Origin of the sequence: Erythrobacter sp. (assembly GCF_024305245.1) — a bacterium.
In the GTDB taxonomy this organism is placed as follows: domain Bacteria; phylum Pseudomonadota; class Alphaproteobacteria; order Sphingomonadales; family Sphingomonadaceae; genus Erythrobacter.
On record NZ_JAMWYX010000001.1, the window covers coordinates 224552 to 281268 of the forward strand.

The 56717-nt window shown below is 65.3% G+C and carries 49 protein-coding genes (2 of these 49 running past the window's edge); 34 read left to right on the top strand and 15 right to left on the bottom strand.

The features are described from left to right. Positions 1 to 286, bottom strand: the start of a protein-coding gene (gene purF / locus Q0L48_RS01165; protein WP_296716295.1) for an amidophosphoribosyltransferase. It extends 1181 nt beyond the left edge of the window; 286 of the gene's 1467 nt are visible here — the first part of the coding sequence; it begins with the start codon at positions 284 to 286; its stop codon lies off the left edge, out of view. Positions 287 to 640: 354 nt separating this feature from the next. Between purF and Q0L48_RS01170 the strand changes: the two genes are divergently transcribed. The 5 genes from Q0L48_RS01170 (at position 641) to dnaE (ending at position 7191) form a co-directional block, all read left to right on the top strand. Then, on the top strand, positions 641 to 1894 hold the full coding sequence (locus Q0L48_RS01170) for a lipoprotein-releasing ABC transporter permease subunit (RefSeq protein ID WP_296716297.1): 1254 nt from the start codon (positions 641 to 643) through the stop codon (positions 1892 to 1894). Then, positions 1887 to 2567, top strand: a complete 681-nt coding sequence (locus tag Q0L48_RS01175) for an ABC transporter ATP-binding protein (RefSeq protein WP_296716299.1) — start codon at positions 1887 to 1889, stop codon at positions 2565 to 2567. Before Q0L48_RS01170 ends, Q0L48_RS01175 begins: the two co-directional genes overlap by 8 nt. Positions 2568 to 2619: 52 nt before the next feature. After that, complete coding sequence (locus Q0L48_RS01180; protein WP_296716300.1) at positions 2620 to 2907, top strand: hypothetical protein; 288 nt, start codon at positions 2620 to 2622, stop codon at positions 2905 to 2907. 22 nt (positions 2908 to 2929) lie between these two features. Next, a complete protein-coding gene (locus tag Q0L48_RS01185; protein WP_296716301.1) occupies positions 2930 to 3409 on the top strand; it encodes a glutathione peroxidase in 480 nt (159 codons plus the stop codon). 173 nt (positions 3410 to 3582) lie between these two features. After that, a complete protein-coding gene (gene dnaE, locus Q0L48_RS01190; protein ID WP_296716303.1) occupies positions 3583 to 7191 on the top strand; it encodes a DNA polymerase III subunit alpha in 3609 nt (1202 codons plus the stop codon). A gap of 69 nt (positions 7192 to 7260) precedes the next feature. Here dnaE and Q0L48_RS01195 read toward each other — a convergent pair whose 3' ends face one another. Continuing rightward, the gene (locus Q0L48_RS01195; RefSeq protein WP_296716304.1) at positions 7261 to 8322 is read right to left on the bottom strand and encodes an OmpA family protein; all 1062 of its coding nucleotides are present in this window, start codon (positions 8320 to 8322) and stop codon (positions 7261 to 7263) included. 243 nt (positions 8323 to 8565) lie between these two features. On the opposite strand from Q0L48_RS01195, the gene Q0L48_RS01200 reads away from it, so the two are divergent. The 3 genes from Q0L48_RS01200 to Q0L48_RS01210 are packed head-to-tail and all read left to right on the top strand — an operon-like array spanning position 8566 to position 11114. Next, a complete protein-coding gene (locus Q0L48_RS01200) occupies positions 8566 to 10176 on the top strand; it encodes a long-chain fatty acid--CoA ligase (protein WP_296716307.1) in 1611 nt (536 codons plus the stop codon). A gap of 11 nt (positions 10177 to 10187) precedes the next feature. Beyond that, positions 10188 to 10655, top strand: coding sequence for a DUF411 domain-containing protein (locus Q0L48_RS01205; protein WP_296716309.1), 468 nt, complete (start codon positions 10188 to 10190; stop codon positions 10653 to 10655). A 24-nt stretch (positions 10656 to 10679) separates the two neighbouring features. Beyond that, positions 10680 to 11114 carry a DUF1330 domain-containing protein gene (locus Q0L48_RS01210; protein WP_296716310.1) on the top strand — a complete coding sequence of 145 codons (435 nt, stop codon included), beginning with the start codon at positions 10680 to 10682 and terminating at the stop codon, positions 11112 to 11114. Between the two features lies 1 nt (position 11115). Here the strand turns inward: Q0L48_RS01210 and Q0L48_RS01215 are convergent, their stop codons facing one another. From Q0L48_RS01215 to Q0L48_RS01230, 4 genes are read right to left on the bottom strand one after another with little or no spacing between them, the layout of a single operon-like run. Then, positions 11116 to 12213, bottom strand: a complete 1098-nt coding sequence (locus Q0L48_RS01215) for a PA0069 family radical SAM protein (protein WP_296716313.1) — start codon at positions 12211 to 12213, stop codon at positions 11116 to 11118. Between the two features lie 39 nt (positions 12214 to 12252). Then, positions 12253 to 12783, bottom strand: a complete 531-nt coding sequence (gene moaB / locus Q0L48_RS01220) for a molybdenum cofactor biosynthesis protein B (protein ID WP_296716314.1) — start codon at positions 12781 to 12783, stop codon at positions 12253 to 12255. After that, positions 12783 to 14555 carry a lytic transglycosylase domain-containing protein gene (locus Q0L48_RS01225; protein WP_296716315.1) on the bottom strand — a complete coding sequence of 591 codons (1773 nt, stop codon included), beginning with the start codon at positions 14553 to 14555 and terminating at the stop codon, positions 12783 to 12785. The genes moaB and Q0L48_RS01225 overlap by 1 nt, the downstream gene beginning before the upstream one ends. Further along, positions 14537 to 15343, bottom strand: a complete 807-nt coding sequence (locus Q0L48_RS01230) for a hypothetical protein (protein WP_296716316.1) — start codon at positions 15341 to 15343, stop codon at positions 14537 to 14539. Before Q0L48_RS01230 ends, Q0L48_RS01225 begins: the two co-directional genes overlap by 19 nt. 125 nt (positions 15344 to 15468) lie before the next feature. Between Q0L48_RS01230 and Q0L48_RS01235 the strand changes: the two genes are divergently transcribed. The 7 genes from Q0L48_RS01235 (at position 15469) to Q0L48_RS01265 (ending at position 23568) form a co-directional block, all read left to right on the top strand. Next, on the top strand, positions 15469 to 17118 hold the full coding sequence (locus Q0L48_RS01235; RefSeq protein ID WP_296716318.1) for an electron transfer flavoprotein-ubiquinone oxidoreductase: 1650 nt from the start codon (positions 15469 to 15471) through the stop codon (positions 17116 to 17118). A 130-nt stretch (positions 17119 to 17248) separates the two neighbouring features. Beyond that, positions 17249 to 18052, top strand: coding sequence for a 4-(cytidine 5'-diphospho)-2-C-methyl-D-erythritol kinase (locus Q0L48_RS01240; RefSeq protein WP_296716320.1), 804 nt, complete (start codon positions 17249 to 17251; stop codon positions 18050 to 18052). Between the two features lie 123 nt (positions 18053 to 18175). After that, positions 18176 to 18892 carry an N-formylglutamate amidohydrolase gene (locus Q0L48_RS01245; protein ID WP_296716322.1) on the top strand — a complete coding sequence of 239 codons (717 nt, stop codon included), beginning with the start codon at positions 18176 to 18178 and terminating at the stop codon, positions 18890 to 18892. A gap of 42 nt (positions 18893 to 18934) precedes the next feature. Further along, a complete protein-coding gene (gene ilvD, locus Q0L48_RS01250) occupies positions 18935 to 20656 on the top strand; it encodes a dihydroxy-acid dehydratase (RefSeq protein WP_296716324.1) in 1722 nt (573 codons plus the stop codon). Further along, positions 20637 to 20984 carry a hypothetical protein gene (locus tag Q0L48_RS01255; protein ID WP_296716326.1) on the top strand — a complete coding sequence of 116 codons (348 nt, stop codon included), beginning with the start codon at positions 20637 to 20639 and terminating at the stop codon, positions 20982 to 20984. The genes ilvD and Q0L48_RS01255 overlap by 20 nt, the downstream gene beginning before the upstream one ends. Continuing rightward, positions 20984 to 22375, top strand: coding sequence for an NAD(P)H-hydrate dehydratase (locus tag Q0L48_RS01260; RefSeq protein ID WP_296716328.1), 1392 nt, complete (start codon positions 20984 to 20986; stop codon positions 22373 to 22375). Before Q0L48_RS01255 ends, Q0L48_RS01260 begins: the two co-directional genes overlap by 1 nt. After that, positions 22372 to 23568 (top strand): class I SAM-dependent RNA methyltransferase, encoded by a 1197-nt coding sequence (locus tag Q0L48_RS01265; RefSeq protein ID WP_296716329.1) that lies wholly within the window; start codon positions 22372 to 22374, stop codon positions 23566 to 23568. Before Q0L48_RS01260 ends, Q0L48_RS01265 begins: the two co-directional genes overlap by 4 nt. Here Q0L48_RS01265 and Q0L48_RS01270 read toward each other — a convergent pair. Genes Q0L48_RS01270 through Q0L48_RS01285 form a run of 4 tightly spaced genes read right to left on the bottom strand, consistent with a single transcriptional unit; the run spans position 23565 to position 26371 of the window. Next, complete coding sequence (locus Q0L48_RS01270; RefSeq protein ID WP_296716331.1) at positions 23565 to 24356, bottom strand: hydrolase 1, exosortase A system-associated; 792 nt, start codon at positions 24354 to 24356, stop codon at positions 23565 to 23567. The two genes, Q0L48_RS01265 and Q0L48_RS01270, sit on opposite strands and share 4 nt — an antisense overlap. Next, on the bottom strand, positions 24353 to 25027 hold the full coding sequence (locus Q0L48_RS01275; RefSeq protein ID WP_296716332.1) for a hypothetical protein: 675 nt from the start codon (positions 25025 to 25027) through the stop codon (positions 24353 to 24355). The genes Q0L48_RS01270 and Q0L48_RS01275 overlap by 4 nt, the downstream gene beginning before the upstream one ends. Positions 25028 to 25039: 12 nt before the next feature. Further along, complete coding sequence (locus Q0L48_RS01280; protein WP_296716334.1) at positions 25040 to 25336, bottom strand: acyl carrier protein; 297 nt, start codon at positions 25334 to 25336, stop codon at positions 25040 to 25042. Positions 25337 to 25390: 54 nt separating this feature from the next. Further along, positions 25391 to 26371 carry a GNAT family N-acetyltransferase gene (locus Q0L48_RS01285; protein WP_296716336.1) on the bottom strand — a complete coding sequence of 327 codons (981 nt, stop codon included), beginning with the start codon at positions 26369 to 26371 and terminating at the stop codon, positions 25391 to 25393. 55 nt (positions 26372 to 26426) lie between these two features. On the opposite strand from Q0L48_RS01285, the gene Q0L48_RS01290 reads away from it, so the two are divergent. The 12 genes from Q0L48_RS01290 to Q0L48_RS01345 all read left to right on the top strand — a co-directional run bounded on the left by Q0L48_RS01290 (position 26427) and on the right by Q0L48_RS01345 (position 41624). After that, positions 26427 to 27986 (top strand): acyl-CoA ligase (AMP-forming), exosortase A system-associated, encoded by a 1560-nt coding sequence (locus Q0L48_RS01290; RefSeq protein WP_296717078.1) that lies wholly within the window; start codon positions 26427 to 26429, stop codon positions 27984 to 27986. Further along, a complete protein-coding gene (locus Q0L48_RS01295; RefSeq protein ID WP_296716338.1) occupies positions 27983 to 29209 on the top strand; it encodes a pyridoxal-dependent decarboxylase, exosortase A system-associated in 1227 nt (408 codons plus the stop codon). Before Q0L48_RS01290 ends, Q0L48_RS01295 begins: the two co-directional genes overlap by 4 nt. Positions 29210 to 29414: 205 nt before the next feature. Continuing rightward, positions 29415 to 30056 (top strand): XrtA/PEP-CTERM system exopolysaccharide export protein, encoded by a 642-nt coding sequence (locus Q0L48_RS01300; RefSeq protein WP_296716339.1) that lies wholly within the window; start codon positions 29415 to 29417, stop codon positions 30054 to 30056. 16 nt (positions 30057 to 30072) lie between these two features. Next, positions 30073 to 31593: an XrtA system polysaccharide chain length determinant gene (locus Q0L48_RS01305; RefSeq protein ID WP_296716342.1), complete on the top strand. Its 1521-nt coding sequence runs from the start codon at positions 30073 to 30075 to the stop codon at positions 31591 to 31593. A gap of 16 nt (positions 31594 to 31609) precedes the next feature. After that, a complete protein-coding gene (locus Q0L48_RS01310; protein WP_296716344.1) occupies positions 31610 to 32605 on the top strand; it encodes an AAA family ATPase in 996 nt (331 codons plus the stop codon). A gap of 2 nt (positions 32606 to 32607) precedes the next feature. Next, positions 32608 to 34269 (top strand): preprotein translocase subunit YajC, encoded by a 1662-nt coding sequence (locus tag Q0L48_RS01315; protein ID WP_296716346.1) that lies wholly within the window; start codon positions 32608 to 32610, stop codon positions 34267 to 34269. Positions 34270 to 34285: 16 nt separating this feature from the next. Next, entirely contained in the window at positions 34286 to 35482 is a 1197-nt protein-coding gene (locus tag Q0L48_RS01320) for an XrtA/PEP-CTERM system-associated ATPase (RefSeq protein ID WP_296716347.1), read from the top strand. A gap of 2 nt (positions 35483 to 35484) precedes the next feature. Continuing rightward, positions 35485 to 36420 (top strand): XrtA system polysaccharide deacetylase, encoded by a 936-nt coding sequence (locus Q0L48_RS01325; RefSeq protein WP_296716349.1) that lies wholly within the window; start codon positions 35485 to 35487, stop codon positions 36418 to 36420. Further along, positions 36417 to 37478, top strand: coding sequence for a FemAB family XrtA/PEP-CTERM system-associated protein (locus Q0L48_RS01330; protein WP_296716351.1), 1062 nt, complete (start codon positions 36417 to 36419; stop codon positions 37476 to 37478). The genes Q0L48_RS01325 and Q0L48_RS01330 overlap by 4 nt, the downstream gene beginning before the upstream one ends. An 11-nt stretch (positions 37479 to 37489) precedes the next feature. Further along, entirely contained in the window at positions 37490 to 38716 is a 1227-nt protein-coding gene (locus Q0L48_RS01335) for a TIGR03087 family PEP-CTERM/XrtA system glycosyltransferase (RefSeq protein WP_296716353.1), read from the top strand. 37 nt (positions 38717 to 38753) lie between these two features. Continuing rightward, complete coding sequence (gene xrtA / locus Q0L48_RS01340) at positions 38754 to 39716, top strand: exosortase A (RefSeq protein WP_296716356.1); 963 nt, start codon at positions 38754 to 38756, stop codon at positions 39714 to 39716. Between the two features lie 12 nt (positions 39717 to 39728). Next, positions 39729 to 41624, top strand: coding sequence for an XrtA/PEP-CTERM system amidotransferase (locus Q0L48_RS01345; RefSeq protein ID WP_296716357.1), 1896 nt, complete (start codon positions 39729 to 39731; stop codon positions 41622 to 41624). Here Q0L48_RS01345 and zapE read toward each other — a convergent pair. Genes zapE through Q0L48_RS01360 form a run of 3 tightly spaced genes read right to left on the bottom strand, consistent with a single transcriptional unit; the run spans position 41621 to position 43984 of the window. After that, the gene (gene zapE, locus Q0L48_RS01350) at positions 41621 to 42742 is read right to left on the bottom strand and encodes a cell division protein ZapE (protein WP_296716359.1); all 1122 of its coding nucleotides are present in this window, start codon (positions 42740 to 42742) and stop codon (positions 41621 to 41623) included. The two genes, Q0L48_RS01345 and zapE, sit on opposite strands and share 4 nt — an antisense overlap. Continuing rightward, on the bottom strand, positions 42739 to 43200 hold the full coding sequence (locus Q0L48_RS01355) for a PaaI family thioesterase (RefSeq protein ID WP_296716360.1): 462 nt from the start codon (positions 43198 to 43200) through the stop codon (positions 42739 to 42741). The genes zapE and Q0L48_RS01355 overlap by 4 nt, the downstream gene beginning before the upstream one ends. Positions 43201 to 43204: 4 nt before the next feature. After that, positions 43205 to 43984 (bottom strand): succinate dehydrogenase iron-sulfur subunit, encoded by a 780-nt coding sequence (locus Q0L48_RS01360; protein WP_296716362.1) that lies wholly within the window; start codon positions 43982 to 43984, stop codon positions 43205 to 43207. Between the two features lie 245 nt (positions 43985 to 44229). Here Q0L48_RS01360 and Q0L48_RS01365 point away from each other — a divergent pair, with 245 nt between their 5' ends. Further along, the gene (locus Q0L48_RS01365; protein ID WP_296716364.1) at positions 44230 to 44976 is read left to right on the top strand and encodes an SDR family NAD(P)-dependent oxidoreductase; all 747 of its coding nucleotides are present in this window, start codon (positions 44230 to 44232) and stop codon (positions 44974 to 44976) included. Between the two features lie 7 nt (positions 44977 to 44983). Here the strand turns inward: Q0L48_RS01365 and Q0L48_RS01370 are convergent, their stop codons facing one another. Then, positions 44984 to 45994: a phosphoribosylglycinamide synthetase gene (locus Q0L48_RS01370; protein WP_296716367.1), complete on the bottom strand. Its 1011-nt coding sequence runs from the start codon at positions 45992 to 45994 to the stop codon at positions 44984 to 44986. Positions 45995 to 46137: 143 nt separating this feature from the next. Here Q0L48_RS01370 and Q0L48_RS01375 point away from each other — a divergent pair, with 143 nt between their 5' ends. Together Q0L48_RS01375 and Q0L48_RS01380 are read left to right on the top strand one after the other, a co-directional pair. Next, complete coding sequence (locus tag Q0L48_RS01375; protein WP_296716369.1) at positions 46138 to 47601, top strand: hypothetical protein; 1464 nt, start codon at positions 46138 to 46140, stop codon at positions 47599 to 47601. Positions 47602 to 47667: 66 nt separating this feature from the next. Further along, the gene (locus Q0L48_RS01380; RefSeq protein ID WP_296716371.1) at positions 47668 to 48300 is read left to right on the top strand and encodes a class I SAM-dependent methyltransferase; all 633 of its coding nucleotides are present in this window, start codon (positions 47668 to 47670) and stop codon (positions 48298 to 48300) included. Positions 48301 to 48390: 90 nt separating this feature from the next. Here the strand turns inward: Q0L48_RS01380 and Q0L48_RS01385 are convergent, their stop codons facing one another. Continuing rightward, entirely contained in the window at positions 48391 to 51279 is a 2889-nt protein-coding gene (locus tag Q0L48_RS01385) for a ribonuclease E/G (RefSeq protein ID WP_296716374.1), read from the bottom strand. Positions 51280 to 51705: 426 nt separating this feature from the next. Between Q0L48_RS01385 and Q0L48_RS01390 the strand changes: the two genes are divergently transcribed. The 4 genes from Q0L48_RS01390 to prfB all read left to right on the top strand — a co-directional run. After that, a complete protein-coding gene (locus Q0L48_RS01390; protein WP_296716376.1) occupies positions 51706 to 52620 on the top strand; it encodes an N-acetylmuramoyl-L-alanine amidase in 915 nt (304 codons plus the stop codon). A gap of 37 nt (positions 52621 to 52657) precedes the next feature. Next, complete coding sequence (locus Q0L48_RS01395) at positions 52658 to 55195, top strand: transglycosylase domain-containing protein (protein WP_296716378.1); 2538 nt, start codon at positions 52658 to 52660, stop codon at positions 55193 to 55195. Between the two features lie 57 nt (positions 55196 to 55252). Further along, positions 55253 to 55786, top strand: coding sequence for a peroxiredoxin (locus Q0L48_RS01400; protein WP_296716379.1), 534 nt, complete (start codon positions 55253 to 55255; stop codon positions 55784 to 55786). A gap of 89 nt (positions 55787 to 55875) precedes the next feature. Beyond that, positions 55876 to 56717, top strand: the 5' portion of a protein-coding gene (gene prfB, locus Q0L48_RS01405; RefSeq protein ID WP_296716381.1) for a peptide chain release factor 2. It continues 286 nt past the right edge of the window; the window shows 842 of its 1128 coding nt (coding positions 1–842); its start codon is at positions 55876 to 55878; its stop codon lies off the right edge, out of view.

Sequence of the window (56717 nt, forward strand, 5' to 3'; positions counted from 1 at the left end):
CGCCGCCGGTGGTGGAATAGCGCACATGGCCCGCCGCCATATGGCCGGGCAGTTCGGCGATGGCATCGGAGGAGGAGAAATTCTCCGCCACATGGCCAAGCCCGCGGCGGACGAAGAATTCCTGCCCGTCATAGCTGACGATGCCGGCCGCTTCCTGCCCGCGATGCTGGAGCGCATGCAGGCCCAGCGCGGTCGCTGCGGCAGCATCGGCGGCGTTGATCGCGCCGAAAATCCCGCATTCCTCGCGCAGCTTGTCGCCATCCGCATCAAGGAAGGGGTGTGTCATATTTGAGGGTGTCATCGGCATCACCAGACCTGTCCGCAGCATTGCTTCCGGGGCGCACCGCTCCAATGGCGATGTGACGGATCAATTACAAGGGAAAGCGGGCCGCGCGTGCCCGGCTTTTTGCTGACCTGTGTGTGACAACCGGCGGGGCAGGCAGCCCATCGCGTCCGGTGACCACGTCCTCAAGCAGCGAAGCGGTAGGACGACAAGCCCGTCCTCAAGCAGCGGAGCGGTAGGACGACAAGCCCGTCCTCAAGCAGCGAAGCGGTAGGACAACAAGGACTCACGGGATTGCGGCCTTTGCGCGCGCGCACTACAGGCAGCGTTCACCTTACAGGCGGCACTGACCCTCTCATGCTTTCCCCCTTCGAATGGATGATCGCCAAGCGTTACCTCTGGCCGGGCAAGGGCGAGGCGTTCATCGCGCTTGTCGCCGGGATATCGGTCGGCGTGGTGATGCTCTCGGTCGCGATGTTGATGATCGTGATGAGCGTGATGAACGGCTTCCGCGCCGAACTGCTCGACAAGATCGTGGGGCTGAACGGCCATGCCATCGTGCAGGCCTATGGCGGGCGGATCGACGACTGGGAAAGCGTGCTCGAAAAGGTCAGGGCAACGCCAGGCGTTACCGATGCATCGCCGCTGATCGAACAGCCGCTGCTCACCAGCTTCGGCGGGCGGGTCGAGGCGGTGTTCGTGCGCGGACAGACCGACGAGGACATCGCCGACCTCGGCGACAAGGTGGTGCTGGGCGACATGCGCAGCCTGTATGAACCTTCGGCGGTGGGCGGCGCGGGCCGGGTCGCAATCGGCACCCGGCTGGCGCAGAATATCGGCGCAAGGGTGGGTGATACCATCACCATCATCAATCCGCAGGGGCGCAGCACGCCGTTCGGCACCTCGATCCGTCAGGTGGGTTATGAGGTCGGCGCGATCTTCGAGGTCGGCATTTACGACTACGACGAGAAATTCGTCGTCCTGCCCATCGCGGACGCGCAGACCTTGCTGCTGATGGGCGATTCTATCGGCATGATCGAAGTCACCGTGGACGATCCCGATCAGGTGGGCGAGATTCTCGAGCCGGTGAAGCAGCAATTGGCAGGGCAGGCGGTGATCGCCGACTGGAAAACGATCAACTCCGCGCTGTTCGAAGCCTTGCAGGTGGAACGCGTGGCGATGTTCTTTGCCTTGAGTTTCATGGTGCTGGTGGCCGCTTTCAATATCCTGTCGAGCCTTGTGATGCTAGTGCGCGCCAAGACCCGCGACATCGCTATCATGCGCACGATGGGTGCAACGCGGCGATCCTTGCTCAAGATTTTCGTGACCACCGGCACCACTGTCGGGGCGATCGGCACCATGGCGGGGCTGGCGCTCGGCTCAATCGTGCTGTTCTTCCGCGAACCGATTGTCGACTTCATTGCCTTTACCACCGGGCAGGAAATCTGGGATCCCGAAGTGCGGTTCCTCAGCACGCTGCCATCGCGCACCGATCCGTGGGAGATTGCCGGGATCGTGGCGCTGGCGCTGACGATGAGCTTCCTCGCCACGCTCTATCCGGCGCTCAAGGCTGCCAATACGGATCCGGTGCAGGTGCTGCGTTATGAATAGTGGTGCTCCCATCGTCTCGCTCAAGGGGCTGAAGCGTTCGTTCGAACAGGGCGGGCAGCGGATCGACGTGCTGCGCGGGGTCGATCTCGACATCATGCCGGGTGAGATCGTGGCGCTGCTCGGCCCGTCGGGTTCGGGCAAATCGACCATGTTGCAAGCGGTGGGCCTGCTCGAAGGCGGGTTCGAAGGATCGATCAGCGTCGCGGGCGAGAGGGCCGAAGACCTTGCCAGCGATCAGCGCACACGGCTGCGGCGCGAGCATCTGGGCTTCGTCTACCAGTTCCACCACCTGCTGCCCGATTTCGACGCGCGAGAGAACGTGGTAATGCCGCAGATGATCCGCGGCGTTCCCCGTGCCGAGTGCGAGGCGCGGGCGGACAGCCTGCTCACCAGCCTCGGCCTCGGGCAGCGCCTGACGCATCGCCCCAGCCAGCTTTCGGGCGGGGAGCAACAACGCGTCGCAGTCGCCCGCGCGCTCGCCAACCGGCCTACGCTGGTGCTGGCGGACGAGCCGACCGGCAATCTCGACGAGGTGACCGCCGACAACGTGCTGGCGGAATTTCTCAGCCTCGTGCGGGGAGAGGGCAGCGCCGCGTTGGTCGCCACCCATAACGAACGCCTCGCCGCGCGCATGGATCGTGTCGTCCGCTTGAAGGAAGGCGTACTGATCTAGGTTGGGCTTTTGCGCGCGCATCCCGCCACTGTCCGCGCAGGAGATTTTGACCATGGCAGACCATCCCAGCACATCCGGCGGCGAGACGCTCAACACCGGCGAAACCGCCTGGAAAGACCGTGCCGCGCTTCATCCCGCCGATGGCGCCGACGGCGTGTTCGACGGGGGCAAGGCATTGCAGCGCGGCACTTTTGCCGAGATGATTCGCCATCTGGCGAACATGCCCGCCGAAACCCGCCGGAACTACGCGATCGAAAAGGCCGGCGACCGGCGATATTCCGCCGATGAAGCAATGGCGCTTGCCTCGCACCCCGATTTCCCCGCACAAGACCCCGGTTGATACCAACCCACCGGGGGAATGCATGACCACGATTGCCGATTTCACCGTCACCACCAATCGCGGTGAACCGCTCGACCTGTCGGCCAAGCTCGGCAAAGTGCTGCTGGTGGTCAACACCGCCAGCAAATGCGGTTTCACCCCACAATATGACGGGCTGGAGAAGCTGTTCCAGCAGTTCAACGACCGCGGATTCGAGGTGCTGGGGTTCCCCTGCAACCAGTTCGGCGGGCAGGAACCCGGCAATGCCGATGAGATCGCGGAGTTCTGCAAGGTCAATTTCGGCGTCACCTTCCCGCTGATGGCGAAGGTGGACGTGAACGGCGACAATGCTTCGCCGCTGTTCGACTGGATGAAGAAAGAGGCCAAGGGGCTGATGGGATCGACCTCGATCAAGTGGAACTTCACGAAGTTTCTCGTCGATCGCGAAGGCAACGTGGTGAAGCGCTACGGCCCGCAGGATACGCCCGCGAGCATCGCCAGGGACATCGAGAAGCTACTGTAACCGGTCCATCGTCATTGCGAGGAGCGAAGCGACGCGGCAATCCAGGATCTGACCTAACCGCAGATGACCCCGGTCGGCCATGGATTGCTTCGCTGCGCTCGCAATGACGCGGTGCCGGAAAAGCCGGTTTGGGGCGCTTGGCGAATCCTCCACCGATCCGCATAGTGTGCGCCATGCCCTTTGCCCCCTTCGTCCCGCTGCGCGTGCTGTCGTCCTTCTCGATGCTCGAAGGGGCGATCGATCCCAAGGGGATTGCCAAGCTGGCGAAGGAACGCGGCTATCCCGCCATCGCGATCTGCGACCGCAATGGGCTGTACGGCATCATGGCCTTTGCGGGCGCGTGCAAGGCCGAGGGCGTGCAGCCGATCATCGGGGCATTACTGGGCGTGGCGCGCGAAGGGGTGGAAGGTTCCGGCGCGCGCGCAATCGATTACCTGCCGCTGTTTGCGCAGGATGATGAGGGATACGGCAATCTGTGCCACCTCGTGTCCCGCGCCCACCTCGACCGGCCGCTGGAGCTTGAACCCCATGTCACGCTCGCCGATCTCGAAGGGCGCACCGGAGGGCTGATCGCGCTGACCGGGGCAGGCGAGGGCGGGCTGACGCGCCTGTTTGCAGATGGCCAGCACGAGGCTGCGGCGCGGCTCGCCGATGCGCTGCAATCGCTGTTTCCGGGGCGGCTATACGTCGAACTGGCGCGCGGGGGCGATCCGGTATGCGAGCGGGCCGAGGAGGCGCTGATCGATTTCGCCTATGCCCGCGACTTCCCGCTGGTGGCCACCAACCCTGCCAACTTTGCCGAGCCGCATGAATACCGCGCGCATGACGCGATGCTGTGCATTGCGCATTCGACTCAGATCGAGGCCGAGGATCGCCCGCATTCCAACCCGCAGGCCTTCGTCAAATCAGCCGCGATGATGCAGGAACTGTTCGCCGACCTGCCCGAGGCGACCGCCAACAGCATCGTCATCGCGCAGCGCTGTGCCTTCGCGCCGCCGTACCGCAAGCCGATCCTGCCCAGCCTTGCAGGCGACTTGTCGGGCGAGGCGCGGATGCTGGCGGAGGATTCCCGCAAAGGGTTGGTTGAACGGCTGGCGCCCTACTATCCCGACACCGTTCGGGCCGAGCTTGTCGAAGCCCTGCTTTTGCCTTCTGCCGAAGCACTCGAAGAACAAGAACAGTCCTTCGACATGCTCAGGACGAACGGGATCTGGGACGAGGTGCTGACCTATAAGCGTCGGCTCGAATTCGAGATCGACGTGATCGTGGGCATGGGGTTTCCCGGCTACTTCCTGATCGTGGCCGACTTCATCAAGTGGGCCAAGGATCAAGGCATTCCGGTGGGGCCGGGACGCGGGTCGGGCGCCGGTTCGGCGGTGGCCTGGGCGCTGACCATTACCGATCTCGATCCGCTGCGGCTCGGTCTGCTGTTCGAACGGTTCCTCAATCCCGAACGCGTGTCGATGCCCGACTTCGATATCGACTTCTGCGAAACCCGCCGCGGCGAGGTGATCCGCTATGTTCAGGCCAAATACGGCACCGATCACGTGGCCCAGATCATCACCTTCGGCAAGCTGAAGGCCCGCGCCGTGCTGCGCGATTGCGGGCGAATTCTGCAGATGAGCTACGGGCAGGTCGACCGGCTCTGCAAGATGGTGCCCAACCACCCGACCGACCCGTGGACCCTGCCACGCACGCTGAACGGCGCGGCCGATTTCAAGCGCGAATATGACAATGACAAGGACGTAAAGCGGCTCGTCGATCTGGCGATGCAATTGGAAGGCATGCCGCGCAATTCATCGACCCACGCGGCGGGCGTGGTGATCGGCGACCGTCCTTTGGCCGAGCTGGTGCCGCTCTACCGCGATCCGCGTTCGGATATGCCGGTGACGCAGTTCGACATGAAGCACGTCGAATCCTCCGGGCTGGTGAAGTTCGACTTTCTCGGGCTGAAGACGCTGTCGGTTCTGCGCAAGGCAGTCGACCTGCTGGGGCGGCGCGGAATCGCTATCGATCTGGGCGCGCTGCCATTGGATGATGCGGCGGTCTACGACCTGATGAAGGCAGGTAACACCGTCGGCGTGTTCCAGCTGGAATCCGAAGGGATGCGGCGCACGCTGAAAGCGGTGAAGCCGACCAATTTCGGTGACATCATCGCGCTCGTCTCGCTCTATCGCCCTGGCCCGATGGACAACATCCCGCTGTTCGGCCAGCGCAAGGCGGGCCTCGTCCCGATCGAATATCCGCACGAAAAGCTCGAAGGCATTCTGGCCGAGACCTACGGCATCTTCGTCTATCAGGAACAGGTGATGCAGGCCGCCCAGGTGCTGGCCGGTTACTCGCTCGGCGACGCCGACCTTCTGCGCCGTGCGATGGGCAAGAAGGTGCAGGCCGAAATGGACGCCCAGCGGGGCCGGTTCGTCGATGGCTGCAAGGCGAATTCGGGGATCGAGGCGAAACGCGCCAACGAATTGTTCGATTTGATCGACAAGTTCGCAGGCTACGGCTTCAACAAATCGCACGCTGCCGCCTATGCATTGCTCGCGTATCAGACCGGCTGGCTGAAGGCGCATTACCCGGAAGAATTCTACGCCGCGTCAATGTGTTTCGACCTGCACCAGTCGGACAAGCTCAACATCTTCGTCGACGATGCACGGCGTTATCCGAATGGCGATGGCGGGGTCGCGGTGCTCGCACCCGACATCAACGCCTCCGAAGCGCGCTTCAGCGTCGAGCAGACCGAGAAGGGCTATGCCGTGCGCTACGCGCTCGCCGGTATCCGCAACGTCGGCGAAAAGGCGATGGAGTCGATCGTCGCCGAACGTGAGGCGAGCGGGCCGTTCGCCAGCCTCAAGGATTTCTTCGAACGCCTGCCGCAGGGCACCATGAACCGCCGCCAATTGGAAGGGCTGATCTGTGCCGGCGCGCTCGACAGTCTCGAACCCGATCGCGCGCTGCTTAACGCCAATGCCGAGCTGCTGCTGGCGGTGGCCGATGCGGCGATGCGCGAACGGTCGAGCGGGCAAGTCGGGCTGTTCGGCGGAGAGGATGCGGCCAGCGACGATCTGCGGTTGCAGGCGTGCGAGCCGTGGAGCCGCACCGACCGGATGGCGAAGGAACGCGAGAATTTCGGCTTCTATTTCTCTGCCCATCCGGCCCAGCAATATCGCGATGTCGCCTCGGCCAATGGGGCACGCACTTACCAGAGCCTGATGGAATCGGGCGCGCCTGCGGGCGGGCGCGGCTCTGCGGTGATGGCGGTGCTGGTCGAAGGCATCACCAAGGCCCGCACCCGCAAGGGTGGCACCTTCGTGCGCGCGGATTTCTCCGACTCCTCGGGCCAGTTTTCGGCCGCCTGTTTCGAAGAGGCGCTGGTGCCGCAGTTCGAACGCTGGGCGGAGGAGGGCGAATGCCTGCTGCTGACGGTCGAACTGGACGCGCCCAGCCCGGATGAGCCGCCGCGTCTGACTGTGCGCGGCGCGCGGCCGCTGGCGGGCGTGGTCGGGTCGACGCCGATGCAGTTGAAGGCCGACATCGCCACTGCCGAAGCCCTGCTCGAACTCAAGATCGCGCTCGATGTCGAGGATGATAACGAGTTCCGCGGCAATGGCGAAGTGCTGGTGCGGATCATGCTCGAAAACGGCGGGCACGCGCAGATGCGGCTGGGCCGCAACTTCCTGCTGAGCGGCGAACTGGCCGAGCGGTTGGCCGAGGTGCAGGGGATTACCGACGTCGAACTGGCGCCATTGAAAAGCAAAGCGAGCCTGCGCCTCGTCGCCTGAGGCGTTCAGAGCATGAAAAAGGGGGCGGATCACTCCGCCCCCTCCTTCGATTATCGGGTCTGTTGAACCTTACATCCCCGAACCGGGGCCGTAGGTCACTTCCACGCGGCGGTTCTGCGGCTCGCGCACACCATCGGCGGTGGGCACGCGCGGCTGGCTTTCACCGAAAGCTTCGCTCGCGATGCGGCCATCCGGCACGCCGCGACCGGTCATGTAGTTACGCACGGACTGGTTGCGCCGTGCGGCGAGATCCATGTTGTAGCTCTGGCTGCCGACAGTGTCGGTGTGCCCGGCCAGCATCACCCGCGCCGAACCACAATTGGCGTAGGCGGTGATCGCATTGTTGAGGATGGTCGCGGCTTCCGCTGTGACTTCGGATTCGTCGAACTCGAAGAACACGATGTACGGCCCCGTATTGCACTGTGCCTGCGGCGGCGGTGCCGCTTCCGAACCGCCGAAGTTGAACAGCAAGCTCGCCAGAACCGAATGCGATTCCAACGCGATTTCGAGCGGGCTACCGCCGAACCCGTCGACATTGACGTTGTCGGCTCTGAAATAGCGATATTTCACGCCAAGATCGATATTCTCGGTCACGGCATAGCGGACCCCGGCCAGGCCCTGATAGGCGAACGTGGTATCGGTGTCGTCGGCAAGCATCCCCGTCTCCGGCGTGCTCAGCTCGAAGTCGACAATGGCAATACCGGCGCCCCCGCCCGCGAACACCTGAAAGCCGTCATCGTCGCCGATATCGACCAGGGCGTTGAGCATCCCGCTATAGGTTTTCTGCGTGCTGCCGGGACCGAAGCGGTTGCCCGCCACGAGGCCGGAGGTGTTGTTGGAACTGGTGATGATGAGCGTATCGTGATCCTGGTTCCGGAAGTTGCCTTCGCCCTCAAGCCGGAACATTCCGAAATCATAGCCAAGCACCGCGCCCGCTTCCCATCCTGTCCCGGTATTGATGCGGGCCTCGTTTTCGGGAGGCGTGCCTCGGAAAGGTTCACTTTCGACGTCTGCCTGATCTTCAAAGACGATACCGCCGTTGATCCCGGCATATACCTGACCGTCGCGTGCTTGAGCAGGCGCAGCGATGATCGCTGCCGCGCTGACAAGCAGGAATGCTGTCTTCTTCATTTCGATTTTCCCTCAGTTATTAAGTCCCCCGGTTGCGAATTGCTCGAACGCGGGTTCGGGGTGCAACGTCATACGTTGCGCCCTGCACGACATAAGTGGGGATCAGCCAAAAATGTTTCAATGACTTACGACGAATTGTGCTGGCGATTGGGTGAACCGATTGCCAAGCGGGATTGCCGGAGGCATGAATGGGCCAAACCGCCTGTCGACCCACGAGGCGGATGCAATATCAGGAGAGAGACCATGGCCGCAGGCAAGCTCGGGGCGATGCAGGACTGGACGATGCGGGTGACGCACGTGATCGATCACGCCGCGCGCGAGGCACCGACGCGCGAAATCGTGACCCGCTGGGCCGATGGCAGCGAAACCCGCACCGATTGGGCGGGTATCCGCCGCGATGCACTGAAAATGGCGCAGGCGCTGCAGGCGCTCGGCCTGAAACCGGGCGATAAGGTGGCGAGCCTCGCCATGAACCATTCGCGCCATCTGGTGAGCTGGTACGGCGTCGCGGGCATGGGCGGGGTGCTGCACACGGTGAACCCGCGCCTGTTCGACGACCAGCTCGAATACATCGTCAATCACGCCGAAGACCGCGTGCTGTGCTACGACGCGGCATTCCAGCCGATTGTCGACCGGATGCGCAGCCGCTGGCCGATGGTCGAACATTACATCTGCTACGATTCGGGCGAACACGCGCCCGCGTTCGAGGGCTGGATCGGCGCGCAGGACGGCGATTTCGAATGGGTCGGCGGGCCCGAAAACGATCCGTGCATGATCTGTTACACCAGCGGCACCACCGGCAATCCCAAGGGCGTGCAGTACGAACACCGCTCGACCGTTCTGCATGCGATGTCGGGGCTGCAGCCTGCGGCGTTCAATTTCTCCAGCGCATCGGTGATGCTCCCGGTGGTGCCGATGTTCCACGCCGCAAGCTGGGGCCTGCCCTATGCTGGCGCGATGGCGGGGATCAAGTTCGTGTTTTCCGCCGTCAACGATCCCGCTGTGCTGCACGATCTGATGCTGCGCGAAAAGGTCACCGACAGCGCCGGCGTGCCGACCGTGTGGCTGGCGCATTTCCAGTATTGCGATGCCAACGGCCTCGACCTGCCGCCGCTGAAGGCCGCCACCATCGGCGGTTCGGCTGCGCCCAAGTTCATGATCGAGCGGCTGATGAAGAACGGCACCCGCGTCCAGCACGCCTGGGGGATGACCGAAACCAGCCCGATCGGCACCGTCGGCGGGCCGACCTGGGACTGGGATACGCTCAGCTTTGAAGAGAAGGTCGCCAAGACCGCGATGCAGGGCCGCCCGATCTTCGGCGTCGAACTGCGCACCGTCGATCTCGACGACATGGCAACCGAACTGCCGCGCGACGGGCAGACCAGCGGCGCGCTGCAAATCCGCGGGCCGTGGGTGATCAGGCGCTACTTCAAGGCAGAGCGGGACGCGGCCAACAACGAAGGCTGGTTCGACACCGGCGATGTCGGCATCCTGCATCCTGATGGCACCCTGCAGCTGACCGACCGCACCAAGGACGTGATCAAGTCGGGCGGGGAGTGGATCAGCTCGGTCGAGCTGGAGAACGCGGCAGCGGGCCATCCCGCCGTCGCCGAGGCCGCGTGTATCGGAGTCCCCCACCCCAAATGGGACGAACGCCCGGTGCTGTTCGTGGTGAAGAAGGCGGGCGCCGAAGTGACCGGCGGCGAAATCATCGAGCATCTCAAGCCGCTGATCGCCAAGTGGTGGCTGCCCGATGCGGTCGAATTCGTCGAAGACATCCCCCACACCGCCACCGGCAAGATCAGCAAGAAAGACCTGCGCGACCGGTTCAGCGAGTATACCTTGGAAGCGTGAGGGAGAGACCCATGAAACGTTCGCGCATTGCCGCCCTGTTCGCGCCGATCGCGCTGCTCGCCTGCACTTCGTCCGCCGCAGCCAGCGTCATCGCAGTGGCCAAAACTCCGTGGTGCGGATGCTGTTCCGAATGGGTTGAGCGGATGGAAGCGGCCGGCTTCACGCTTGAGGTGCGTGATGTGCCCGACACAACCCCCGTCGCCACCGAAGCGGGCGTGCCGGGCAATCTGCGATCATGCCATACCGCTATGGTCGAGGGCTATGCGATCGAAGGACATGTCCCGGCCGAGGATATCCGCCGCCTGCTTGCCGAGCGGCCCGATGCGGTGGGGTTGAGCGTGCCGGGGATGCCGATCGGATCGCCGGGGATGGAACAGGGCGACCGGATGGACCGTTACCACGTCGTCCTCATCATGCGCGACGGGCACCACAAAATCTGGTCGACCCACGGCGGCCCCGCGCCTGCGCACGCACACTGATGGAGGGCAGGGAGGAAGCACCGCATGACACAATTCTACATCGATCCTTCGCCAGCCAATTTTCAGGCATTCAAAGACCTGCCGCGCGACGAGCCGATCCACATGCTCAACCTGCTGCGCTACCGCGACCACGCCGAATATCCGGAGGGCCACGAGCACGCGGGCAAGGGCTGGAGCGGGCGGGGCGCCTATCAGGAATACGGCAAGACCAGCGGCCCGATCTTTGCCCGCGTCGGCGGCAGCATCGTATGGCGCGGCGCGTTCCAGACGATGGTGACCGGGCCGGAGGACAAGGACTGGCACGACGGTTTTGTCGCGCAATATCCCAACGCGGGCGCGTTCTTCGAAATGATCAAGGATGCCGAGTACCAGAAGGCGGTGGTGAACCGCACCGCCGCGCTGGTGGACAGCCGTTTGATGCGGTTTTCGCCGGGAGAGGCTGGCGGAGGGTTCGGGTGAGCTAAATCAACCGCAACTGACCGCCCACTTCCGGCGCTATGAACCGCGAGCAATCCAGTTCGAACCGCGCTTTCCCAATCCCCGCGCGCTTGCAAGCAACCTTGAACCGCGCGCGGATCAGGTCGGGCCATACGCCCTTCGGACTGAAGCGGGTGTGGAAGTTCGGATCATTGTCGCGGCCCCCTCGCATATCGCGGACGATGCTCATTACCTTGCCCGCACGTTCGGGGTAGTGGACGGCGAGCCATTCGCGGAATAGCGGCGCGACTTCGTGGGGGAGGCGCAGCGGAATCCAGCCGACGCTTTGCACGCCCAGTTCCGCAACGCGGGCAATGATACCTTCGATGAATTCATCGGTGATCGCGGGAATGATCGGCGAGATCGAGCAATGCACCGGCACACCCAGTTCCACCAGTTTGCCCAGCGCCGCCAACCGCTTGGCAGGTGCAGCGCAGCGCGGTTCAAGCTTGCCGGATAGGACCGGATCGAGGCTCGTCACCGAAATCGCCACAGCCACCAGATTGTCGCGCGCCATCGCCTCCAGCAGATCGGCATCGTCCAGCACCCGGTCGGACTTGGTGGTGATGGTGACGGGGTGGCGCGTTTCCAGACACACTTCGAGGATCGCGCGGGTGATGCGGTAATCGCGCTCGATCGGTTGATAGGGGTCGGTGTTGGTGCCGAGCGCAATCGGCTTGGGGGTGTAGCCGCGCTTCGCCAGCGTCGCCCGCAGCAACGCCGCAGCGTTCGGCTTGGCGAACAGCCGTGTCTCGAAATCCAAGCCGGGCGAAAGGTCGTGATAGGCGTGGGTGGGGCGGGCGAAGCAATAAACACAGCCATGCTCGCATCCGCGATAGGCGTTCACCGACCGGTCGAACGGCACATCGGGCGATTGGTTGAAGGTGAGGATCGACTTGGGCCGTTCCTCGGTCACCGTGGTCCGCAGCTTGACCGGCGGGCCTCCTTCCTCTTTGGCCAGCGTCTCGACATGATCGCGCCAGTCGCCGTCCACCTCGCGCGTCGCAAGGCCGAAGCGGGTCGGCACCGCTGCAGATTGCGCTCCGCGTCCTTTGACCGTGGAATGTTTCACGTGAAACATTTAGGGAACAAAGATCGCGATGCCAAGCCCCGCTTTGGGTCAGGCCTCGCGCAGGCGCGGCATCAGGTCGACGAAATTGCAGGGGCGGTTGCGGCTATCGAGCTGCTCGGCCAAGATCCCGTCCCACCCGTCCTTCACTGCGCCGTTCGATCCGGGGAGGGCGAAGATGTAGGTGCCGCGTGCCACCACCGCGCAGGCGCGTGACTGGACTGTGCTGGTGCCGATAGACTTGAAGCTGAGCCAGCGGAACAACTCGCCGAAGCCGGGGATGTCGCGCGCGTCTGCGATCATCGCCAGCGCCTCTGGCGTGACGTCGCGGCCGGTCAGGCCGGTGCCGCCGGTGCTGATGACCGCGTCGATGGCGGGATCGTCGATCCACGCCTCGAACTGCGCGGCGAGGGCTGCGGCATCATCCTTCACGATGGCGCGCGCGGCGAGATTGTGGCCCGCGCCAGTCACGCGCTGTGCGAGAATATCGCCCGAAGTGTCGGTATCCGGCGTGCGGGTATCCGACACGGTCAGGACCGCAATGTTGATCGACTTGAACGTCAGCGTCCCGTCGATTGCCATTACGGTTCGCGCCGTGCCGAGCGGATCGTCTGACCTTGCGGAAACTCTGGCCAGCGTCCCTGCGCCAGTGCGCGGCGGCTGGGCGATTCCGCCCCGGCGGCGCGCTCGTACATCCAGTAATTGCGCATCACGATCGCGACATAGCCGCGCGTTTCCCAATAGGGGATCGATTCCATCCACAGCAGCGGATCGTTCTGATCGTTGATCTCGTAATTCCAGCGGCCGACCGGTGTGAGGCCCGCGTTATAGGCCGCCATGATTTTTGGCAGCGTTCCGCCGGTAGCGGGATGATCGCGCAGCATCGCCAAGTGGCGCTGGCCATAGGACAGGTTGACCTGCGGATCGTTCAAGTCGGCGTAGCTCGCACCCAGGTTGAGCCGTCCTGAATGGTCGCGCGCGGTGCCGGGCATGATCTGCATCAACCCGCGCGCGTTGGCGGGGCTGACAGCAGTGGCGCGGAAGTTCGATTCCTGCAGCGCGTGCGCGAAAGCGAGCGAGGGATCCACCTGCCAGCCGTCCACCGGCTGCCAGCGCGCGACCGGGAACCGCAGCGAAGGATCGCTGCGCGTGCCGTAAGGCGCATTATGCGCCATCCACAGCTGGGTGGCGGGCAAGCCGAGTTCGCGCGCCAGCCGGGCGAGCGCGTCATACTGGCTGGCCGGGCCGATCCTGGCCTCGTGGCGCAGCACCTCGTCAGCCAGGGCCGGGCGATCGATCTCTGCCAGCGCAGCGGCGACGCGGACATTGCCGCGATAGGAAAGCTGCTCCCAATCCTGCGGCCCGAAGGCAGCGGGCGGGGCGTGAGCAGGCAGTTCGACGCCAAGCTGGTCGGCGGCAAGCATCCCGTAAAGCGTTTCGTGCATCTGCGCGGCGGCGGAAAGATACTGCGCCGCCCGATCCGGCTCGCGGCACCGCACGGCGGCCCGGTGCGCCCAGTAATGTCCGGCAGCAGCGAGTTCGGGATTGGATGCGCGCGCGGCGGTGCGGGCAAAGGCATCTCCCGCGTATGCGCAATGTCCCATCCGCCACGCGGCCAGCCCTTCGACCCACGCGCCTTCGGCCACCCATTCGCCCGAACCTTCGGCCACCATGCGCGCCAGTTCGAGCGCAGCGGCGTCGTTGTTCTCGATATAGTGGCTCCACGCCACGCGCTGGCGCCACTCGGCGCGGGCATCGCTGGATAGCTGCCAGTCGGCCTCGGTCAACAGGCGCTGGGCCTCGGCAGGATTGTCGCCCTTGATCGCTTCGAGGATGGCGGAGGCGGTCGCGGCGGGCATCGTGCCGTCATTGACGGTGCGCGGCAGGATCCGCTTGGGCGCGGAAGGCTGGCGGGCGAAGCCCTGTTCGGCGGGCAAGGCAGGAAGATATTCGACCCCGCGCTTGGCGCCCATCCGCGCGATCTGCTCGGCCTGCGGAAGCTCCACCCCCGCGGCGAACCATGCGGTGATCTGTTCGGGCGCAACCTTGGGGCTGTTGGCGTGGGTGTAATATTCGGCGCGCGCCATCGGCGTCAGCACGCCATCGGGACGGGCGGCCAGCAGCGCTTCGACCAGCGTCCATTGCTCGGCATCGATCGCGGCGAACAACTGGGAGTAATGCGCGCGATCCTCGGCGGAGAGCACCGAAGCCACGCTGCCGGCATCCTGCCCGGCACTATCCCAGCGCGCGACCAGATCGCCTGATTGCGCAGCTGCGCCCGCAGGCAGAGCCATTGCAGAGAGCGCCAATCCGGCAAGAGCGATGCGCCCGTGCATCATTGAGAGGCCGACCATTCCATCCATCTCCGCCAGAACCGGGCCTTGAGCCGGGGCATATCCATCATTGCTTCAAGCGTTTCGCTCACCAAGACAGGGACGCTACGCCCGTCGTGGTTTATTTCGCGTAAACCATTGGCGGCATCGGGGGGCAGCATCGGGCCGAGCGCCGTTCCCAGCACCAGCAGCCGCTGCGGCGCGGCGAGCGCGACGTGATGGGCCGTCACCGCATCCAAGCCGCTGGCGCCCAGCGATGCAAGATCGGCCATTGGCGTGTGGCACCGCAACGCGCTGGCGATGTAGGCTGCGCTTTCATCCAGCCCCATCGCGGCGAGAATATTGGCGAGCAAGCGGCCCTGCGGCCCTTCGAGCAGCCGCTCACGATCGCCCTCCTCGGGCTGCGGGACCAGCACCATCAGCGCCGCACCCTTTTCCCCGCGCGGAGCGATCCGGGGATAGCCCTGCGCGGTGTCGAGACCCGGCGCGTTGAGCCACCAGTCGTGGAAGGCGGCACAATCGCCTGGGGGCGATTCGCCCAGCAGGTCGCGGCGGAGCGGGTCGGGCGCGTCGGTTGGCGGTGCGGCGTGGGCCGGGATTGCAGCCTCTTTGCCGGCAATGCCGGTTGCCCTGGCTGGCTGGCGCCGCGCATCCGCGCGCGTTTTGTCGGGAATTGCGGCAGGCGCTACCGCCGCGTCCGCCAACCACGCCGTAGCGTCATCGGCAAAGTCGCAGTCCACCCCGGCCGCCTGCCACCAGGCAAAAGCGGCCTCGAATTCGCGCGCAAGGGTGAGGTCTGGGCGGGTCATCAAGGGGTCATGCTATCCAACGCAGGTCTTGACTGTCCGAATCCCAGTTAGCAAGTGGGCTGTAAGAGCAATTCGCCGGAATGTGCGGCGCACGCGCCCAAAGCTATCAAGGATCAGGAATTTCCATGACCGAACGTGAATCAATGCCCTGCGATGTCGTGATCGTCGGCGGCGGGGTGGCGGGCCTCGCGGCGGCGATCAAGCTCAAGCAGATCAATGCCGAACTGGAAGTGATCGTGCTGGAGAAAGGCTCCGAAATCGGGGCGCATATCCTGTCAGGCGCAGTGGTCGATCCCAAGGCACTGGACGAGCTGCTGCCCGAATGGCGCGATCAGGGCTGTTCGATGGCGGAAACCCCGGTGACCGATAACTGGCACTGGGTCTTGTCGGAAAAGGGCAAGTCCTCGCTCCCGCACGCGATCATGCCGCCGCTGATGAGCAACAAGGGCTGCTATACCGGATCGCTCGGCAATCTGACCCGCTGGCTGGCCGAACAGGCCGAGGCGCTGGGCGTGATGGTGTTCCCCGGCTTCCCCGCCGCCGATGTCATCATCGACGATGAAGGCCGGGTCGCGGGCGTCATCACGCAGGACATGGGCGTTGCTGCCGATGGCAGCCACAAAGGCGATTACACCCCCGGCATGGAAATCCACGCCAAGTACACCGTGCTGGCCGAAGGCGCGCGCGGCAACCTGACCAAGCGGATGAAGAAGCGCTTCGATTTGGAAGCCAACTGCCAGCCGCAAGTTTACGGCCTCGGCATCAAGGAATTGTGGGACATCGATCCCGCCAAGCACGTGCCGGGCCGGGTGATCCACACGCAGGGCTGGCCGCTGACCGAAAGCGACTGCTGGGGCGGGGGCTTCCTCTACCATCAGGCCAATGGCCAGGTGGCCTTGGGCTTCGTCACGGCGCTCGATTACAAGAACCCCTGGGTTTCGCCCTATCAGGAATTTCAGCGGTGGAAGCTGCACCCGGCGATCCGAGAAATCCTCGAAGGAGGCAAGCGCGTCAGCTACGGCGCGCGCGCAATCAACGAGGGCGGCTGGCAGTCTGTGCCCAAGCTCGCCTTCCCCGGCGGCGCGCTGATCGGCTGCGCGGCGGGCTTCGTCAACGTGCCCCGGATCAAGGGCAGCCACACCGCGATGAAGAGCGGAATGCTGGCGGCTGAAAGCATCGCGGCGGCGATTGCGGCGGGCCATGAAAAAACCGAGCTGATGGAATATGACACGGCGCTGCGGTCAAGCTGGATCGCGGACGAGTTGAAGAAGGTCCAGAACGCCCAGCCTGCGGTTGCCAAGTATGGCGGTGACCTTGGTACGGTGTTGGCGGGTGTCGACATGTGGATGCGCACGTTGAAGATCGGCCTGCCCATCAGCATGAAGCACAAGCCCGATTACACCTACACGGGCCGCGCTGATCTCTATCCGAAGATCGACTATCCCAAGCCCGATGGCGTCATCACCTTCGATAAGCTGACCAACGTCGCCTACAGCTACACCAACCATGCCGAGGATCAGCCAGTCCATTTGCAGGTGTGCGACATGGAGTTGCAGAAGGTCAGCGAACTGGGCGAATATGGCGGGCCTTCCGCGCGTTACTGCCCGGCAGGGGTCTATGAATGGCTGGTCGACGAAGCGACCGGCGAGCCCAAGTTCCAGATCAACTCTCAGAACTGCGTCCACTGCAAGACCTGCGACATCAAGGATCCCAACCAGAACATCAACTGGGTCACGCCGGAAGGCGGCGGCGGGCCGAATTATCCGAATATGTGATGGGGCTGCCCATCTTCGTCATTGCGAGCGCAGCGAAGCAATCCAGCATCGAACGTGTCGCTCTGGTGCATCGCTAGAAACTGGATTGCTACGTTGCCTTCGGCTCCTCGCAATGACGAAAGTTTGAAGTTTGGCCACCACCGAAACCGCCTACGCCAAGATCAACCTCGCGCTGCATGTCCGCAGGGGGCGGGAGGACGGGTATCACGAGCTTGAGACCCTGTTCGCCTTCGTCGATGCGGGCGATGTGCTGAGCGCGTCGCCTGCCGCAGCCGACAGCGTCACCACGCTGGGCGAGTTTGCGGGCGGGTTGGACAATCCCTTCGACAATCTTGTTGCCAAGGCCTTGAACGCGCTTCCGCGCCCGCAAAGGGTTGCGGTGACGCTCGAAAAGAACCTCCCCGTTGCGGCTGGACTCGGTGGCGGGTCGGCGGATGCGGGGGCGGTGTTCAGGATTATCGAGGCGCTTCACGGCTTGCCCGATGACTGGCAGGCAAGGGCGGCGAAGCTCGGCGCGGATGTGCCAGCCTGCGTCCTCAGCCGCACCCATATCGGCCTCGGCACCGGCACCGAGCAGCTTGCGGTGGAAGACGACCTCGCCGGAACCCCTGTGTTGCTGGTCAACCCGCGGGTGCCGCTGTCGACCGGCCCGGTGTTCAAGGCATGGGACGGGATTGATCGGGGCGCTCTGCCGGAAGGCTCAGCGTCCGACATTGCGCGGGGAGGGCGCAACGACCTCGAAGCGCCCGCCATGTCGCTGTGCCCGGTGATCGCCGAGGTGTTGGCGGCGTTGCAGGATTCCGCGCCATGGCTCGCCCGCATGTCCGGATCGGGCGCGACCTGCTTTGCGCTCTACGATACACCCGAGGCCCGCAACGCGGCGGCGGCGGCCATGCCTGCGGAGTGGTGGACGATGGCGGGGCGGTTGCGATGAACGGACCTCATTCTACCCCGTTCGTGCTGAGCTTGTCGAAGCACTGTCTTTCTTGCGGCTTCGCATGTTGCCCAAAGAGAAGTGCAGCCCTTCGACAAACTCAGCGCGAACGGAGTTGAGGGAATGAGCGTACCCTACCGCCAACTCGGCACGCCCACTCGCGGCGGCATCATCTGCACTGCCGACCACGCCAGCAACCACGTGCCCGAGGATATCCCTCTCGGCATCCCAGCGCATCTGCTCGGCGAACACATCGCGGTCGACATCGGCACCGCCGCCATTGCGGAACTGCTAGCGAGTGACCACAGCATCCCCGCCCACATCGCCGCCGTCAGCCGCCTTGTGTGCGACTTCAACCGTGAGGAAACCGCCCCCGGTCTTGTCCCCGAAGCTAGCGATGGGTACCCGATCCCCGGCAATGTCGGCGCGGACAGAGAAGGGCGGCTGAACCGCTTCCATCGTCCCTATCACAGCGCGTTAGAGCATTGGCTGGCAGCCGCAGAACCGGCGCTGATCCTCTCGCTCCACAGCTTCACCCCGCACCTTGCCTCACGCACCGAAGCGCGGCCCTGGCAGGTCGGCGTGCTCTACAACACGGATGACCGCGCCGCGCGCATCGCCATCCCGCTGCTCGAAGCCGAGGGGCTTAATGTGGGCGACAACCTCCCCTATTCGGGCCGCGATCTCAATTACACCATGAACCGCCATGCCGAGGCGCACGGCCGCCCATACCTCGGCATCGAGTTGCGGCAAGACCTGACGCAGACCGCTGCAGATCACACCCGCTGGGCGGCATTGCTCGCCGGCATTGCGCAAAGGGTTGCGTCATCGCTCGCCTGAAGGCAGGGGACGTTTCGCAAATTGCCTTCAGCAGGAAATCTTATGTCGTCCAAGTTTGACAAATCGAAGCTTCCCAGCCGCCACGTCTCGGTCGGTCCGGAGCGCGCGCCGCACCGCTCCTATTATTACGCGATGGGCATGACCGAGGAGGAAATCGCCGCGCCCTTCGTCGGCGTGGTCAGCGCGGGCAACGATTCTGCGCCCTGCAACACCACCTTGAACGCGCAAGCCGATATCTGCCGTGAAGGCGTGATCGCAGGCGGCGGCACCCCGCGCCGGTTCAATACCATCACCGTCACCGACGGTATCGCGATGGGCCACCAGGGCATGAAGTCCTCGCTCATCAGCCGAGAGATCATCGCGGATTCGGTCGAGGTTTCGGTCAGAGGCCATTGTTATGACGCGCTTGTCGGCTTTGCGGGCTGCGACAAGAGCCTGCCGGGCATGATGATGGCAATGCTGCGGCTCAATGTGCCGAGCATCTTCGTTTACGGCGGATCGATCCTACCCGGCACCCACCGCGGCAGCGATGTGACCGTGGTCGATGTGTTCGAAGCGGTCGGCCAATACGCCGCCGGCAACTGCCCGCTGACCGAGTTGATCGCGCTCGAAAAGGTCGCCTGCCCCGGCCATGGCGCGTGCGGCGGGCAGTTCACCGCCAACACAATGGCCTGCGTCGGCGAGGCGATCGGATTGTCGCTGCCGAACAGCAACATGGCGCCCGCTCCTTACAGGTCGCGCGATGACATTGCCGTGGCTGCGGGCAAGCAGGTGATGGAACTTGTCGCCATGAACCTGCGCCCCCGCGACATCTGCACCCGCGAAGCATTCATGAACGCCGCGCGTGTGGTGGCCGCCACCGGCGGTTCGACCAACGCCGCGCTCCACCTGCCGGCGATGGCGAGCGAGGCGGGTATCCACTTCGACATGTTCGACGTTGCCGAAGTTTTCAAATCAACGCCTTACATCGCGGACCTCAAGCCCGGCGGGAAATATGTCGCCAAGGACATGCATGAGGCTGGCGGGGTCTACATGGCGATGAAAACGCTGCTGGATGGCGGGTTCATCGATCCCAATCCGATCACCGTCACCGGCAAGACTATCGGCGAAAACCTCGAACAGATCACCTGGAACCCCGATCAGAAGGTGTTCTACGATGTAAAGACCCCGATTACCCCCACCGGCGGAGTGGTCGGCCTCAGCGGCAGCCTCGCGCCCGACGGTGCGATCGTGAAGGTTGCGGGGATGGCGCGGCTGCAATTCAGCGGCCCGGCGCGGGTGTTCGAATGCGAGGAAGATGCCTTCTCCGCTGTCGAAAAGCGCGATATTGCCGAAGGTTGCGTGATCGTGATCCGTTACGAAGGCCCGCGCGGCGGCCCCGGCATGCGCGAGATGCTGTCGACCACCGCTGCGCTCTATGGGCAGGGGATGGGCGAAAAGGTTGCGCTGATCACCGACGGGCGCTTTTCGGGAGCAACGCGCGGGTTCTGCATCGGGCACGTCTGCCCCGAAGCCGCCGATTGCGGCCCAATTGCGCTGGTCGAGGATGGCGACATCATCAGCATCGATGCCGAAGCGGGCACGATCGAACTCGACGTGGCCGAGGATGTGCTGGCGACACGCCGCAAGGCGTGGCAGCCACGGTCCAACGATTTTCAGGCTGGCGCATTGTGGCGCTATGCCCAGAATGTCGGCCCGGCGCGCTATGGTGCGCTGACTCACCCCGGTGCCAAGGCGGAAACCCATGTCTTTGCGGATATCTAGCGCGCTTGTTTTTCTACCGCTGCTGGCAGCGTGCGCCGAGGAAAGCCCGCCGCCGCCGGGGGTCACAGTCGAATGCGCGATTGGTGCAGGCGCGGATTTGTCGCCGGTGTGCACGCTGGAACTGGTGGCCGGGTCGCCCGACATGGTCATCCACCATCCCGACGGCGGTTTTCGCAGGTTCGCGCGCGATGCTGCGACTGGCGCACTTGCCCCGCTGGACGGGGCAGAGCCGCTCGTGCCGTTGGCGGGAGAGGGCGGCGCTGTGCAATTTTCCGTGGGTGAGGATCGCTACCATATCTCGCCCGAGATGCTTACCACCGTCCCGTAGTGAGCGCGGCGCAAGTCCTCACCGCTGCGCAGATGCGCAAAGCCGAACAATTGCTGTTCGATGCGGGAACCAGCGTTACGGAACTGATGGAGATCGCCGCAGGCGGCGCCGCCGAATGGATCCGGCGCGTGGCCGCAGGGCGGAGCGTTACAGTGCTGTGCGGCCCCGGCAACAATGGCGGCGATGGCTATGTTATCGCACGCATTTTACGTGAGGCCGGAAACGCGGTGAAGGTCATCGCTCCCGTTCCTCCGGCAACCGATGCGGCGAAGGAGGCACGCCGCCGCTGGAATGGCGCGGTCGCGGGTGCAGGGAATGGTGCGCAAGGCGATGTGTTCGTCGATTGCCTGTTCGGATCGGGCCTCGCCCGCCCGCTCACGGCCGAACACGCGCTGCTGCTGCGCGATCTGGCGGCGCGGCACTGCTACAGGGTGGCGGTGGATGTGCCTTCGGGCATCGCCAGCGATAGCGGCGCGGTGCTGAACGAGCGGCTGCCACGTTACGATCTCACGCTGGCGCTTGGCGCGTGGAAATTCGCGCATTGGTGCCTGCCCGGCCGGGCGCTGATGGGCCAGATGCGTCTGGTGCCGATCGGTATCGCGGCGGTTGAGGGAGCAGCGCAGCTGATCGGGCGACCGCGCCTTGCTGCACCTGCCGCCGACAGCCACAAATACCGCCGCGGCCTTGCTGCGATCATCGCCGGGCCGATGCCGGGCGCAAGCCTGTTGTCTGCTGCCGCCGCGCAGCATGCCGGGGCGGGGTATGTGAAGCTGCTGACCCGCGAAGCCGATCCGCGCACGCCTGCCGACATCGTGACGGACACCGCGCCGCTCGCAGAATCGCTGGCGGATGATCGAATCGCGGCGGTGTTGGCCGGACCGGGGCTGGGGCGCGACGAGGCGGCCAAGGCGATGCTGGCCGAAGCGCTGAAGCAAGCGCGTGCACTGGTGCTGGATGCCGATGCGCTGGTGATGCTGACGCCCGATATGCTCGGCCGAGATATGCCGATGCTCGCCACCCCGCACGACGGCGAGCTTGAAACCCTGTGCCGCAATTTCAGCGTGATCGCGGAAGGACGCCGCGCGCGGGCGCTGGCGCTGGCGAAGGTCAGCGGCATGGTTGTGCTCGCCAAGGGTCCGGACAGCATCATTGCAGCGCCCGATGGCCGCGTCGCGCTCGCCCCCCCTTCGCCGAGCTGGCTCTCGGTCGCGGGAACGGGCGACGTGCTGGCAGGAATTGCGGTGAGCCGGATGGCGGCCGGGGCCGATCCCTTCACCGCCGCGTGCGAGGCGGTGTGGCTCCACGGCGAGGCCGCACGGCGGGCCGGGGCAGCCTTCACGCCATCGCAGCTTGCCGAACGGGTGCAGGAGGCGCTAGCGGCCGCGCTGTGACCGTTTCAGAACCCATTATCCGCCTCGCCGCCAAGGGCGACGGCGTGACCGCCTCTGGCCGCCATGTCTCCGGAGGCGTGCCGGGGGACACTGTCGATGCCGAAGGAAAGATCGCTGCCGGGCCGCACCACATCGCGCCCGCCTGCCGCCACTTCGCCACCTGCGGCGGGTGCCAGTTGCAGCACGCCGATGACGCGGTGCTGGCCGATTTCGTGCGCGATCGGGTCGCCAATGCCGCCAGGGGACAGGGGTTGGAGCCTGCCGAACTGCTCGCCGTCCACCTGTCACCCCCCGCCACTCGCCGCCGCGCAGGGTTGCACGGTCTGCGCACGGCAAGGGGCGCGGTGCTGGGCTACCGCGAGGGCGGATCGCACCGGGTGGTCGACCTTGCCGAATGTCCGGTGCTGCATCCAATGCTGGCTGCGCTGATCACGCCGCTGCGGCGGTTCGTGGCGGCGAATGGGCCGAAAGGCATGGTCGGGATCGACCTGACGCTCGCCGATCAGGGGGTCGACGCGAACCTGACGCAATTCCCGCTCGAAGGGCTGGGACCGACCGAAGCGGCGCTCGATTTCGCGCGCGAACAGGGGCTGGCGCGGCTTACCATCGATCAGGGCTATGGCCCCGAAACCCTGTGGGAGCCGGAACCGGTTACGGTGACACTTTCGGGTGTGCCGGTGGGCCTGCCGCCCGGTGCGTTCCTGCAGGCCACCGCCGATGCTGAGGCCCGTATGGTTGCGGATGCCGCCGAATGGCTCGGCGATGCGCGGATGGTGGCCGATCTGTTCGCGGGGCTTGGCACCTTCGCCTTCGGCCTGCGTCAGGGGCGCAAGGTGCTGGCCGTGGAGGCCGAGCGTGCGGCGCATCTCGCCTGCAAAACCGCCGGAGCGCTGGCGGGCAACACCGTTCTGGCGCTCCACCGCGATCTGTTCCGCAACCCGCTACAACCGGCGGAGCTCAATCGCTTCGATGCCGTGTTGCTCGATCCGCCGCGTGCAGGCGCGCGGGCGCAGGTGGCCGAGATTGCCGCGAGCACCGTTGCCCGCGTGGTCTATGTCAGCTGCAACCCGTCAAGCTGGGCGCGTGATGCCGCGACGCTGGCCGAAGCGGGCTTTCGCCTGACGAAACTGCGCCCGGTGGGCCAGTTCCGCTGGTCGACCCATGTCGAACTGGTCAGCCTGTTCGAACGTTAGGAACGCAAAGCCACGAGGATCTGCGCCTGCAGCCAGTCGCGGTGCTCCGGCTCGACATAGGCATGACCTGCGCCTTCGCAGCGGTGGATGCGCGGATCGGATGCGTCCCATGCCGCCTCGAACACCTGCGCGGTGCGGTCTGCAGTGGCGAGCAGGATGCGCACGTCGCCCGTGAACGCCGCCAGCCCTGCGCGCATTTCCTGCGCAAGGTCTGAATGCGCCGCTGCCGGAGTAACCGACCGCACCAGCCCGCGCGCCAGCTTGCCCATATTCACCCTGCCGCCGAGCAGCCGGGCAACCTCGCGCGGGTTGGCGAGCTTTTCGAGATAACGCGCCCGGATTGCGGCCGGGGGCAGGGCCGCGTCGGCGTTCTCGCCCCCGGCCTCGTGGTCGATCGTCCAGGGGTTCGACAGCACCAGCCCCGACAGCCCTTCGCCGCCCGACAGCATCAGCGCCGAAGCAGCATCGCAATTGCCGAATGCGACCACGCGAGTGACCTGCGGTGTGATCGCCCGGAAGGCTTCGATTGCGGCGGCGATGTCCTTGGCCGAGTGGCGGAACCCGCGGTTCTCGCCTTCGCTGTCGCCCACCCCGCGCCGGTCGAAGCGGAATACCGGAAACCCTGCGCGGGCGATGCGAGCGGCCAGTTGCGCCTGCCCGGAAAAAGCGCCCGAGCGGATTTCGTTGCCGCCGCTGACGATCAGCAGGCCGGTGGTGCCGGGCGCTGTGTCGAGCGTGGCGGCAAGGTGTAACTGCCCGCAGCCGAAGGATAGTGGCAGGCGGCTCATGGCGCGCTGCCCGCCACGATTCCTGCGAGAGCATCGGCCTGCGCGCTGTCATCGCCCGGTTCGGCACGCAGCCACAGGCCGTTTCCGCCAAGCTGGCTTTGCGCGATATCGCTCTGCCCCTCGGCCAGTGCAGGTTCGGCAGATTCGAGTTCGCGGATCATGGCCGCACCCAGCGTCCAGCCGCCCAGCATCAGCCCTTCGGCGCGGCCCCATTCCATCAGCGCATCGGCATTTTCCTCACGCCCGGCCTCGCGGGCGGCGATGGTGCGGGCGCGGATCAAGCCGCGCAGCAGCTTAGGGCCGGACTGCGCCGCATAATGCCAGCCGGGCAGGTGTGCGGGCGCGACCAGCGCTCCAGCGCGGATCGCCAGCACGTGGGTTGCGGCAAAGGTGGTCGCGGCGGCCTGCATCCCTGCCTGCCATCCGGCGAGGGTTTGCCCGCCCAGCGGCGCGAGACTATCATTGCAGCCGGGCAGATCGGGCAGAAAACTGTCGATCCCCGCGGCATCGAGCCGCCGCATCACCTCGACCGTGAAGCGCCGCAGCTTGTTCGCCTCATCGAACCACGCCGGGCACACCAGCACCCGCCGCGCGCGCGCGCGATCGAAGGCGACCAGCAATTCATCGGTGGTCGCGCCGTAAGGCCCTGCGATGGTCCACGTGGAAATCACGAGGGCAGGGGTCTAGCGCGAGGCAAGCTTGGCCTGAGCGAAGGCTCGCAATGCGCCATAGGTTTCCAGCATCTCGCCGTCGACATCGTCATCCTCGATCACGATGCCGAGGCGGTCTTCCATTTCGGTGAGCAGACCGGCAACAGCCATCGAGTCCAGCTCGGGCAGGTGGCCGAACAGGCCCGAATCCGGGCCGAAGGCGGCCGCCTGCGCCGGGTCGAGGCCCAGCACGTCGGCGATCAAGCCCTTGAGCTCGGAATCGAGCGCAGCCGCTTCGGCTTCGCTCGGGATGGTCGGAATACTGTTCATCGGCTTGCCCAAAATCCCTGCCATGATCGCTCGGCGCGACCGTGGCCGCGGGGCTTAGCCATGCGCAGCCGTGGGTGCAAGCGCTGCGGGGGTCGGTGCGGCGCGCAAGGACCGCAGGAATCGCTTGGCGAGCGGGGGCCAGGCTTGCGGCTGTGCCGGGTCGAGGCAATCGATTCGGAACCGTGGACGAACGGCCTCCATCCAGTCCGCCTTGTAGCTCTGGTCGCCTGTGCCGAAATCGACCAGATCGACCTTGTCGACGTCGATCACGTGCCGGAACAGGGCCGCGCTCAGGGTCGTGCCGGCCGACAACGCCTTGTGGCTTTCAAGATGTGCGAGCTTGTGGATGTAGGCTATTGAATTCTCTACCGTCCAGCACTGCGCTGCAATGGCTTGCCCTTCTGCCCGTGCAACACCCAGCCGCAAACGACCCGCCGCGCCTTCGGCTTCGGCGAAGGCGCGCAGCATGGCGAGCTGGTCTTCGGCAGGTTTCCAGCTGGCGGCGTAGATCGCTTCGTAATCGGCCCATACCTGCGGATCGAACCGGGTGAGAACCTGCGTTTCGACCTTTTTACCCTTGCGTTTGAGGGTGGTGCGTAATGATCCGGGGCGGCTTTCCCAGTAATCGGCGAAGCAGCGCCCGCGCACCGGCAGGACGTGATTGGTGTCGCAGGGTTGGGCCGATACGCGCCAGCCTGCCGCGCGAAAGGCCCGCGCGAGCCGCTCGGCCGAACCATCTTCGCCCGGTACGGGTTCGAGCGTGACGCGGTAGCCACGCGACTTCAGTTGCCGCGCTATCGCCTCCAGCAGCCGGTCGCCCGCCGCGCCGGCCGGGGCGAGCTGACGCCAGGTAAAACTGTACCAGTTGCGCAGTGGCGCGATCCGGCCGCGATCCTCGGTCAGCGCCAGTGCGGCGGCGTTAACAGCATCGCTCGCGAACGCGATCAGCGGGGTCAGCCCGGTGTCGGCCAACAGCGCATACCACTCCGCCCGGTCGAACGGCGCTTGCTCCGCAGGCGCATTGAGAGCTTGCAAGACGTTAACGCTATCGTGATACCGCGCCTCGATCACTTCAAAGAATGCTCCGTTGATGCCGCAACCGCCCGATCCTGCCCCGCGTCCGCTCGATCACCTCGCCGAACTGGCAGGGGTGGCGGGGTATGGAGACAGGCCAGCGCTGGTGCTGCGGGACCGCACGCTTAACCACAATCAGTTAAGACAGCGTGTGGGCCAGCTGGCGATGTGGCTGATCGATATGTTGCCCGGACCGGGTGCACGGGTGGCAAGCTGGGCTGCGAAGGGCGAACTCACCTGCCTGCTGCCGCTGGCCGCCGCGCGTGCCGGGCTGGTGCATGTGCCGATCAACCCGCTGCTGAAGCGCGCGCAGGCGGCGCATATCCTTTCCGATAGCGGAGCTAAGCTGCTGATCGGCACCGGCTCGCGGCTTGCTTCGATGGAGCCGGACGATCTGCCCCCAGGCTGTGCGGCGCTGGGCGAGAGCGAGGCGCTGCGGATGGCAGACAATTTCGGCGTGCTCGGCCCGTCGCGCATCGATCCGGCGGAACTGGCGGCGATCCTTTACACCTCCGGCTCTACCGGCAAGCCCAAGGGCGTGATGCTGAGCCATGCCAATATGTGGCTCGGCGCGGTCAGCGTGGCGCATTATCTCGGGCTGGCGCGCGACGACGTGACGCTGGCGGTGCTGCCGCTGTCGTTCGACTATGGGCAGAACCAGCTTTTCAGCACATGGTATGCGGGCGGCTGCGTGGTGCCGCTAGATTTCCTGTTTCCCAAGGATGTCGCCAAAGCCTGTGCGAAGCATCGGGTGACGACGCTTGCCGCGGTGCCGCCGCTGTGGGTGCAACTCACCGAGCTTGACTGGCCCGAGGAAGCCCGATCGCCGCTGCGGCGGCTGACCAATAGCGGCGGGGCGCTGACGGTGGATCTGGTGAAGGCGCTCAGGGGCTTGTTCCCGCAGGCGGACCTGTTCCCGATGTATGGCCTGACCGAGGCGTTCCGCTCCACCTTTCTCGATCCCGCGCTGGTTGATTCGCATCCGACATCAATGGGTAAGGCGATTCCCTTCGCAGAGATTCTCGTTATCGGCGATACCGGTGAGGTGGCGGCGGACAACGAGGAGGGCGAGCTTGTCCATTGCGGGCCGCTGGTGGCGCAGGGCTACTGGCAGGATGCGCAGCGCACCGCAGAACGGTTTCGGCCCGCGCCCGCTGCCTCCGCCTATGGCGGCACCGCCGTGTGGTCGGGCGACCGGGTGCGGCGCGCTGCGGACGGTTTGCTCTATTTCGCCGGGCGGCGCGATGCGATGATCAAGAGCGCGGGCAACCGCATCAGCCCGCAGGAGATCGAGGACGCCGCGCTCGCGACCGGGCTGGTGGCCGAAGCGGTGGCGCTGGGTGTGGCAGACGTTCGGCTCGGTCAGGCGGTGCATCTGGTGGTGCGTGCCGTAAAGGAGCCTGGGGGCGCGGATGAGGCCGCGCGCGCCGAACTGCCCAGACGCCTCCAGCGCGAATTGCCCAATTTCATGCAGCCGCAGCATATCCATTGGCGCGCGGCGATGCCATTGAACCCCAACGGCAAGATCGATCGCACTGCCTTGCAGGATCAGCTCACACAGGAATTCGCCCCATGAAGCCCGTCGGTCCGATTCCAGCCGGTTACGAGACTATCGACGGCGAACTTGCGATTGGCGGCATGCGCGCGAGCGAGCTTGTGGCCGAAGCCGGGCGCACCCCGCTGTTCGTCTATTCGCGCGCGCATCTCGATGCACGGGTCGCGCAATTGCGCGCCGCGCTGCCGGAACGGGTGGGGATCAATTACGCGGTCAAGGCCAACCCGCATCCGGCGGTGATCGGCCACATGGCGCCGCTGGTCGACGGATTCGACATCGCATCTTCGGGCGAACTCGCGCTGTGCGCCCAAGTCGGCATCGATCCGGTGCGGATCAGCTTTGCCGGGCCGGGCAAGCGCGACGACGAGTTGGAGGCGGCGATTGCCGTGGGTGTGACCCTGAATTGCGAGAGCGAGGGCGAGGGCCGGCGCGCGCTCGCCATCGGACAGCGGATCGGCAAAGCGCCGCGCATCGCGATCCGGGTCAATCCCAGTTTCGAACTCAAGGGCTCCGGCATGAAGATGGGCGGCGGGGCCAAGCCATTCGGCGTCGATGCCGACAAGGTTCCGGCGCTCGCCCGGACGCTGATCGGCGAAGGGGCCGAGTGGCGCGGCATGCATATCTTCACCGGCAGTCAGGCGTTGAGTGCAGACGCGATCATCGAAGCGCAAGGTAACGTGCTGGAACTGGCTGCGAATCTGGCCGACGAAATCGGCCATGGCTGCCCCAAACTCAACATGGGCGGGGGCTTCGGCATTCCCTATTTTCCCGGCGACGTGCCGCTCGATCTGGCGCGCATCGGCGCGGCGCTGGCCGAGCGTGTGGAAACCCTGCCGCCGGTGCTGGAAGCCAGCGAATTGTGCCTTGAACTCGGGCGTTATCTGGTGGGCGAGGCGGGGGTCTACCTGACACGCATAATCGATCGCAAGGAAAGCCACGGCACCACCTATCTTGTGACCGATGGCGGGCTGCATCACCAATTGGCCGCGTCGGGCAATTTCGGTACCGTCGTCCGGCGCAACTATCCTTCAGCGATTGCAAGCCGTTACGCAGCGGAAGCGACAGAGGAAGTGAACATCGTCGGGTGCCTGTGCACCCCGCTTGACCGGTTGGCCGACGCTGCCTTGATGCCCGCAGCGCAGGTCGGCGATCTGGTCGCAGTGTTCTGCGCCGGAGCCTATGGTGCCAGCGCCAGCCCGTCCGCGTTCCTCGGCCATGGCCCGGCGGCTGAAATTCTGGTCTGACGGGCCGGCACGGCAGGCAGCGTTAACCCGCGCCGACGGGGTGTCCCGATCCGGGAAACCTCAGGATTTGCCGCTGTATAACTAACAATATGTTCACCATTTCCAGCGAGAACAGCCCGACGTTGCGGCGGTGGCGTATTACAGGTCGCTCCTGCTGCGTCTTCCGAAACCCGCCGGACGCTGAACTGGCCAAGGATTCTCGTCGATGCCCCGATCACTGTCTGTCTATCGCTTTGCCGCACTCAGCCTGGCACCGCTGGCGCTGTCTGCCTGCGCGACCGGCGGGAAGGAACTGCCCCCGGCAAGCTATAGCGACGCTCCGATCGCGCCGAGCGAGCAATACACGATCGGCCCGCTTGACGAGATTACCATCCATGTGTGGCGCAATCCCGAACTCAGCGCCGACAAGGTGCGCGTGCGGCCCGATGGGCGGCTGACCATTCCGCTGGTTCAGGATATTCCGGCGGTCGGCAAGACCTCCACCGAACTTCAGGATTACATCGCCGGCGAGCTGGCAAAATATATCGAGCAGCCGATTGTTTCGGTGATCGTCAACACGCCCGAAGGCAATTTCAGCCAGCAGGTGCGCGTGATCGGTGCGACGCCGCAGCCCGCTTCGCTGCCGTTCCGGGCCAACATGACCGCGCTCGACGCGATGATCGCCGTCGGGGGCTTGAGCGAATTTGCGGCCGGCAACAGTGCCAAGCTGATCCGTCAGAACCGCGAAAGCGGCGAGCAGGAGGAATACCGGGTTCGCCTGTCCGATCTGATCCGCCGCGGTGATGCCAGCGCCAATGTCATGCTGATGCCGGGCGATACGATCATCATCCCGGAAAGCCGGTTCTAAGAGGGTACCTGCGCCAATGAGCGAGATCTTCGATGAACTGCGCGCGGCGCTGTGGACCGTCTGGCACCGGCGCTGGCTGGCGATTGCGATTGCCTGGGGCGTCTGCCTGCTGGGCTGGCTGGTGATCGCGATGATCCCCAATTCCTACGAGTCGAAGGCTCGCGTCTATGTCGATGTCGAGGATGTGCTGTCCAAGCAGCTTGGTATCGCAGGTGACGGCAAGGAAGAAATCACCCGCGTGCGCCAGACCCTGTCGAGCGCGAAGAACCTTGAAAAGGTAATTACCGCCACGCGTCTGGGCGAAGGCATTACCGAGCGCGGCGCGCTCGACGCTGCGATTTCCGAGCTTGAAAAGAAGGTCAAGGTGACGAGTGAGCAGGATAATCTGTTCGAAATCACCGCCGAAATCGGACGCAGCGACCTGTCCGAGGCCGAGAATGCCGTGCTGGCGCGCGACGTGGTCCAGAAACTGCTCGATATCCTGCGCGAAGAGCATGTCGCGGGCAACCGCGCCGGGATCAGTCAGGCGATTGCCGATCTCGAACGTCAGCTCGACGGGCGCAAGCGCGAGTTGGAAGAGGCCGAGCAGCGCCGCCTTGCTTTTGAAGCGGAATATCCCGATCTGGTCGGCGGTTCGGAGAGCCTGTCGAGCAAGGTGCAGCAATCGCGCGCCGATCTGCGCGCGGTAGATGCCGATTTGGCGGCTGCCGAAAGCGCGCTGGCAGCGATTTCCGGTCAATTGGCCAACACCCCGCGCACCATCGTCGGCGGCCGCGATGCGACCGGTCCGCGCGCTGCGTTGCAACAGGCACAGAACCAGCTCGCCGAACTGCGATCGCGCGGGCTGACCGATAACCATCCCGATGTCGTTTCCACCACCAAGCAGGTGCAGATCCTCGCCCGGCAGGCGGCAGCCGCGGGAGAGGACGCTGGCGGCACGCCTAATCCGGCGTGGTCATCGCTGATGGCAATCCGCACCGAACGGCAGGCCAATGTCGAGGCGCTACAAGCCCGCCGCGCCGCGCTGCAGAGCGATTTCGCGGCGCTCATGGCGAGCCAGGCGTCCGAACCGCAGGTCGCCGCCGAAGCCAACCGCATCAGCCGCGATTACGACGTGCTGCGCGATAATTACGAAAAACTGCTGCAGGATCGCGAGGCGCTGCGGACCCGCGGGCAGGTCGAAAGCAAGGCCAGCCAGTTCCGTTTCGATGTGATCCAGGACCCGGGCGTACCGCGCAATCCGGCTGCGCCGAACCGTCCGCTGCTGCTGTTCGGCATTTTGGTTGTCGGGCTTGGCGCAGGTGCTGCGACCGCGTGGGGACTGGGCCAGCTCAAATCGAGCTTCGCCACACCGCAAAAGCTGGAGCGCGCCTTCGATCTGCCGGTGATCGGTTCGATCTCGCTGACGATCTCCGAAGCCGCTCGTACGCTCGAGCAGAAGCGCCTGAAGCAGTTTGCCGGAGCCTGCGCCGGACTTGTGGGCGTGTTTGTGATCCTTGTCGCCATCGAGCTCGTCTCGATCGGGACGATTGCGTGAAGACGGAGAGAGCGCGATGACCGATCAGGGCAAGATCAACCGCGAAGGTGCACGGCCAGCATCGCTGTTCGAGCGTGCGGATAATGCGTTCGGGCTTGGCCCGTTGGGCACAGGGCCGGCGCTGCCACCTGTGCCGCCGATCCCCGCGCCGCCGCGCCGCCCGGCCGCGCGTCAGCCGCAACCGCAAGCGCAACCGCAAGCACAGCCAACTCCGACCCCCGAAGCGCCCGCACCGCCGGTGCAGCCTCAGCCGCAGGCCGAAGCACCGCGAGCCGTGGCCTTCTGCGGTCCTACCGCCAGCATCGACCGCGATCATCTGCGGATGAACAGTCTGATCGTGCCGGAAGACCCGGTTTCCGGGCTGTTGGAGGAGTTCCGGATCGTCAAGCGCGAGCTGCTTGCCGATGCGCGCGCGGGCGATACGCCGCTCGCCCGCCGCATTCTGGTCTGTTCGCCGCATCCTGGTGAAGGCAAGACCTATTGCGCCATCAACCTCGCAATCGCGCTCGCCGCCGAACGCGATCTGGAAGTGCTGCTGGTCGATGCCGACGTGGTCAAGCCGAACGTCACCGAGCATCTCGGGATCGAGGCCGGGCAGCGCGGGCTGATGGATGCGCTCGCCGATCCAGCAGTGGCACCTGAAAGCCTCGTCATTCGCACCGATATTCCGGGCCTGTTCGTGATGCCTGCCGGAACCGCCAACACGCTGGATGCCGAATATCTCGCCAGCGCGCACACCGGTGCAGTGCTCGACCGGCTGACCGAAGGCGCGCCGAACCGGATTCTCATCTTCGACACCCCGCCCGCACTGGCCGCCTCGCCCGCGGCAGAGCTTGCCGGCCATGTCGGACAGGCATTGCTGGTGGTGCGCGCCGACGAAACCGCGCGCGCGGCGCTGGAAGACGCGCAGCAGCTGCTTTCGGCCTGCGCGGACATCAAACTGCTCCTGAATGCGACACGCTACAGCCCATCGGGGCGGCGCTTCGGCACCTACGGAGCGAGAGGGAAATGAGTATGCGTGCAACCATTCTTGCATGGCCGCTGGTCTGCGCGGGTCTGTTGGCCAGCGCCCCGGCGCTTGCTCAGGTTCAGTCGCAGGGGCAAGGTCAAGGGCAGGGCGCGGAGCAGGATCTCGGCGTGGGGCAGCGCTCCAACCGGGTGATCCAGCCCTATATCGAAGTCGGTCAGGTCATCTCCGCCCAGCTTTCGCCCGGCGATGAGGTGCTGACCTTCACGCAAGTCGCTGTCGGGGTCGATATCAATGTGCAGGGTCGCAATTCCGGCGCTGCGGTCTCGCTGCGGTATGAACGTAATATCGGCTACGGCGATGACAGCATCGATACCGATACGGTCAGCGGCGTGGCGCGTGGCACGCTGGCGCTGATCCCCAATGCGCTCGCCTTCGAGGCGGGCGGACTGGCCGCCCGCACCCGGCTGGATGCAGGCGGCGGCACCACTGCCAATCCGCTGGTGCGCGAAGATGCCGAAAGCCGCATTTACAGCCTCTATGCCGGTCCCACCCTGACAACCCGCGTCGGCGCTGTCGACGTCACCGGTATCGGGCGTGTGGGCTATAACCGTTTCGAGAACGACGCGCTGCTGGTGGACGCGCAGGGCGCCCAGGTGGATGTGTTCGATGACAGCATGACCTATCTTGGTCAGATCAGCGCGGCGACGGGTGCTGGCGATGTGCTGCCGGTGGGGCTTGCCGTGACGGCGGGCGGATTTCAGGAAGATATCGGCAATCTCGACCAACGGGTGCGTGATCTTTACGTGCGCGCCGATGTAACTGTTCCGTTACGTCCCAGCCTCGCGCTGGTGGGCGGCATCGGTTACGAGAATGTCGAGATTTCCAGCCGCGACGCAGTGCGCGATGCCGATGGCAATGCGGTGATCGGCAGCGACGGCCGGTTCGTGACCGATCCTGCTGCACCGCGCGTCATCGCCTTCGATGTCGACGGGTTGCTGTGGGACGTTGGCGTGCTGTGGCGCCCAAGCTCGCGCACTTCGCTCGAAGCGCGGGTAGGGGAACGCTACGATTCCACCACCTATTACGGCACCTTCACCTATGTACCGAACCAGCGCAGCGCCTTTGCGGTCAATGTCTATGACGGGGTGACCGGCTTTGGCGGGTTGCTCAACAATTCGCTGGCCGGACTGGACAGCGATTTCGAAGCGATCCGCAATCCCGTCACCGGCGATTTTGGAGGGCTGGTCAACGGCACCGAAGGGCAAGCCAACATCGGCGGGCTGGGATCGGTGCGATCGGCGGCATTCCGCGGGCGCGGGGTACGGGCATCGTATCAGCGGCAGATGGGCCGCACCACGGCGGCCCTGGGTGCGGGCTATGACCGGCGCACCTTCATTTCCGCACCCGGTACCGTGCTTGCCGCGCTCGATGGTCTGACGGACGAAAGCTACTACATCATCGGCGGCCTCACGCGCGAGATCGGGCGGAATGCCAATCTCACCACCAATGCCTATGCCAACTGGTTCGATGCGGCCGGAAACGGCGGCGATGTGACCGCGCTGGGTGCATCGGCTGCCTACAACAAGTCGATAACCCGCCGCCTCACCGGCCGGGCGGCGCTTGCGATCGACTATTTCGACAGCGAATTCAGCGCGGAGGATTTTGCCTTCGCAACCGCGCTGGTCGGCCTGCGCTACGATTTCTGACGGGGAGCGACAGATCATGTACGAACAATATTATGGCTTTACCGCTCGGCCCTTTCAGCTGACGCCCGATCCGAAGTTCTATTTCGAAAGCGCCAGCCACAAGAAGGCGATGAGCTATCTTGGCTACGGCTTGGCGCAGGGCGAAGGCTTCATCGTCATCACCGGCGAGGTGGGGGCGGGCAAGTCCACCCTGGTCGCGCACCTGATGGAACGCATCGATCCGGCAGCGCTGACGGTGGCGCAGGTCGTCACCAGCGCGCTGGACGGCGAAGAACTGGTGCACGTGGTTGCGCAGGCGTTCGGACTTGCGGTCGACGGGCATGACAAGGCCGGGGCACTGGGCACGATCGAACGTCATCTGCAGGACGAAGCCCGCGCCGGGCGCCGTTGCCTGCTGGTGATCGACGAGTGCCAGAACCTCGATCTCGCCGCGCTCGAAGAACTGCGGATGCTGTCGAACTTCCAGCTGGGATCGCATCCCCTGTTGCAAAGTCTGTTGCTGGGCCAGCCCGAATTCCGCCGCACGCTGGCGCATCACCCGGGGCTGGAGCAACTGCGCCAGCGCATCATCGCCTCGCACCATCTCGAAGCGCTCGATGACGAGGAAGTGTCCGACTACGTCCGTCACCGGCTGGGCCGTGTCGGGTGGGAAAGCCATCCGGTCCTGAGCGATGGATTGCTGGAAGCGCTTTATCGCCACACCGACGGCATTCCGCGCCGGGTCAATCAGGTGATGAACCGCCTGCTGCTGCTGGGCGCGATCGAGGAACGCAGCGAGTTGACGCTGACGATGCTGGATGAGGTTGTGGCCGAAATGGCAACCGATCAGACGCGCGGCGCGCCCGGACATGGCGATCTGCGAGCCGCCCCCGTCAGCGCGCGTCACGATACCGCACCTGCCAACGCACCCGCAGCCGCGCCAACCACCGACAGTCTGCCGGCTGCCGAGGTCGCTGCCCTGCTGGCCGGCCGCGATGCCCGTACCGCAGAGCTCGAAGCCGCCATCAGCGAATTGCAGGCCGCCGGTACCGGTCCGCGCGTGCAGGGCGGAGAAACCCTCTCGCCTGAGGAAACCCGCCTCGCCGAAGCGCGCATTGCCGCCGAACTGGAGCGCATCGAGGCGCGGCTGGAAGAGCAGGAGCAATCCTTCCGCCATGTGCTCGCCATGTTGATCGAATGGCTTGAGGACGACCCGTCGCGCGAGGCCGCGTAACGATGAACGCTCCGTTTCATTCACTACATGATCCTGCCACACCGCCGATCGTCAACGGCCTTTCGGTCGATGTCGAGGACTGGTTCCAGGTCGGCGCGTTCGAGAATGTGATCGCCCGCGACGAGTGGGACGCGATCGGCATGCGGGTCGAGGACAATGTCGCGCGCATCATCGATCTGTTCGCCGAGGCCGATGTGAAGGCGACGTTCTTCACGCTCGGCTGGGTGGCAAAACGTCACCCCGTAATGATCCGCCGGATTGCCGAGGCAGGCCACGAAATCGCCAGCCACGGATACGACCATGCGCGCGTGTTCACCTTCTCGCGCCGCGAATTTGCCGAGGATATCCGCAAGGCGCGCGACATCCTTCAGGATGCTGCGGGCGTGACGGTGACAGGCTACCGCGCGCCGAGTTTCTCGATCGATCACCGCACGCCGTGGGCTTTCGCCGAACTGGCCGAGCAGGGCTATGCCTATTCCTCCAGCGTCGCCCCGGTGGCGCATGATCACTATGGCTGGCCCGAGGCTCCGCGCTTTGCCTTCCGCCCGCTGGCGTGGTCGTCGTTGATCGAGCTTCCTGTGACCACCGCGATGCTTGCCGGACGGCGGGTGGCGGCAGGCGGCGGGGGCTTCTTCCGGGTACTGCCCTATGGCTTTTCGCGCTGGGCGATCCGGCAGGTCAACCGCGACGAGGGACGTCCGGCGGTGTTCTATTTCCACCCTTGGGAAATCGACCCCGATCAGCCGCGTGTGGCCCATGCGCCGCTGCGTTCGCGGTTCCGGCACTATACCGGCCTTGCCAGAATGGCCGACAAGCTGCGCGGGCTGGTTCATGAATTCCGCTGGGGCCGGATGGACATGATCGCCCACCGTGAGGCTGCGCGGGCAGGCGAACTGCCGGCAGCGTCCAGCAGCGCTGCGGAAGAGATCGCGGCATGAATGCGCCGGTGAAAGCCGGTCAGCAGGTGCGCGCGCTCGATTGGCGCGATGCGGGCGAGTTGCGCCGGATCGAAGGCTTCGTTGCCGAACACGGCGCAAGCCTGTTCCACCGCCCGTCATGGTTGCAGGGGGTGGAGGCGGGGACCGGCCAGCGCGCAGCGGGGCTGGTGTGCGAACGGCTTGGCGTCATCACCGGCTGGCTGCCCTTGACCGAGGTGCGATCCGCATTGTTCGGCAAGGCGCTGGTGTCCAGCGGCTTCGGAGTCGGCGGCGGGATCCTTGCGGAAAGTCCGGATGCGGCGCGTGCCTTGGCGCGGGCGGCGGAAGATCATGCGATGCGCGGTCGCTTCAACGGCATCGAACTGCGCGGCGGCCCGATCCCCGAGGCATGGGACGCGTGGGACGACAAGCATTGCGGTTTCGAACGCCCGCTAGCCACCAGCGACGAGGCCGAGCTTAATGCGATCCCGCGCAAAGCCCGGGCAGAAGTGCGCAAGGGGTTGGCGCTGGGGCACCGGGTCACGACCGGCCGCAGTGCCATCGATCTCGCCGCGCATTACGCCTGTTACAGCGCTAGCGTGCGCAATCTCGGCACGCCGGTGTTCCCGCGCCAGCTGTTTGCGGCAATGCTCGATGCTTTTCCCGGCAACAGCGACATACTCACCATTTGGGACGGCGAGACTCCGCTGGCGAGCGTGCTCAACTTCTATCATGCCGGGGCGGTGATGCCGTTCTGGGGCGGCGGCGTGCTGGCCGCCCGCGCAGCGAGCGCTAATGAACGGATGTATTACGAACTGATGCTCCATGCGCGGGTGCAGGGCATGACCCGCTTCGATTTCGGCCGTTCGAAAACGGGGAGCGGACCGTTCGCCTTCAAGAAGAACTGGGGCTTTGCGCCGCAGCCGCTGACCTATGGCGCATGGTGCGTGCCGGGGGCGCGGGCGCGCAATATCGATCCCACCGATGCCAGCTACAGCCGCAAGATCGACTTGTGGAAGAAGCTGCCGTTGCCCGTCGCCAATATTCTGGGGCCGTGGATCGCGCGCGGACTGGCTTAGGACAGGCGGCGATGGGCGACATCCTGTTCCTCGCGCACCGCGTGCCGTTCCCGCCCGATCGCGGCGATCGGATTCGTTCGCACCATTTGCTGAAGGCGCTGGCGCTGCTTGCCCCGGTGCATGTCGGGTGCTTTGCCGAAAGCGGTGCGGACGGCGCAGGCGGGGCGGCGCTGGCCGAACTGGCGGCGAGCCACTTTATCGCGCCGCGCACCAAGCCGCTGCCGTTGGCGGGTGTCGAGGCGGTGCTGGGGGGCAAGCCGGTCAGCCTCACCGCATTTCACAGCCGCACGCTGGAGCGCTGGGTGCGACAGACCATCGCCGATCAGGACATCAGCGCCATCGTCGTGTTCTCCGGTCAGATGGGGCAATATGTCCCGGCGGACTTCAAGGGCCGGGTGGCGATCGATCTGTGCGACGTCGATAGCGCCAAGTTCGCCAGCTACGCCGCTGCGGGCGAGCGGACATGGCTGAACAATCGCGAAGCGCGTTTGCTGGCGGCAGAGGAAGAACGGCTCGGCCAGCGCGCCGATGCAACGCTGCTGATTTCCGAAGCCGAGGCCGCGCTGTACCGCAGTCGACTTACTGCGCCGACAGGCATCAATGTGCAGGTGATCGGCAACGGGATCGATGCGGATGCGTTCGATCCCGCCAAAGTGGGCCGCCATGCGCTGCTGGCCGGATTGCCGGGGCCGCATTTCGTCTTCACCGGCCAGATGGATTACCGCCCGAACGAACAGGCGGCGCTGTGGGTGATCGACGCGCTAATGCCGAAACTGCGGGCGCTTTACCCCGATGCGCTGTTTCATGTCGTCGGCCGCAACCCGACCGCGCGACTGATGGCGCAGCACGGCCTTCCCGGTGTGCAGGTGTGGGGCGAGGTGCCCGATGTGCGCCCATTTCTCGCCGCGGCCGACGTGGTGCTGGCCCCGCTGCTGATCGCACGCGGGGTGCAGAACAAGGTGCTGGAGGCGATGGCGATGGCGCGTCCGGTGGTGCTTACCCCCGATGCGGCCACCGGAATTGCGGCGCAGGACGGCGAACATTGGCAGGTAAGCGAGCCCGATCCTGCCGCCATGTGCGCGCGGATCGCCCCCTTGCTTGCGGAGCCCGAGGCGCGCATCCGCATGGGTGCGGCAGCGCGCCGGTTCGTTATCGAACAGCATAGCTGGGACGCGATGCTGGCGCCGCTGACGGCGCTGGTGGGTATGGACAGCAAGGGCGTGCGCGATGCCGCCTGAGCCTGCTGTCTTTCCCGCCCAAGGTGTTGCATTTTTCGTGCGCATCCCGTCAGCGTGGCGCGCACCGCTGGCCGCACTTGCTGCGGCATGGCTGGCCCTGCTGCTGGCGACCGCGCAAAGCTGGGGCGAGATGCTGCACCAGTGGTGGAACATCGACACCTACAACCACCTTCTGCTGGTGCCGTTCATCATTGGCTGGCTGGCCGCAATCAGGGCGCGAGATCTGGCGGTAATCACGCCCAAGCCATTCGCGCCGGGCCTGCTGCTGGTCGCCGCAGCGCTCGGCCTGTGGTGGGTGGGCCGTGCAAGCGGAATCAACCTCGTCGCCCATGCCGGAGCCGTCGGCGCGCTTCAGGCCGCGCTGGTCAGCGTGCTTGGCCTGCGTGCCGCGTTGCTGCTGGCCTTGCCGCTGGCAATGGGGGCTTTCCTCGTGCCGTTCGGCGACGAGATCATCCCGGCGCTGCAATTCATCACGGCCGATATCGCGATCGCGCTGACCGGGTGGAGCGGCGTTCCTGCGCGGATCGACGGTATCTACATCGATACGCCTGCGGGCCTGTTCATCGTCGCCGAAGCCTGTTCGGGTGTGAAGTTCCTGATCGCGATGGTTACGCTGGGCGTGCTGGTGTGCTTCACGCGGTTCGAAAGCTGGCCGCGCCGTGCAGCCTTCCTCGCTGCCTGCATCATCGTTCCGATCCTCGCCAACGGGGCGCGGGCATGGGCGACGATCTATGTCGCTCAGCATATCGGGGCGGAGGCGGCGACGGGGTTCGATCACATCGTCTATGGTTGGGTATTTTTCGCCATAGTGGTCGCGGCGCTGCTGGGGGTAGCATGGCGGTTCTTCGAGCGTGAGCCGGAGGAGCATGGCTGGAAAGTTACGACGCTGGCGAACTGGCGCTGGCTTGGCCGTGCGGAAACCAGGCAACTTGCGCCGATCAGCGCGGCGCTCGTCATTACCGCAATGGGCGCGATTGCCGCGCTCGGCCCCATGCTCTAGGCCCGCGCCGATATGTGCGGGATCGCCGGGATATTTCATGCAGAGACGCCCAAGCCGGTCGATCCCGTGCGGGTCGAGCGGATGTGCGATGCTCTGGTGCATCGCGGTCCGGACGGGGGCGGGGTGTGGACCGATCACGGGGTAGGCCTCGGCCATCGCCGCCTCTCGATCATCGATCTTGCCGGTTCTCCGCAGCCGATGCATTCCGCCGATGCGCGCGCCGTGATCGTCTTCAACGGAGAGATCTACAATTTTCGCGAACTGCGCCGCGAGTTGGAGCAGGCGGGGTTCAAATTCCGGACGTCCGGCGATACCGAGGTGATCATCGCCGCGTGGCAGCGCTGGGGGCCGGATTGCCTCAACCGGCTTGACGGGATGTTCGCCTTCGCGCTGTTCGACCGCGAGAAACGCCAGCTGTTTCTGGCGCGGGACAGGTTCGGGGTGAAGCCGCTGTTCATGGCGCACCTGTCCGACGGCAGCATTGCCTTCGCGTCGGAGTTGAAGGGCCTGCTCGCCCATCCGCTGTTGCGCCGCCGGGTCAGCCCCGAGGCAATCGAGGCTTACATGACCTGGGGCTATGTGCCCGACACGCATTCGATCCTTGCGGGCGTGGAGAAGCTGCCAGCCGGGCATTTCTGGCTGCTGCAGCAAGGCCGCGCGCCGGGACGGCCGCAGCGGTGGTGGGACATCGACTTCACGCAGCGCGAGCGCGGCAGCGAGGCCGATCTGTCGGCGCAACTGGTGCATTTGATGCGCGAAGGCGTGCGGTCGCGCATGGTCGCCGATGTGCCGCTGGGCGCGTTCCTTTCGGGCGGGGTGGATAGCTCGGGCGTGGTCGCGTTGATGAGCGAGGCCAGCAGTCAGCCGGTGCAGACCTGCTCGATCGGGTTCGATGTCGCCGCCTATGACGAGACCAGCTACGCCCGTCAGGTCGCCGCAAAATTCGGCGCGGATCATCAGGAGCGGATCGTCGCCACCGATGATTTTTCCGCCATCGATCAGCTTGCTGCCATGTTCGACGAGCCGTTTGCCGATGCCTCGGCATTGCCCACTTGGCGGGTGTGCCAATTGGCGCGTGAGCGGGTGACCGTGGCGCTGTCGGGTGATGGAGCGGACGAGGCGTTCGCAGGCTACCGGCGGCAAGTGTTCCACCACCACGAGGAGCGCGCGCGCGCCGTGCTGCCTGCGGGCCTACGCGGCTCGCTGTTCGGCACGCTCGGACGCGCATGGCCCAAGGCCGATTGGGCGCCGCGTCCGCTGCGTGCCAAGGCGACGTTGCTGGCGCTCGCGGAGAGCGGGGAGGCAGGCTACGCGCGGGGTCTTTCGGTCACCACGCCGGAAACGCGGGCGGGGCTTTATTCCGACAGCTTCACCGCCAGCCTGAACGGGTTTCGCGGCGAGGATGAACTGATCGCCCTGATGCGCTCAGCGCCGGGGCGTTCCGGCCTCGACCGGGCGCAATATGCCGATCTCACCTTCTGGATGCCCGGCGACATCCTCACCAAGGTCGACCGCACCAGCATGGCGGTGAGCCTCGAAGCGCGCGAGCCGCTGCTCGATCATCGCCTGGTCGAGTTCGCCGCACGGCTGCCCGAGGGGATGCGGGTCAAGGGCCGCACCGGCAAATATCTGCTCAAGAAGTCGCTCGAACGCTATCTGCCGAGCGACATTCTCTACCGGCCCAAGCAGGGTTTCGTGACCCCGATTGCCGAGTGGCTGCGCGGGCCGCTGGCGGGTGCGGCGCGCGGGATCGCCACGGGCGGGCTGGCGCAGACCGGCACCTTCGATCCCGGCGCCATCGCCGCGCTGGCCGAGGCGCACATTGCGGGCCGGGCCGATCATTCTCGCAGCCTTTGGCAATTGCTGATGCTGGAGAAATCGCTCGAACGGCTCGGGGTCAGCGCCTAGCCCTCTGCGCCGTGGCCCAGCGCCATGTATTCGTCGGATTGCATTTCGTTCAACCGGCTGACCGTGCGCGCGAATTCGAACGCGCCGTCGCCTGCCTGATAAAGCTCCTCCGGCACGGCAGCCGCTGTGACGAACAGCTTCACCCGGTTTTCGTAGAGCGCGTCGACCAGCTTGGTGAAGCGGATCGCTTCATTGCGGTTTTCCGGCCCCATTTTCGGTACGCCGACGATGATGACGGTGTGATAGGCCTGCGCGATGGCGAGGTAATCCGCCGCGCCGCGATTTGCCCCACACAGCTTTTTGAAGCTGAACACGCCCACGCCCTTGAGGCTTTTGGGGACATGCAGCGTGCGCCCGCCGCCCAGATCGAGTTCGCCGCTCGGCACATGCGCTGCATCTTCCGGCTCGAAGTCGGTCAGCCGGAAGAACGCCTCGCGCACTTGGGCGGTTGCCGCGTCGCCAATGGGCGCGTGCCATGTCGCCAGCCCGCCGATCCGTTCGAGCCGGTAATCGGTCGGGCCGTTCAGGCTCAGCACGTCCATCCGCTCCTCGACCAGATCGATGAAGGGCAGGAACAGCGAGCGGTTGAGCCCGTCCTTGTAGAGGTCTTTAGGCGGGCGGTTACTGGTGGTGACGATCACCGTGCCGCTCTCCATCAGCGCGGTGAAGAACCGCCCCATGATTGCGGCATCGGCAGTATTGTTGACCACCATCTCGTCGAACGCGAGGCAGCGGACCTGTTCTGCCATGCGCAGCGCGACCGCGATCAATGGATCCTGCTGCTGGGCCTTGCGCTGCTCGGCGACGAGACGATCGACCTCCAGCATGAAGGCGTGGAAGTGGACCCGGCGTTTGCGCTCGATGGCGAGCGTCTCGACGAACAGGTCCATCAGCATCGACTTGCCGCGTCCGACGCCGCCCCACATATACACGCCGCGCGGATCGGGCGTCGCTTCGCGGGTTCCGGTCAGCCGCGCCAACAGGCCCCGCTTGGCGGGCGGCGCTTCCAACTCGCGCTGCAACCGGTCGAGCCGTTCGGCAGCCGCGCGCTGATCGGGATCGGCGCGCAATTCACCGCTGGCGATCAGCGCGTCATAGCGCGCAAGCAACCCGCTCACGGGCGCGGCTGCATCTTGCGCACGATCCCCGAGAAGCTGGCGACGACATCGCCTTCCTGCTCCACCATCCCGCGCACGAACACCAGCTTGCCGGTTTCGCGCACGATCTCGGTCACCGCGTCCATCGGCCTTGCGGGATCGCCGCCGCCGACGAACTGCGTGGACAGCTCCAGCGTCACCGACGGGCCGGCATTTCCTGTGCCGAGGTTGTGCATCGTCACGAACAGCGAGATGTCGATCAACGACAAAGTCACCGCACCGTGGACGATGCCTTGCAGGTTCTCGTGGCGGCGCTCCGGGAACATCCGCAGGCGCGCCTTACCGTCCGGATCGACGCGGGTGATGAGCTTGCCCATCACCGCGCCGTTGAACAGCGTCGGATCTTTCAGGTTCCAGTGGTTCCAGCCGGGATTGTCCGGGTCCGGCCCGTGCTCGAACACGTCGTCTTTCAGCGCCACCGGATCAGATGGCCCGTTCGGCCATCATCTTCTTGGTTTCGGCAATCGCCTTGGCCGGGTTCAGGCCCTTGGGGCAGACATTGGCGCAGTTCATGATGGTGTGGCAGCGGTACAGCCGGAACGGGTCTTCCAGATCATCGAGCCGTTCGCCGGTCATCTCGTCGCGGCTATCGGCGAGCCAGCGATAGGCCTGCAGCAGGATCGCCGGGCCGAGGAACTTGTCCGAATTCCACCAGTAGCTGGGGCAGGCGGTCGAACAGCAGGCGCACAGAATGCATTCGTACAACCCGTCCAGCTGTTCGCGTTGCTCGGGCGATTGCAGCCGCTCCTTGCCGCTCGGCGTAGGCGTGACGGTCTGCAGCCATGGGCGGATCGAGGCGTATTGCGCGTAGAAATGCGTGAAATCGGGAACCAGATCCTTGATCACGTCCATGTGCGGCAGCGGCGTGATGCGAATCTCGCCCTTCAGATCCTCGATCGCGGTGGTGCAGGCGAGGCCGTTCTTGCCGTTCATGTTCATCGAACACGAACCACAGATGCCTTCGCGGCACGAACGGCGGAAGGTCAGCGTCGGGTCGATCTCGTTCTTGATCTTGAACAGCGCGTCCAGCACCATCGGGCCGCATTCGTCGAGATCGATTTCGAACTTGTCGTAACGCGGGTTCTGGCCGCTGTCGGGATCGTAGCGATAGACCTTGAACGACTTGACCCGGCCGCCAGCAGATTTGTGCACCTTGCCATCGTTGCGGATCTTGGAATTCTTGGGGAGAGTGAAGGTCGCCATTGAGTGATCCCGTTGTGATTTGCACCCTATCTAACGCCTGATCCCTGTGAGGCAAGCGGCGGGTGCGGCACAGGTGTTGCACGCTTTCGCACACAGGTTGAACACCGCGGCGCGAGCGTGTTGGAGACACATGAGACACTGTCCAGGGATCGAAAAACCTCGCGGGCGATGACCGCGCGGCAGGCGCGGGCGGGATAGCTGCAAAAAGGGCGGAACCAGCCGGACATGCCAGTGCTTTAGCTGGCATGGATGATGTAGGACAGCAGGCGCAGCAATGGCCGCGCAGCGCGGCGGTGTTCGGAGCTTCGGGAGGAATCGGGCGTGCGCTGTGCGAACGTCTGGCGGCGCATGGGACCAGGCTTATCCACGCCGGATCGCGCGGCGGCACGGAGCCGGCGGGCGCGGGTTTTCGCCCGTTCGCCTTCGATCTCACCGACGAAGCCAGCATTGCCGCCGCTGCGCAGGCGATGCGCGGCGACCCGCCCGAATGGGTGATCGTGGCGACCGGCGCGCTGACGCTGCCTGATGGAAGCGGGCCGGAACGCACCTATAAGCGGCTCGATGCGGCCGCCATGGCCCAGGTGCTGGCATTGAACACCATCGGCCCCGCGCTGATCGCCAAGCACATGCTCCCGTTAATGCCGCGCGGGCAGCGCTTCGTGTTTTCAGCGCTGAGCGCGCGGGTCGGTTCGATTTCGGACAACCGATTAGGCGGGTGGCATTCCTACCGCGCCTCGAAGGCCGCGCTCAACATGCTGCTGCGCAACTTCGCGCTGGAAATGGCGCGCACCCATCCCGAAGGCGTGATCGCAGGGCTGCACCCCGGCACAGTCGATTCCGCGCTGTCGCAGCCGTTCCAGTCCAACCTGCCCGACGGCCAACTGACGGCTCCGGCAGAGGCCGCCGAAAACCTTATCGGAGTGCTGGCGCGACTCGGGCCGGAGCATTCAGGCCGGGTGTTCGATTTCCGCGGAGACGAAGTCCCGGCCTGACAGGTTCTCAGCGGGCGAGCAGTCCGTGGCGAGCAAGACCTTCGGCCACCAGCGTCTCGATCAGCTGCTCCTGCGTCCAGCCCGCCAGCGCCGCCGCCCGGCCGAACACCTTTTCCGACCACAGGTTGCAGTTGAGGTTGAGCTCGAGAAACTGCACGTCGCCCGTCTCCTCGTTCACGCGGAATTCGAAGCGGCCATAATCGAACGGGCGGTATTCCTCCCACGCCTTGTGGGTGAGTTCGGTGATGCGCGCGACGATCGCCGGATCGGTGAAGGGGTCGAGCGAGTATTTGTGGCTGCGGTCGACCAGATCGCGTTTTTCGTAATAGGTGCGCAGGTGCGCCGGATCGGCCTGCCGGAAGATCATCATCGGCAAAATCTGCGGCTCGCCATTGATCGTGATCACCGGCACTTCGACATCGCTGCCTTCGATAAAAGGTTCGACAATCGCATCGTGGCGGTCGGCGTGCGTGCGCTGGATCGCTGCTTTGACACCGGCCCAGTCATGCGCGTCCTCCACGCCCCAACTGGCCGAAGATGCATTCGGCTTGATGACATAGCGGCTTGCGGGCGGGCACTTGTCGGGGCTGATCGGCGCGCCCTGACGGTAGATCGCCCAGGGCGCGGTCGGCACCCCGGCATCGCGCACCGCACGCTTGGCAAGGTGCTTGTCATCCGACAACCCGCGCAGGATCGGACTGGCGCCGAGATAGGGAATGCGCGCGCGTTCGCACAGCAATGGCAGCAGCATTTCGGAATTGAAGAACCCGGCGCGGTTCAGCAGCGGGAAGACGAAATCGACCTTCGGCGGATCGAACAGCACATCATGCGTCTGGGCGACCATCAGGTTCAGGCCCAGCCCTTCCAATGTCTGGCGCACTTCGCGGTGGTAGATCGCGTGATTGCCGTCTTCGGGGTGCAGTTCCCCTTCCCACAGCGCGTTCTTGGCGATGAACAGGATGGTCAGCCGCTCCTTGGCGTCCTCGGGGATGCGGAGCGGCTCGGGGAAGGTGGTCATGGGTCAGTGCGCCTCTTGCGGGAAGTGGGGCGGTTTAGTCCCGTGGGCGGGCGTGCGCCAGATGCATTTTGCGGTTTTATTGCCGCGCGGCTTTCTCTAGAGCCGCGTCGTTCCCAGCAGTTTGCACGCGAAAGGCTGCCATCTTGCCCCCTCTCAACCGCCCGCTTGCCGGGTTCGACGCTTCCGAGGATGCGCTGGCACTGATCGCGGCACTGGCGGGAGGAGGCGATGCGCGGATCACGCTGGACCCGGCGACGGGCCTCAACCGCTATCTTTCCGCGCCCCATCCACGCGATGTGCTGGCCTATTCCTCATCGACCGTCAGCGATATTTCCGCCGATGCTTTCACGCATCTGCTGGCGCATGCGGGCGAGCGCGCCGCGCTGTCATACGGCGAACGGCTCGAAGCGTTGCGGGGCCGCATCCGCGCCGCCTATGGCATTGATGCGGCGGCGCAGATCGTGTTCGCTCCGTCCGGCACCGATCTCGAATATGTCGCGCTGGCACTGGCGCTGGGGCGCGGGGCGGCGGGGATCCACAATGTCCTGCTCGGCGCGGACGAGATCGGCTCGGGCTGTATCCATTCCGCGCACGGACGCTTCTTCGCTGACGAAACCGCGCTGACAGGCGATGTCGCGCCGGGCGAGGACGTGGCAGGCATGGGGGCGATTACGCTGGTCGATGTGCCGGTGCGCTGCGCTGACGGAGTTGCGCGCAGCAGCGCGGAGATCGCCGCCGGGATGGGGCTTGAAATCGCTGCCGCGCGCGCTGCCGGGCGGCACAGCGTGGTTCACTGCGTCCACGGATCGAAGACCGGGCTGGTGCTGCCTGCGCTGTCCGATCTCGACGGGTTGATGTCTGAATACGGCGACGCGGCGACCTTCGTGGTCGATGCCTGTCAGGCGCGGATCACCAGCGCGGCGATCGCCGATTACCTCGCGCGCGGGGTGATTGTGCTGATGACCGGATCGAAATTCGTCGGTGCGCCGCCGTTCAATGGCTGGGCGCTGGTGCCTGCGGCGCTCTCCAACGGCTCCGTGCCGCTGCCGCAGGGCTTCGCCCGCATCTTCCGCCGTGCGGAATGGCCCGCCGGATGGCCGGGCGGGGACGTGCTGGAGGACAGCGCCAACACCCCGCTCGCGCTCAGGCTGGAAGCGGCGCTGTTCGAGATCGAGCGGTTTCAGGCGATCCCGATGGCGCAGATCGCAGCGATGATCGCCGCCTTTGAAGCGGCGCTGCGGGCGCATCTTATGGCGCCGCTGGGCCTGTCGCGGGTCACGCCGGGGAGCGAGGACGATGGCGATAGCCCGATCGAAATGCGCACGCTGGCAACGCTCGACCTGTCGGCGCTACCGGGGCTCGAAAGCTTCGATGCCGCGCAGGCCGCGCACAAGGCGCTGGCGCTGGAGGGCATCCGGCTCGGGCAACCGGTCAAGTGCGTCCGCGTGAACGGGGGGTGGGGCGGCACGATGCGGGTCGGCTTGTCGATGCCGCAGCTGACCCGCTGGAATGGGTTGGCAGAGGGCGCGCTTGCCGACGAATTGGAACAGGACATGGCCCGGATCGCCGCAGGCCTTGGCGGAGTCGCCAAGCGAACCGCTGCCTGACTGCTCTTCCCGCACGCGCCATTTGGGCTACAACAGCCCCACGGGCGCGGATGAAGGGAAGAGCGGATGAGCCTCAAAAGCTGGTACGAAGCGAACATCATGCCGCGCCTGATCACCTGCGCCTGTTCGCAGGGGCAGGTTATGAAGCGCCGCAGCGCCGTGGTGCCGCTGGCACGCGGCGACGTGTTCGAACTCGGCTGCGGCGGCGGGATCAATCACGAATTCTACGATCCGTCAGCGATCACATCCTATTCCGGGATCGATCCGCATGAAGGCCTGCTGGACAGCGCCCGAACAGCGGCGCGGGACAAGGGCTGGGCAGCCGATCTGCGGCAGGCACGCGGCGAGGCTATCCCCTTTGCCGATGCCAGTTTCGATTGCGCCGTGTGCACCTTCACCTTGTGCTCGGTCGACGATCCGGCACAGGTGATGGCCGAGATGCGCCGTATTCTGCGCCCCGGCGGGCAGCTGCTGTTCCTTGAACACGGACGCGCACCCGACCGCGATGTGGAGCGCTGGCAGGAGCGGATCGAGCCGGTGTGGAAACCGCTGGCCGGAGGCTGCCACCTCACCCGTCCGATCGGCAAGGCGCTGATCGGTGCGGGTTTCGCGGTCGATCAACTGGGCGAGGGCTATACGCCCAAGGCGCCGCGCTTCGCCGGGTGGATGGAGTGGGGTGTCGCGCACAAGCCCGTCTGACCGGGGCGCCGCATAAACAAAGGGCGGGAGAGGTTGCCCGCTCCCGCCCTTGTTTTGTCGGACTAACCCGCGGCTTATTCGCCGCCCGGACTATTCGCCGAACGTGCGCTGCCACCAACCGCGGCGCGGTTTGGCTTCGCCGGTCGGTTCGGGGGCGGGTTCGGATTCGGTTTCCGCCGGAGTGTCGGCAGCCTTGGCCCTGCTCCGACGCTTCGGCTTGGGCGTTTCCTCGGCCATGGCTTCTGCGGTTTCGGGCGCGCCGTCCGGACCGGCGATCACGGCCATGTCTTCCTTGACCTGTTCGGACAAGGCTTCGGCAGCGGGAGCATCAGTAGCAGGAGCCTCGGCGGGCTTGCGCGGTGCGCGCTTGCGCTTCGGCTTTTCGGCCGGTGCTTCTTCGGCAGCAGGGGCTTCCGCCGCCGCCGCGTCGGCCGCAAGTTCAGGAGCGAGTTCCGCAGCCACTTCGGCTACCGGCTCGGCTTCCTTTTTCTTGCGCGGCGCACGGGTGCGCTTGGGCTTTTCGGCGGGTGCATCTGCCACCGGTTCGGGCATGGAAGGTTCGGCAACGACCTCGGGCTCGGCAGCGGGGGCGTTGTCATCGGCATTGCCGCTGTCGTTGCCGCTGTCTTCGCCATCGTTCTGTGCCTCACCCTCGGCACCGTCACCATTCTCGTCGCGGCGCTTGCGTCCACGACCGCCGCGCCGACGGCGCTTCTTGGGGCGGCCTTCGCCATCGGTTGCATCGCCGTTGTCGGTGTCTGAGCTATCGGCGCGATCGCCGGCGTCGTCTTCGCCGTCGCTGTCACCTTCGCTGTTGCCGTCGCCGTTATCCCCGCCACGTTCGGCGGCTTCGGCTGCGTCATCCTCATCGCGCTCCTGACGGGTGCGATTGCGACCGCCACGCCGACGGCGACGCTTCTTCTTGCGGCCGCCATCATCGTCGCTGTCCGCACGTTCGCGGCGCTGGGAAGGCGTGCGCTCTTCCTCCTCGGCGAAGTCTTCTTCCTCCTCGGGAAGATCCTCGTCCTCGTCTTCGTCCTCGTCGATGATCGGATCGAAGCGTGGTGCCTGCGCCGGACGCGGGCCAGCGCTGGAGACGCTCATCTTCGCGCCTTCCTCCTCGCCTTCGGGCACGACTTCGACAGTGACGCCGTAACGCTGTTCGATCTCGACCAGATCGGCGCGTTTTTCGTTGAGCAGGTAGATCGCCGCTTCGGTGCTGGCGGCCAGACGGATCACGGTTCCACGGCCCTTGGCCGCTTCGTCCTCGATCACGCGGAGCGCCGAAAGCCCGGCCGACGATGCCGTGCGCACCAGCCCGGTGCCGTCGCAATGCGGGCAGGAACGGGTGGTTGCTTCCAGAACCCCGGTGCGCAGCCGCTGGCGGCTCATTTCCATCAGGCCGAAGCTGGAAATGCGGCCCACCTGAATGCGCGCGCGGTCATTCTTGAGCGCGTCCTTCATCGCCTTTTCGACTTTTCGGACGTTGCCCGAATATTCCATGTCGATGAAGTCGATCACGACCAGACCGGCCATGTCGCGCAGACGCAGTTGGCGGGCGATTTCCCGCGCAGCTTCAAGGTTGGTGTGAAGCGCCGTCTGCTCGATATTGTGTTCTTTGGTCGATCGGCCGGAGTTGATGTCGATCGAGACCAGCGCCTCGGTCGGGTTGATGATCAGATAGCCGCCGGATTTCAGCTGCACCATCGGATCGTACATCGCGCGCAGCTGGTCTTCCGCGCCATAGCGCTGGAACAGCGGAACCGGATCGGAGTAGGCTTTCACCCGCCGCGCATGGCTGGGCATCAGCATCTTCATGAAGGCCTTGGCCGACTTGTAGCCGTCCTCGCCTTCGACCACGACTTCTTCGATTTCCTTGTTGTAAATATCGCGGATCGCACGCTTGATCAGGTCGCTGTCCGAATGGATCAGCGCCGGCGCGACCGAGGCGAGGGTGTTTTCGCGAATCTCGTCCCACACGCGGGCGAGGTAATCGAAGTCACGTTTGATCTCGGGCTTGGTGCGGCTCATCCCGGCGGTGCGCACGATCAGGCCCATGGAGCGCGGCAGCTTGAGATCGGACACCATGTCCTTCAGTCGCTTGCGATCGCTGGTCGAGCTGATCTTGCGGCTGATGCCGCCGCCGCTGGAGCTGTTGGGCATTAGCACGGTGTAGCGACCGGCAAGGCTGAGATAGGTGGTCAGCGCCGCGCCCTTGTTGCCGCGTTCTTCCTTGACGACCTGCACCAGCAGCACCTGGCGGCGCTGGATGACGTCCTGGATCTTGTAACGGCGGCGCAGTTCCTGGCGGCGGGCGCGAACTTCGTCGACCTGCTTGGCGCGGCTGCGGTTGCTGTTGCCACCGTTATTGCCCTTATCGCCGCCCTTGTCGCCGCGATTGCCCTGACGGCGACGTCCGCGCCGACCGCGGCCGCGATCCCGGTCGCCCGTTTCGCTGCCGTCATCTTCGCCGTTGTCGTCTTCGCTGTTGTCGTCGCTGTCGCTGTCGTCCGAGGAGCCGTCTTCGATGGTGGAGACGTCGTCCTTGTCGGAGGTGTCGACTTCCTCGACGCCGTTTTCGGCGAAATCTTCGGCAAGCGCTTCACCGCTGTCGTCATCGGCGTCGTATTCGTCGCCGGGCGAGATGCCTTCGTCTTCGTCCTCGTCGCGCAGCCGGGCTTCTTCCTCGGCGGCCTCGGCCTCTTCGGCGAGCAGCGCGTCACGATCGGCCTTGGGGATCTGGTAATAATCGGGATGAATTTCGCTGAAGGCGAGGAACCCGTGACGATTGCCGCCAAAATCGACGAACGCTGCCTGCAGCGAAGGTTCGACCCGGGTTACTTTGGCAAGGTAGATATTGCCTTTGATCTGCTTGTGTTCGGCAGATTCAAAATCGAATTCCTCAATCCTGTTGCCTGTAAGAACCGCCACCCGTGTTTCTTCCGGGTGGCGCGCATCGATAAGCATGCGCGTTGCCATTGAATAGTCTCCATGCGTCCGGCCTTACCCGCGAGCGGGATATGAGGGGACGCCAATTGTGGGATGATCCGGACAGCCGTGTTTGGCGACCGGAAGGGATAGTCACGCCGTGCCCGCAAAGGGGTGAAGGCGCGAAGCTCGTGTCTGCAATGACAGGATCGCGGCGGATCGCCGCGCCTCGGCCCGCGACAACACAGGCTGCCGAAGCGCGCGCTGTGCTGGTTTGCGGGGAAAAGCGTCTTGTCACTGCATCAACCTGTTCAAGAACCGGACGCCGCAACAAAGAGGGAATCCGGTATCAGAGGGCGGCTGTTCGGGTGCAGAGACACCGGATTGCAACCACTCTGGCACTACCGCTAGCACTGTGGGGCAAACCCCGCAACTCTATTGCTTTATCACAAGGCAAGAACGTAAGCCGGTTGCGACATGAGCTTTCGTACCCTGCTGCTGATCGTGCTGCTGGTTCCTGCGCTGCTGCTGGGCGGCGCCGTGATGCTGGGCGTAACGATCCCGGTGCCGCACTGGGGGCGCGACTATGTGCAGCGCTTCGTGCTGGCGGGCGAGACCGTACCGCTCGATCTGCCGCAGATCGCCGGCCCGGAGGATTCCGCGCTGCCGCTGGTGGTGATCGATGCCGGACATGGCGGACGCGATCCGGGTGCGATCGGCACGGACGCCGAAGGCCGCGAGGTGCATGAAAAGGACATCACGCTGGCGCTGGCGCTGGCACTGCGCGAGGAATTGCTGCGTTCGGGCCGCATCCGGGTCGCGCTGACCCGCGCTGACGACCGGATCGTGCCGCTTCCCTATCGCCCCGAAATCGCGCGCCTGCTCGAGGCTGACCTGTTCGTATCGATCCACGCCGATTCCGCCGGAACGCGCGAAGATGTCAGCGGGGCGAGCATCTATACCTTGTCCGCTGACGCCTCGAGCGAGGCCGCCGCCCGGTTCGCCGCGCGTGAAAACGATGCCGACCGGCTGAACGGTATCGCCATCGAGGGTCAGAGCGAGACGGTGAGCGCCATTCTGGTCGAATTGTCGCAGCAGCGCACGCAGGAAGACGCGATCGAGTTTTCCCGTCTGGTGCTGCGCGAAGGCGGCGATCGGCTCGCCTTCCATCCGCAGCCCAGCCGTTCCGCCGCGCTCGCCGTGCTCCGCGCGCCCGATGTGCCTTCGGTGCTGTTCGAAAGCGGGTTTGTGACCAACCGGCTCGACCGGGCGCGCCTGACCACGACCGAGGGGCAGGCGCAGTATGCGAGCGTGCTGGCGCAGGCGATCCGGATCTACTTTGCGCGCCGCGCCGATGTCGGGAACCGGCAACAGGACGGCGAAATCGGCTAGCATTACCGGCTGCCCGCGTGCTACTTGCGCATCGTCCATGACTGACCAGACCCCCGCATCTTTGCCCGCGTCAGACGCCCCGTCGACTTGGGCCTACGCCCGCTACCGGGTGAACCGCGATATCCGCGGGGCATTGGCGTGGTTCGGCGAAAAGTGGCGCAGCAGCCTTTTGTTCAAGATCGCCGCGGGCCTGTTCGCGCTGGGGCTGGTACTCTGGATCGCCGTGTTCGTGTGGCTCGCCAGCGATCTGCCCGAGGCCGAGGCGCTGCTGGTTTACGAAACCCCGTTGCCGACGGTGGTGCGCGGCAATGATGGCGAGATCGTCCATGCCTATGCACGCGAGCGGCGGGTGCAGTTGCAATATGCCGATTTTCCCGAACAGTTGATCGAGGCTTATCTGTCGGCCGAGGACAAGACCTTCTTCAGCCACGGCGGCATCGACTTTTTCGGCACCGCGAATGCGGTGTTCGACTATGCCAGCAAGATGGGCTCGGGCGAGCGCGCGGTCGGCGGATCGACGATCACCCAGCAGGTCGCCAAGAACCTGCTGCTGGGCGACGAATATTCGGTGACGCGCAAGGCGAAGGAAATGATCCTCGCCGGGCGGATCGAACAGGTGCTGACCAAGCAGGAAATCCTCGAGCTTTACCTCAACGAAATCCCGCTGGGGCGGCGTTCGTTCGGCGTGCAGGCGGCCGCGCGCGCCTATTTCGACAAGGATGTCGGCGATCTTGACCTGCACGAGATGGCGTTCCTGGCGATCCTGCCCAAGGCGCCCGAACGCTATGGCCGCAAGGGTCAGGAGCAGGCGGCGATCGCCCGGCGCAATTTCGTGCTCGACCAGATGGAGAACAACGGCTTCATCACCGCCGCGCAGCAGGCCGCAGCCGCAGCCGAGCCGCTTGGGCTGGTCACGCAGCGCCGCGAACGCAGCGTCGATGCGGGCTACTTCCTCGAAGAAGTCCGCCGCGAGCTGATCGACCGGTTCGGCGAAACGGCCGAGGACGGGCCGAACAGCGTCTATGCCGGCGGGTTGTGGGTGCGCACCTCGCTCGATACCGAAATCCAGATGGCCGCGCGCGATGCGTTGCGCGAAGGGTTGCTGCGCTATCACGGCGGGCGGGCATGGACCGGGCCGATCGCCACCATCGACGTGGGCGACGGCAGTTGGGCGAGCCAGCTGCAAAGCTCGCCGCTCGGCATCAGTTACAAGGACTGGCGCATCGGCGTCGTCACCAGCCGCAGCGGCACGTCGGCGCGGATCGGCTTTTCCGACGGAACCGAAGCGCCGCTGACGAACCTGCCCGACCGGCTCAAGGCCGGTGACGTGATCGCTGCCAATCCGGCCGGAAGCTCATGGCAGGTGCGCACCATCCCCGAAGCGCAGGGCGCGCTGGTAGTGCAGAACGCGCAGTATGGCCGGGTGCTGGCGATGCAGGGCGGGTTCGACAACCGCTTGTCCGATTTCAACCGCGCGACGCAGGCGATGCGGCAGCCGGGTTCGACGATCAAGCCGTTCGTCTATGCCACCGGGCTCGACAGCGGCATGACGCCTTCGACGCAGATCGATAATTCGCGCTACTGTTATTATCAGGGCGCCAACCTCGGCGAAAAATGCATTCGCGGCGGGCGCGCGGGGCAATTCCCGCTGCGTTACGGGCTCGAACAATCGCAGAATATCATGACCGTGCAGATCGGCATGACGGCGGGGATGCCCAATGTCGTCAAGGCGGTGGAGAAGCTCGGCATCGGCGACTTCGACCCCTATCCCTCCACCGCATTGGGAGCGGGCGAAAGCACACTGACAAAGATGGTCGCTGCTTACGGCGCTCTGGCCAATCACGGACGGCTCAATCCGCCGACGGTGATCGATTATGTGCAGGATCGCCGCGGCAAGGTGCTGTGGCGCGCCGATACGCGCAATTGCCGCGGCTGCAGCATGGCCGAATGGGATGGCGAGCCGATGCCGCGCTTCGGGATCAAGGGCGAGCAGGCGATGGATGCGCGCACCGCATTCCAGGTGATGCACATGCTGCGCGGCGCGGTCAGCCGCGGAACCGCGACGGTGCTCAATCCGCTGAAGCTGCCGCTGTTCGGCAAGACCGGCACCACCACCGGCCCGAAGGACGTGTGGTTCATCGGCGGCACGCAGCAGATGGTGGCGGGGGCTTACGTCGGCTTCGACCAGCCGCGCAACATGGGCGGTTATGCCTATGGCGGCACGATCGCGGCGCCGATCATCAAGAGCATGATCGAAAAGACCCGCGACAAGTGGTCTGACGTGCCCCCCGTCGCGCCCGAGGGCGTGCGGATGGTGCGCGTCGACCGCCGCACCGGCAAGCGGGTGTTCGAAGGCTGGCCCACGGATGATCCGCGCTCGGCGATCATCTGGGAAGCCTTCAAACCCGATACCGAGCCGGAGCGCTTCACCCGGCAGGATGAAATCGCGGCGCGTCGCAACGAAATCCTCCAGCTGCTTCGCGCCGGTCGCGAAAGCGCGGCAGGCGCGGTGGTCGATAATGATAGCCCTGAAAGCCGCCGCGATTTCGTGATCGATCAGGGCGGGATCTACTGACGCCCACGCGCTTCCGGCGGGCGGGGAACCGGCGTCGGCATTGAAGGTTATGTGCCCATGAACAGACAGATCACATTGCTCGCCGCCGCCGCGCTTGCCGCCGCCGGTTTTGCCATTCCGGCCTCGGCCGAATTGCCAGCGGGCGAGAAGGCTCCGGCTTTCACGACGCGCGCCGCGCTGGCGGGCAAGGAATTCGGTTTCTCGCTCAGCGCCGCTTTGGCGAAGGGGCCGGTGGTGCTGTATTTCTACCCCAAGGCGTTCACGCAGGGCTGCACGCTCGAAGCCAATGCCTTTGCTGATGCCATGCCGCAGTTCCGGGCAGCGGGCGCGAGTGTGATCGGCATGTCGAACGACGATATCGAAACGCTGAAACGCTTCAGCCGCGAGGAATGCCGCGATGCATTTCCGGTCGGCGTGGCGGGCGGCAAGGTGACCGAAGCCTATGACGTGGCGCTCGGCAAATCGGGGCTGACCAGCCGCACGTCCTATGTCATCGCGTCTGATGGGCGGATCGCTGCGGTGCATTCGAACAGCGATTATCGCGGGCATGTGGAAAAGACGCTCGCAGCGGTGCGGGCGCTCGGGAAGTAGGCAGGCTGCACGCCGCTTCCGCCGCTTTACAATCGCGCCGTCCGCGTTAAGCGCAAGGCGCAAATCTGGCATCACTTTAAGGATCGATCATGCGGGCCGAGGCCCAGGCTTATATCAACCGGATCGAAGCGGCGCTGGCGTTGGTACGACAGTCGCTCGACTGGGAGCGTGCGCTGCGGCGTCTGGACGAACTCAATGCGCGGGTGCAGGATCCTTCCCTGTGGGACAATCCCAAACAGGCGCAGGCGATCAGCCGCGAACAGAAGACGCTGGAAACCGCAATCAACACCGTCAACGAAATCTCCGCCGAGATGCGCGACGCGGTCGAATTCATCGAAATGGGCGAGGCCGAGGGCGAGGATGCGATCGTCGACGATGGCTTGGCTACGCTCGCCTCGCTGGCCGACCGCGCCGATGCCGACAAGGTGCAGGCGCTGCTGTCGGGCGAGGTCGACGGTAACGACACGTACCTTGAAATTCACGCCGGCGCGGGCGGCACCGAAAGCCAGGACTGGGCGGAAATGCTGCTGCGGATGTATGCCCGCTGGGCGGAGCAGCGCGGGTTCAAGGTCGAAACGGTAGAATATCAGGCGGGCGATCAGGCGGGGATCAAGTCCGCCACGCTGCTGATCAAGGGCGACAACGCCTATGGCTATGCCAAGACCGAAAGCGGCGTCCACCGGCTTGTGCGCATCAGCCCCTATGACAGTTCGGCCCGTCGCCACACCAGCTTTTCCAGCGTGTGGGTGTTCCCGGTGATCGACGATACGTTCGAGATCGACATCAACCCCGCCGACCTCAAGATCGACACCTACCGCGCGTCAGGTGCAGGCGGGCAGCACGTCAACACCACCGATTCCGCCGTGCGCATCACCCACCAGCCGAGCGGCATCGTGGTCGCCAGCCAGCAGGATCGCAGCCAGCACAAGAA

Excerpts from the sequence above, each read along its gene's own strand:
- Q0L48_RS01170 (WP_296716297.1), top strand. The coding sequence starts at position 641 with ATGCTTTCCCCCTTCGAATGGATGATCGCCAAGCGTTACCTCTGGCCG.
- Q0L48_RS01175 (WP_296716299.1), top strand. The coding sequence starts at position 1,887 with ATGAATAGTGGTGCTCCCATCGTCTCGCTCAAGGGGCTGAAGCGTTCG.
- Q0L48_RS01180 (WP_296716300.1), top strand. The coding sequence starts at position 2,620 with ATGGCAGACCATCCCAGCACATCCGGCGGCGAGACGCTCAACACCGGC.
- Q0L48_RS01185 (WP_296716301.1), top strand. The coding sequence starts at position 2,930 with ATGACCACGATTGCCGATTTCACCGTCACCACCAATCGCGGTGAACCG.
- dnaE (WP_296716303.1), top strand. The coding sequence starts at position 3,583 with ATGCCCTTTGCCCCCTTCGTCCCGCTGCGCGTGCTGTCGTCCTTCTCG.
- Q0L48_RS01195 (WP_296716304.1), bottom strand. The coding sequence starts at position 8,322 with ATGAAGAAGACAGCATTCCTGCTTGTCAGCGCGGCAGCGATCATCGCT.
- Q0L48_RS01200 (WP_296716307.1), top strand. The coding sequence starts at position 8,566 with ATGGCCGCAGGCAAGCTCGGGGCGATGCAGGACTGGACGATGCGGGTG.
- Q0L48_RS01205 (WP_296716309.1), top strand. The coding sequence starts at position 10,188 with ATGAAACGTTCGCGCATTGCCGCCCTGTTCGCGCCGATCGCGCTGCTC.
- Q0L48_RS01210 (WP_296716310.1), top strand. The coding sequence starts at position 10,680 with ATGACACAATTCTACATCGATCCTTCGCCAGCCAATTTTCAGGCATTC.
- Q0L48_RS01215 (WP_296716313.1), bottom strand. The coding sequence starts at position 12,213 with ATGTTTCACGTGAAACATTCCACGGTCAAAGGACGCGGAGCGCAATCT.
- moaB (WP_296716314.1), bottom strand. The coding sequence starts at position 12,783 with ATGGCAATCGACGGGACGCTGACGTTCAAGTCGATCAACATTGCGGTC.
- Q0L48_RS01225 (WP_296716315.1), bottom strand. The coding sequence starts at position 14,555 with ATGGTCGGCCTCTCAATGATGCACGGGCGCATCGCTCTTGCCGGATTG.
- Q0L48_RS01230 (WP_296716316.1), bottom strand. The coding sequence starts at position 15,343 with ATGACCCGCCCAGACCTCACCCTTGCGCGCGAATTCGAGGCCGCTTTT.
- Q0L48_RS01235 (WP_296716318.1), top strand. The coding sequence starts at position 15,469 with ATGACCGAACGTGAATCAATGCCCTGCGATGTCGTGATCGTCGGCGGC.
- Q0L48_RS01245 (WP_296716322.1), top strand. The coding sequence starts at position 18,176 with ATGAGCGTACCCTACCGCCAACTCGGCACGCCCACTCGCGGCGGCATC.
- ilvD (WP_296716324.1), top strand. The coding sequence starts at position 18,935 with ATGTCGTCCAAGTTTGACAAATCGAAGCTTCCCAGCCGCCACGTCTCG.
- Q0L48_RS01255 (WP_296716326.1), top strand. The coding sequence starts at position 20,637 with ATGTCTTTGCGGATATCTAGCGCGCTTGTTTTTCTACCGCTGCTGGCA.
- Q0L48_RS01270 (WP_296716331.1), bottom strand. The coding sequence starts at position 24,356 with ATGAGCCGCCTGCCACTATCCTTCGGCTGCGGGCAGTTACACCTTGCC.
- Q0L48_RS01280 (WP_296716334.1), bottom strand. The coding sequence starts at position 25,336 with ATGAACAGTATTCCGACCATCCCGAGCGAAGCCGAAGCGGCTGCGCTC.
- Q0L48_RS01290 (WP_296717078.1), top strand. The coding sequence starts at position 26,427 with ATGCCGCAACCGCCCGATCCTGCCCCGCGTCCGCTCGATCACCTCGCC.
- Q0L48_RS01295 (WP_296716338.1), top strand. The coding sequence starts at position 27,983 with ATGAAGCCCGTCGGTCCGATTCCAGCCGGTTACGAGACTATCGACGGC.
- Q0L48_RS01300 (WP_296716339.1), top strand. The coding sequence starts at position 29,415 with ATGCCCCGATCACTGTCTGTCTATCGCTTTGCCGCACTCAGCCTGGCA.
- Q0L48_RS01305 (WP_296716342.1), top strand. The coding sequence starts at position 30,073 with ATGAGCGAGATCTTCGATGAACTGCGCGCGGCGCTGTGGACCGTCTGG.
- Q0L48_RS01310 (WP_296716344.1), top strand. The coding sequence starts at position 31,610 with ATGACCGATCAGGGCAAGATCAACCGCGAAGGTGCACGGCCAGCATCG.
- Q0L48_RS01315 (WP_296716346.1), top strand. The coding sequence starts at position 32,608 with ATGCGTGCAACCATTCTTGCATGGCCGCTGGTCTGCGCGGGTCTGTTG.
- Q0L48_RS01320 (WP_296716347.1), top strand. The coding sequence starts at position 34,286 with ATGTACGAACAATATTATGGCTTTACCGCTCGGCCCTTTCAGCTGACG.
- Q0L48_RS01325 (WP_296716349.1), top strand. The coding sequence starts at position 35,485 with ATGAACGCTCCGTTTCATTCACTACATGATCCTGCCACACCGCCGATC.
- Q0L48_RS01330 (WP_296716351.1), top strand. The coding sequence starts at position 36,417 with ATGAATGCGCCGGTGAAAGCCGGTCAGCAGGTGCGCGCGCTCGATTGG.
- Q0L48_RS01335 (WP_296716353.1), top strand. The coding sequence starts at position 37,490 with ATGGGCGACATCCTGTTCCTCGCGCACCGCGTGCCGTTCCCGCCCGAT.
- Q0L48_RS01345 (WP_296716357.1), top strand. The coding sequence starts at position 39,729 with ATGTGCGGGATCGCCGGGATATTTCATGCAGAGACGCCCAAGCCGGTC.
- Q0L48_RS01360 (WP_296716362.1), bottom strand. The coding sequence starts at position 43,984 with ATGGCGACCTTCACTCTCCCCAAGAATTCCAAGATCCGCAACGATGGC.
- Q0L48_RS01365 (WP_296716364.1), top strand. The coding sequence starts at position 44,230 with ATGGATGATGTAGGACAGCAGGCGCAGCAATGGCCGCGCAGCGCGGCG.
- Q0L48_RS01370 (WP_296716367.1), bottom strand. The coding sequence starts at position 45,994 with ATGACCACCTTCCCCGAGCCGCTCCGCATCCCCGAGGACGCCAAGGAG.
- Q0L48_RS01380 (WP_296716371.1), top strand. The coding sequence starts at position 47,668 with ATGAGCCTCAAAAGCTGGTACGAAGCGAACATCATGCCGCGCCTGATC.
- Q0L48_RS01385 (WP_296716374.1), bottom strand. The coding sequence starts at position 51,279 with ATGGCAACGCGCATGCTTATCGATGCGCGCCACCCGGAAGAAACACGG.
- Q0L48_RS01390 (WP_296716376.1), top strand. The coding sequence starts at position 51,706 with ATGAGCTTTCGTACCCTGCTGCTGATCGTGCTGCTGGTTCCTGCGCTG.
- Q0L48_RS01395 (WP_296716378.1), top strand. The coding sequence starts at position 52,658 with ATGACTGACCAGACCCCCGCATCTTTGCCCGCGTCAGACGCCCCGTCG.
- Q0L48_RS01400 (WP_296716379.1), top strand. The coding sequence starts at position 55,253 with ATGAACAGACAGATCACATTGCTCGCCGCCGCCGCGCTTGCCGCCGCC.